The sequence below is a fragment of the Bacillus sp. X1(2014) genome (assembly GCF_007678255.1).
The window spans coordinates 57672-102905 of sequence record NZ_VEED01000019.1 but is presented as its reverse complement, the minus strand read 5'-3'; the positions used below and the strand labels follow the sequence as shown (position 1 = coordinate 102905).

Here is a 45234-nt window from a genome sequence, read left to right as displayed (position 1 = left end):
TATGGGCCTATAGCTCAGCTGGTTAGAGCGCACGCCTGATAAGCGTGAGGTCGATGGTTCGAGTCCATTTAGGCCCACCATATATTGTTCCGCAGTAGCTCAGTGGTAGAGCTATCGGCTGTTAACCGATCGGTCGTAGGTTCGAGTCCTACCTGCGGAGCCAAACGGGGAAGTACTCAAGTGGCTGAAGAGGCGCCCCTGCTAAGGGTGTAGGTCGGGTGACCGGCGCGAGGGTTCAAATCCCTCCTTCTCCGCCATATTTTATGGCCCCTTGGTCAAGCGGTTAAGACACCTCCCTTTCACGGAGGTAACACGGGTTCGAGTCCCGTAGGGGTCATAGAAGACTGATAACAATTTTGTTATCAGTCTTTTTATGCATACTTTTGCTAAAATTCGATTGTATTCAATATTTAACTGGGCTGCTAAAGATCTATTGATGTACCGTGATGTTTTACTTCAACCAGAAATTCTCCTCCTTTATTCCTAGCCTAAAATACCCTCTTGGGCTCTTAAAGCACTCATCAGCGAACGGATAACTCCTTACTAAGAAATGATATATTAATATAATATTTTCACTCATGCCTTTTTCGAAACTCTGCTGGCAACGCTTACATTTCTGCCTATTAGGCTAATTTTGAATTATATTTCAAATAACATTTTTGGGCTGAAAAATAAAAAAAATTAAAAAATTTTTATAATTTTTTGACGATTAATGAAGGATATATTGAAGAATGGTGTCGAAAAATGGCGAACTTTAGTTTTTAATGGAATATAGTATCGATTATTGTCAGAAAAGATAAAAAAGTTTTATGAGGAATATTGATAAAATACACTTATAATTGGTTTTTGAAATACATATTTTCATTGAGGATGAGGAGAGCCATGACAGTGAATACGTTTTTTCCGACTGACTATCAGTTGCATTTATTTCATGAGGGAAATTTTTTCCAAAGTCATCAGCTTTTTGGCGCTCATATCTTTAAGAATTCCGATAAAATTTATACACGATTTTGCGTATGGGCCCCTAATGCTTCGGAAGTTAGGCTTACGGGGGATTTTAATAACTGGAATGGTGAAGGGTATGAATTGCAAAGGGTTAACGATGAGGGAGTATGGATTCTGATTGTAAACAGGGATCTAACAGGAAAGCTTTATAAGTATGAAATTTTCTCACAAACAGGTGAGAAGTTGTTAAAATCAGATCCATTTGCTTTTTATTCTGAAATAAGACCCAATACAGCTTCGATTGTTTATTCGTTAGAAAATTATAAGTGGCAGGACAATCAATGGATGACTCGAAGAGGAAAAAAGCCACTTCTTTCAGAACCAGCCGTGATTTATGAGGTGCATCTAGGGTCTTGGAAAAAGAAAGAAGATGGGGAGTACCTAACCTATTTAGAACTGGCAGCAGAACTTATTCCATATGTATTGGAACATGGTTTTACCCATATTGAGATATTACCGCTTGTTGAGCACCCGCTGGACGCATCGTGGGGCTATCAAGGAATTGGTTACTTTTCGGTAACATCCAGGTATGGAACGCCGGATGAATTTAGAGAATTCGTTGATCAAATGCATCAACATGGTATTGGAGTTATTCTTGATTGGGTTCCTGGTCATTATTGCAAGGATGCGCATGGACTTTATCGTTTCGATGGGACGCACATTTATTCCTATTCAACCGAAAGTGATCGAGAAAATGCTGTATGGGGAACAGCAAACTTTGACCTTGGAAAAGGTGAGGTACAAAGTTTCCTTATCTCTAATGCGCTATTTTGGATTGATTATTTCCATATTGATGGATTTCGTATGGATGCAGTAGCAAATATCATATACTGGCCAAACGGTACTAATGAAAGACGAGAGAATCCATTTGGCATTAACTTCTTGAAAAAATTAAATAATCAAGTACACGAGCATAATCCAAATTTTGTAATGATTGGGGAGGACTCAACCGAATATCCAAATGTTACAACCCCAGTTAATTACGGTGGACTTGGCTTTGATTATAAATGGAATATGGGTTGGATGAATGACATGTTGGAGTACATGGAAACACCACCGTTTCTACGGTCTCATGTTCACTCCAAGGTAACGTTTTCATTTTTATATGCCTTTTTAGAAAACTTTATGCTTCCTTTTTCTCACGATGAAGTAGTTCACGGGAAAAAGTCATTATTAGATAAGATGCCAGGTGATTATTGGGAGAAATTTGCACAGCTAAGACTTTTGTTAGGTTATATGTTTGCCCATCCAGGAAAAAAACTTCTGTTTATGGGCTTTGAATTAGGACAGTTTGCTGAATGGAAAGATAAAGAGCAGCTTGATTGGAACTTATTGGACTATGAAATGCACCAAAAATTAAATGCTTATGTCAAGTTCCTAACAAAAGTTTATAAACGATCAAAGGCTCTCTATGAACTTGATTATTTACAAGACGGATTCCAATGGATAGATGCAGATAACAGTGCACAATCTATTTATTCTTTTATAAGAAAAGGGAAAAAGGAAGATGAAACTCTAGTTGTTATTTGTAATTTTACAGGCGTTAGTTATCCTGTCTATACCATTGGTGTTCCTAAAAGTGGTGAATACCGCGAAATTTTCAATAGTGATCATGAAGAATACGGTGGGGCTGGATTGGTTAATAAAAAAACAATCATTGCAGCAGAAGAGCCATACCATGGCCAGCCGCATTCAATCAATTTAACAATTCCTGCGTTTGGATTTCAAATCATCAGACCGGTTAAAAAGCGAAAGGAGCGAAAAGGTAATGGCAAAGAAAAAGTGCGTAGCCATGTTATTAGCAGGAGGAAAAGGGAGTAGGCTTAATTCGCTGACAAAGGATCTAGCGAAACCTGCGGTTCCTTTTGGAGGGAAATATCGTATTATTGATTTCCCATTAAGTAATTGTGCCAATTCAAACATTGATACAGTCGGGGTTTTAACACAATACCAACCATTATTATTAAATTCCTATATTGGGATTGGCAGTGCCTGGGACCTTGATCGAAAGGATGGCGGGGTAACTGTACTCCCTCCATATGCCGAATCTTCTGAAGTAAAGTGGTATACGGGGACCGCCAGTGCCATTTATCAAAACCTAAATTACCTTAAACAATACCAGCCAGATTATGTGTTAATTCTCTCCGGTGACCATATCTACAAAATGAACTATGAGAATATGCTAGAGTACCATATTGAAAAAAGAGCGGATGTTACGATTTCCTTAATAGAAGTTCCATGGAACGAAGCCAGCCGTTTTGGGATCATGGATACGGATGAAGATTTAAGAATTACCGATTTTGATGAAAAGCCAGACAATCCGAAGAATAATCTTGCTTCAATGGGCATTTATATTTTTAGCTGGAATATACTTAAAGAATATTTAGAAATGGACGAACGAAATCCTGATTCAAGTCATGATTTTGGTAAAGATGTAATCCCGATGCTTTTAGAGGAAAATAAGAAGTTATATGCCTATCCGTTTAAAGGATATTGGAAAGATGTGGGTACAGTTAAAAGCCTTTGGGAGGCTAACATGGATTTGTTAAGTGAAGATTGCGATTTAGATTTATTTGATCACGGATGGAGGATTTATTCTGTCAATCCAAACCAGCCGCCGCAATATATTTCTTCAGATGCAATTGTAAAAGAGTCACTTATTAATGAAGGGTGTACGATTGAAGGAGAAGTTGACAAATCTGTTCTATTTCAAGGTGTGACGGTCGGTAAAGGAACAATTATTAAAGAGTCTGTCATCATGCCTGATGCGATCATTGGCAGTAATTGTTTGATTGAGAAAGCGATAGTTCAAGAAGATGTAAAGGTTCCAGATGGGACCGTTATTCGCTCGTTTGATGATGAGATTATTTTAGTTACTAATGAAATGTTAAGCGGGCTTTATCCTGCTTTTTAATAAAATCCAGGAGGGACTTTGATTGAAAAGAAAGCTTTTAGGTGTAATTGACGCCACAACATATCATGACGATTTAGAGGATTTATTAACGCATCGCTCACTCGCTGCTCTGCCTTTTGCAGGGCGTTACCGGATTATTGATTTTGTGTTATCAAATATGGTGAATTCAGGTATTCGTAGTGTGGCAATATTTCCAAAAATGCAGTACCGTTCACTGATGGATCATTTGGGTTCCGGTAAGAATTGGGATTTAAACAGAAAACGGGATGGTCTTTTCTTTTTCCCTTCTCCAATCGTTGATTTTGATGGAAATAAAATCGGCTCGTTTGAAAATTTTGCAGCAAATTTGGACTTCTTTTATCGCAGTACGCAAGAGTATGCAATCATTACTAATTGTAATACAGTGTTCAACATGAACTTTAGACCAATCCTAGATTGGCATAGTCGTTCTGGCTGTGACATCACCGAAATCCATCGCAAAGATGGAGGTTCAATGGAGATGTACTTAATTAAAACATCTCTCCTGATTAAGTTAATTGAAACACGAAATGAAACAGGGTATACATGTATGAATGATGTCGTTAATGACCTTCAGGATCTTTACTCTGTTTGTCACTATGAATATGACGGTTATGCCGTGATGATAGATTCAATCGAAAACTATTTTTCTACTAGCATGAATTTATTACAGCCCGAAGTATGGCAACAGCTATTTCCAAATGATCAGCCAATCTTTACTAAGGTTAAGGATGAACCACCAACGAAGCATGTAAAGGGGTCTGAAGTAAGAAATTCAATGATTGCCAATGGCTGTGTAATCAATGGATCGGTAGAAAATAGTATTATTTCTCGAGGAGTAAAGATTGGCAAAGGTGCCGTTATTAAGAATTGTATCATCATGCAAAAGTGCCAAATTGAAGATAACTGTTATCTTGATTCCGTAATTTTAGACAAAGACGTTAAAGTGGAGGCCGGAACGCATTTGTCTGGCACAGCACAATCACCAATTGTGATTCGTAAAGGGACCAAACAAGGAGCGTTGATGAACTCGTGAAAGTACTATTTGCAGTGTCGGAATGTGGACCATTTGCAAAATCGGGAGGATTAGCCGATGTTGCAGGTTCCCTTCCAAAAGAATTAAAGAGTTTAGGAACTGATGTTAGAGTCATTCTTCCAAAATACGGAACCATTGCAGATGAATTTAAGAGTGAAATGAAAAAGGTGAAAGAGTTCACCGTTTCTGTAGGCTGGAGAAATCAATTTTGTGGTATAGAGGAACTTACCTATCAAGGAGTAACCTTCTATTTTATCGATAATGAATATTATTTCAAACGAGAAGGTTTATATGGATATTATGATGATGGGGAAAGATTTGCTTATTTTAATAGGGCAGTTTTAGAAACAATCGCGGAGCTTAATTTTTATCCCGATGTGCTGCATTGTCATGATTGGCATACGGCAATGATTCCTTTCCTTTTACGGACAGAATATCAAAAACGAAAAGAATATGGTCACATACGAACGGTGTTTACCATTCATAACCTGCAATTCCAAGGGATATTTCCGAAAGAGGTATTAGGAGATTTGTTAGGAATGGATTATAATTCTTTTCATTCCGGTCACTTAGAGTTTTTCGGAAATATTAATTATATGAAGGGGGCACTTGTCGCAGCGGACAAAATTACGACAGTAAGCCCAACCTATAAAGAGGAAATTCAAACACCTGCTTATGGTGAAAAATTAGATGGTTTATTAAGATCAAGAAAAGAGGATCTGATTGGAATTCTAAACGGGATTGATGAAGATTTTTATAATCCTGCAAAAGATCCATTAATTTATCAAACTTATACGGTTAATCATCATCAGAAAAAGATGGTAAATAAAAGTGAGATCCAAGATCACTTTGGATTGCCTCAGTCGTCACGTACACCTTTATTAGTGATGATTACAAGACTGACAAAGCAAAAAGGCCTTGATCTAGTTAAGTGTGTACTTCGTGAAATTTTGCAGGAGGACGTCCAGGTAATTGTCTTGGGTACAGGGGATTATGAATACGAAGAACATTTAAGACAGGCGGCACGGATTTATCCTGAAAAATTAAAAGTTCATACAGGTTTTAATGAAGGGCTTGCCCATAAACTTTATGCAGCTGCCGATTTATTTTTAATGCCTTCCCAATTTGAACCTTGTGGGCTTGGACAATTGATCGCCATGAAATATGGAGCTATCCCGATTGTTAGGGAAACAGGCGGTTTAAATGATACAATAAACTCTTGGAACGAATTTACAGGAAAAGGAAACGGATTCTCCTTCTCCAATTTTAATGCCCACGATATGCTCTATACGATTAAACGAGCTCTAAGTGTTTACCATGATTCACATTCGTGGAACTCCATTGTAAAACAAGCAATGGAAATGGATTATAGCTGGGCACAGTCAGCGTATAGCTATAATCAATTATATGCAGAGATCGTTGCAAGGAGTGAAACACATGTTTTCTAATACGGTCGAGTTTAAAGAAAGCTTTCTAAAAAGGATTGAGATGGTATGTGGGAAGAGCTTCTCAGATAGCTCAGCCAGAGACCATTATCAAACACTTGGTATGATGATTGGTGAATTTGTTAGTGCAGATTGGATTACTACAAATGAGAAACATCTAGCAGCAAAGGGAAAGCAGGTTTATTATCTCTCCATTGAATATTTATTGGGGAAATTACTTAGACAAAATCTAATCAATCTCGGGGTGGAAGAAACCGTTCAAGTTGGTTTGAGAGAATTAGGTATAGATTTAGGTGAGCTAGAGGAATTTGAGGCAGATGCAGGCTTAGGAAACGGCGGCTTAGGAAGATTAGCCGCTTGTTTTCTAGATTCATTAGCTTCTCTAAGCCTACCTGGCCATGGTCATGGAATTCGTTATAAACATGGTTTATTTGAACAAAAAATTGTTGATGGCTATCAAGTTGAATTGCCGGAACAATGGTTAAAAAATGGTAATGTATGGGAAATACGTAAAACTGATAGTTCTATTAAAATTCCTTTTTGGGGTAAAGTCGAAGCAAAGATGGAAAACGGCCGCCTTGTTTTTCATCACCTAAATACTGAAACAGTTACGGCTGTGCCACACGATATGCCTGTCATTGGGTATCAGTCAAAAACAATTAATACATTAAGACTCTGGAATGCTGAACCTTCTCAATTTCCCTTACATAAGGATATCTTAAAATATAAACGGGAAACGGAAATGATCTCGGAGTTTTTATATCCTGATGATACCCATGATGAAGGAAAGATTTTACGCTTGAAACAGCAATACTTTTTAGTATCTGCCAGTATTCAATCTATTTTAAAGACCTATCGAAAGCAACACAGCAGCTTGAAACAACTTCATGAACATATCTGTATTCATATCAATGATACGCACCCTGTATTAGCCATTCCAGAACTAATGAGGATTCTGCTTGATGAAGAAGAGTATGATTGGGAACAGGCATGGAATATTACCAAACAAACCATTTCCTACACGAATCATACGACATTGTCTGAGGCTTTAGAGAAGTGGCCGATACATATTTTCCAACCGCTGCTTCCAAGGATTTATATGATTGTAGAAGAAATCAATGAAAGATTTTGCAAGGATTTGTGGGAACAAACTCCTGGGGACTGGGATCGGATTAGGGAACTCGCCATTATAGCCGATAATTATGTGAAAATGGCTCATTTAGCCATTGTTGGAAGTTTTAGTGTTAATGGTGTGGCAAAACTGCATACAGAAATTTTAAAGAAGCGTGAGATGAATCAATTTTATCAACTGTTTCCTGAGAAATTTAATAATAAGACAAACGGAATTGCCTATCGGCGCTGGCTGTTAAAAGCAAATCCAAAATTATCTTCATTCATTACAGAAACCATCGGTTCCGATTGGACCTATCAAGCAACAGAACTTTCCCAACTGCTCCATTATCAAAATGATCCTTCGTTTTTGGAACAACTGTTAAAAATAAAAAATGAAAACAAACAAACGCTTGCGAAAGTTATTCTCGAGAAAACGGGAACTGCGGTGGATACTAATGCTATTTTTGATGTACAAGTAAAGCGTCTGCATGCGTATAAGCGGCAGCTTTTAAATGTTTTACATATTATGCATCTGTATAACCGGCTAAAAGAAGATTCAAGCTACCCTGTTGTTCCTAGAGTGTTTATTTTTGGTGCCAAAGCATCGCCAGGCTATTATTATGCAAAGAAAATCATCAAATTAATAAATTCTGTAGCGGAAAAGGTAAACAATGACCCAGTAATCGGCGATAAAATGAAAGTGATCTTTCTAGAAAATTATCGTGTTTCGCTTGCGGAAAAAATCTTCCCTGCAGCAGATGTGAGTGAACAAATCTCTACTGCAAGTAAGGAAGCCTCCGGGACAGGAAATATGAAATTTATGATAAATGGAGCATTAACGGTAGGAACTTTAGATGGTGCCAATATTGAAATTCGTGAATTAGTCGGTAATGACAATATATTCACGTTTGGATTAACCGCTGATGAGGTTCTACACTACTATCAGTACGGCGGTTATCAATCTGATGAATATTACCACCATGATTATCGGATTCGCCAAGCAGTAGATCAACTTGTTAATGGATTTTTCCCTGGGGCAAATAATGAATTTGAACCAATATTTGATTCGCTCCTTCAGGAAAATGATCAATATTTTGTCTTAAAGGATTTTGCATCCTATGCGGATATACAACGTTCAATTGGTGAAACATTTACTGATCGATTACGTTGGCAGCAAATGAGCTTAAGAAATATCGCCCAAGCTGGTTACTTTTCAAGCGACCGTACCATTAAGGAATACGCTGATGATATATGGGGGATTAAGCCCCTGCATTAAAAAAAAGCTTCTGCCAGAGCAGAAGCCTTTTTTTATAGATAATGCCCAATAAATATTCCAATCGCTAATAAAAATCCAAATATAGTATTTGTTTGTGCCGTAGCTTTCATGGCTGGTGCCATTTTAATTGGAATCGTGTTTTCAATAAAGCCTTTAGTAGCCTTAATAGCCTTTGGAGCGCTAAGGATCACAAGTGCTGTCCAAACTGGCAAAATACCCAAAATGATAAGTCCCAAGACCCAAAGAAATGAAAAAGTGAACATCCCTGTTAATAAGTAAATGGCACGTTTTTTCCCAATTAGAATGGCCACTGTTTTACGCCCGTTTTCTTTGTCGCCATCTAGGTCGCGGATGTTATTTGATAACATAATCATCCCAACCAATATCATACTTGGAACAGAGACGAGAATACTCGTGGTGCTGACTGTTCCCGTTTGGATAAAGAAGGAGATTAAAATAATCAGCATTCCCATAAAGAATCCGGAAAGAATTTCACCAAATGGTGTATAAGCAATCGGGAAAGGACCTCCAGTGTAAAAATATCCCACAGCCATACAAATTAACCCCACAGCTGCTAACCACCAGCTGCTATTAGCACAAATATAGATCCCTAATAATAAGGCAATTCCATAAAAGACAAATGCCAGATTTAGGACTGTTTTTGGCTTTATTCCGTCACGAACAATGGTGCCGCCAATTCCAACAGATTGAGCAGTATCCAGCCCGCGTTTGAAATCGAAATATTCATTAAACATATTGGTTGCAGCTTGAATCAATAAACTCGCTATAAGCATGGCAAAAAATAGACCAAAATGAATGTTCCCATGTTTAAGTGATAGGGCCGTACCAAGCAGAACAGGTACGAATGCAGCAGTTAATGTATGGGGACGGGTCATTTGCCACCATACTTGAAAGCCGCGGTTTGATTCAACTACAGGTTCAGAATTCTTCTGTATAGTTGGTTGCATATTCTTCTCTCCCTTTTTTAGTTTCTTTCTCTATATAAAAGGTTAGGTTCGATGTAAAAATGGGCCGTGCCCAAAACTAAGTGTATGTAATTCAAGGAATAGTGTCAATTAATTTTTCCTATCAAATCTAGAAGATTATACCTGTTTGATTATTATTGGATGGTTGGTGGGAAAATGATAAAAATGAAAAAATCAATGTGAGAGCTGATTTTATCAATTAGGTGAAATCTTAAGATATAATAGGGAATGGAGCAGGTTTGCTAGTGACAAGTATTACTGACTTCTTTACAATGAAGGTAGTATGCTAAAAATTGCTTTAATATGAATGGATAACAGTCATTTCGGCTGTTTTGGAGGGATTTGTTTGATTACCATTCAAGAATTGGAAATAATGGAACGTGGTCTTTTGGCTGTCAAACGCGCAAAAGAACTAGGCCGGCCCATTTTAATTAGTGAAGTTCATAAAATGGACACGATAAACCCACTATCATTTTTTAATATAGGAAAAGAACAATTTCGCGGTGAACGATTCTTTTGGAAAGACCCAACAGATGAAACCGTACTTATTGGACTCGGGATTTCTAAACAAATTCAGTCGGATCAGGCTTCTGACCGCTTTTTTCATGTTGAAAAAGAATGGGAAAAATTTTTAAGGGATAGCCTTATTTTTAATCCATATACCGAAATGGGTGTAGGGCCAGTTATGTTCGGCGGCTTTTCGTTTGACCCCTACAAAGAAAAAACCGACCTGTGGTCGGAGTACGCCAATTCTTTGTTCCATCTGCCGAAATATTTATTGAGTATTATTGAAGGTCAAACGTTTTTAACAACAAATACGGTTTGTACTCCTCATGAGGATCCTCACTTATTTAAAACAGTAAGCGAAGAGAGAAATGAAATTTTAAATGCTCTCCATCAAAATGACCCCAAAAATTCGGCCGCTGCACTTCTGGAAATGAAAGAGATTGGACCTGAGATGTGGAAGAAAACTGTTGATGGAGTTGTGAAGGAATTAACAGATGGTCCGCTAAAAAAGGTTGTGCTTGCTCGTGAATTGAGGCTTGTGTTTGACGGCCAAGTTATGGCAGAGGATGTCCTAAATAATTTGTATATGCAGCAGCATGAAAGCTTTATTTTTGCATTTGAATCAAATGGTGATTGTTTTATTGGCGCCTCCCCTGAAAGACTGGTGAAAAAGCAAGGAAATGAAGTGTACTCAACGTGTCTTGCTGGTTCCATCTCACGAGGCAAAACAGAAGAGGAAGACCTAAAATTGGGTCAGATGTTATTAAATGACCAAAAAAACTTGAAAGAGCATGGCTTTGTTGTGGAAATGATAAAAGAAGCTCTGGAAGAATCTTGCCAAGAAATTATTTTACCTAAAAAGCCACATTTAATGAAGATAAGAGATATACAGCATTTGTATACCCCTGTGGTCGGAAAATGTCATAAAGATGCTTCACTGATGCTATTGGTCGAAAGACTACACCCAACACCAGCCTTGGGCGGACTTCCGAAAGAGGAAGCAGTTGTTAAAATTAGAGAAGTAGAACAACTGGATCGTGGTTTCTATGCTGCCCCATTAGGCTGGATGGATTATAGAAAAAATGGTGAATTTGCTGTTTCCATTCGCTCTGGACTCATTCAGGGGGAAGAAGTTTCGTTGTTTGCAGGATGTGGAGTTGTAGCAGATTCTGACTCAGAAAGTGAATATTTGGAGACGAGTTTGAAATTTAAACCTATGCTCCGAGCCCTTGGAGGAAATTGATATGGATCATCAAGAATCATTAACAGCCTATATAGCAGCTATTGTTTCAGAACTTATCTTCACGGGAGTAACCGATGTGGTTGTCAGCCCTGGTTCTCGGTCCACTCCTATGGCGATGATTATGGCAGAGCATCCTGATCTTAATGTTCATATACATGTGGATGAACGGTCAGCTGCTTTTTTTGCTTTAGGAATAGCCAAGTCTTTAAATAAACCAGTTGCAATCCTTTGTACTTCAGGTACGGCCGCAGCGAATTATTTCCCTGCAATTGTTGAAGCGCGGTATGCACGAGTACCTTTGATTGTGTTAACTGCAGATCGGCCTCATGAACTCAGAGAAGTAGGTGCACCACAAGCAATCGATCAAATCCATTTATATGGGAAACATGTAAAGTGGTTTTCTGAAATGGCTTTACCTGAAAAAAGTGATGAAATCATTCGTTATGCTCGAACCATTTGTGCACGAGCGGTAGCCATTGCAAAAAGTGCGCCTTCTGGTCCTGTACATTTGAATTTTCCTTTTAGGGAACCATTAGTACCCAAGCTGGATGATGAACTCTTCCAGCTTCGTGAACGTCCGAACGGCTATGTGAAAGTTCATACTGGGGATTTAACAATGGCAGAAGAACAATTTAAAGAAATTGCCGAAAAACTGTCAAAAACAAATAGAGGAATTATTGTATGTGGAACTATTGTCGATGATATTTTTTCTGAGGCTGTAACGCGGCTAGCTGAAAAACTTAAATTCCCGATTATTGCTGACCCCTTGTCACAGTTAAGAAGTGGGAAACATAGCCTTGATAATATTATTGAAGCCTATGATACCTTTTTAAGAAACGACGATGCAAAAGTCTTCTTAAAGCCGGATGTTATTCTTAGATTTGGAGCAATGCCCATTTCTAAAGCATTAACAATTTTTATAAAAGAAAATGGAGACGCTGATCAGTATGTGATCGATGGCGGCGGTGGGTGGCGTGACCCAGCATCGTTATCAACAAATATGATTTTCTGTAATGAATCGTTATTCTGCGAGAAAATAGAAACATATACAGATGAGAAATCTTCTGTCGATTTCCTAACAGCTTGGAAAAGGGTTAACCAAATATCAAAAGAAACGATGATATCGCTTAGCGATATAACAGATTTAAGCGAAGGCAGACTGTTCTATCAATTAGCTGATATGCTCCCTGAAGGAGCTGCACTATTTGTAGGCAATAGTATGCCAATCCGTGACTTAGATAGCTTTTTTCTTAGTAATCATAAAACAATTAAAGTAATGGCAAATAGGGGAGCGAATGGAATCGACGGTACCGTTTCTACGGCTTTGGGTGCTGCATTAAACTCATCATCCTTGTACCTTGTCCTTGGTGATTTAACCTTTTTCCATGACTTAAATGGGTTGATTGCAGCAAAACTATACAATATAAATATTAATATAATTCTAATCAATAATAATGGCGGCGGAATTTTCTCCTTCCTCCCGCAATCAGAGCATCCGGAAAACTTTGAACTTTTGTTCGGTACTCCGCTCGGAATTAATTTTGAGCATGCTGTTAAGATGTTTAATGGAAATTACATAAGAATAAAGGATTGGGATCATTTTGGTGCGGAAATGAGGAAATCCATCAATTCGACCGGGATAAATGTATTCGAGTTGGAAACCAACAGAGAGCGGAATCGTGACGAACACCGCGAATTTTGGGGCTATGTTTCCCAGGAAATATCAAACTTTGTCAAAGGTGAACAATAAATGTATATCGTTATCGATGGGAGCCGTTACTATGTCGAAGTTTGTGGTGACGAACTTGGCCCTGTTCCCCTTGTATTGCTGCACGGTTTTACGGGAGACTCTGCCACTTGGGCTCCATTTTATGAAAGCTGGGGAAAGTCGACAAAGCTGATTATCCCTGATATTATTGGACATGGAAAAACAGAGTCCCCCGAGGCACTGAATCGATATCAAATGAATGCTGCTGCTTCTGATTTAAACACGATCCTTGATCAAATGGAGATTGAGCAAGTAGATCTTCTTGGTTATTCCATGGGTGGAAGACTTGCATTAACCTTTGCCATTTTGTATCCAGGGCGTGTCCGAAAATTAATACTTGAGAGTACTTCACCAGGCCTGGCGACGGAAGTCGAAAAAAAACATCGCCGTATGAAAGATGCCGAACTTGCTAACTTTATTAAGGAACAGGGAATCAAAGCGTTTGTGGATTATTGGGAAGAGATTCCCCTTTTTTCCACCATGAAGCGCCTTCCAAGGGAAACTCAGAAAAAGATTAGGGAACAGCGTTTGAATAATTCGCCCAACGGCCTAGCCAACAGTTTACTTGGAATGGGCACTGGGTCCCAATCATCTTGGTGGGGCAGGTTAAGTGAATTAACTTGTGAAGTTTTGCTTTTAACAGGTGCGGAGGATCATAAGTTTTGTTCGATTGCGAGTCATATGATGAAGGAGCTAAAAAATAGCTCTTGGGTAGTGATTGAGGAAAGCGGGCATGCAATTCATGTGGAAGAACCTGAAAAGTTTGGTACAATAGTAAGTGACTTTTTGTCGAATGAAAATAAATAAAGGAGGAGATTATTTTGACAGTAGAATGGATTGCGGGACGCAAATATGAAGAAATTTTATATGAAACATCTAATGGTATTGCCAAAATTACCATTAACCGTCCACATGTACATAATGCATTTACACCGAGAACAGTTTCTGAATTGATTGACGCATTTGCCTATGCGCGTGATGATGCAAGTATAGGGGTTATTATCCTAACAGGTGCTGGAGATAAAGCATTTTGTTCGGGTGGAGACCAAAGTGTACGCGGCCATGGAGGATATGTCGGCGAGGATCAGATTCCGCGCCTAAATGTTCTTGATCTTCAACGCCTTATCCGTGTGATTCCAAAACCTGTTATCGCGATGGTAAAAGGATACGCGATAGGCGGCGGCCATGTTCTTCACGTTGTTTGTGACTTAACGATTGCGGCTGACAACGCAGTATTTGGGCAAACTGGTCCAAAGGTTGGAAGTTTTGATGCAGGCTATGGCTCTGGTTATCTTGCAAGAATCATTGGTCATAAAAAAGCTCGTGAGATTTGGTACTTATGCCGTCAATATAATGCTCAAGAAGCACTTGATATGGGCTTAGTTAATACGGTTGTTCCACTTGAAAAAGTAGAAGAAGAAACGATTCAGTGGTGTAATGAAATTCTTGAGAAAAGTCCTACAGCCTTGCGCTTCTTGAAGGCAGCAATGAATGCAGATACAGACGGCTTAGCTGGACTACAACAATTTGCTGGGGATGCAACCCTGCTTTACTATACAACAGATGAAGCAAAAGAAGGACGCGATTCCTTTAAAGAAAAACGTAAGCCTGACTTTGGGAAATTCCCACGTTTTCCTTGATCATATTAGTAAAACGATAAGTTTAAGTTTTTGAATGAAGATAACTGTCTAGCTCCAGCGCCCAGCGGCTAGTGGACTTCGCTCTTTTCCTTTCGATAAGTCAACATCGGATCGCTAACACTCTCCGTGTTTCCTTTATCTTAGTCAAAGTGCTCCAGTCCATACGCAGCTAAACGGGCGCTTGCGCTTTTCTCAGCAGCTTGATGGTCTCCATCAAGCTGTTTTTAATCGAAATGGGTCTTTTAGCTAGACAGATTAAGAAAGGTGAACCATTATGCAAAATGAAATGATGCCTAATTTTTTGAAGAAAAGAGCGTTTCTAACTCCTAAACGAACTGCGATTTATTTTCAAGAAGAAGTAGTAACCTTTGAAGAACTTTACCGACTTTCTTACCAGGTTGCAGGGAAACTACAAGGAGTAGGTTTTCAAAAAAACCAATATGTGGGTGTTTTATTAAAAAACAATATTGATACAGTTGTTATATTATTTGCCCTTCAGTTATTAGGAGTTAGATCCGTGATATTGAATAATCGCCTCTCTCCTTCAGAACTTTCCTGGCAGCTTAACGATTCAAAGGCAGTTTCATTAATTCTTGATGATTCTTTTTTTGAAACCAAATCCATCATAAAGAAAAGAATTCCATCGCTAAAAATCTTAACAAAAGACGATATATTTTCCTGTGTCACGCACGTGCCGAATATCATTGAAGAAATATCGCTTTCCGATATATGCACCATTATGTATACATCAGGAACCACAGGTAATCCCAAAGGGGTAATTCAAACCTATGGAAATCACTGGTGGAGTTCCGTTGGTTCAGCCTTAAATTTAGGCTTTATGGAAGGGGATTGCTGGCTATGTAATGTTCCATTGTTCCATATTAGCGGCTATTCCATACTCATGCGGAGTGTCATTTATGGCATGCCAATTGTTCTTCATGACCATTTTGATGTGGAAAAGATAATTGCTGATATCAATGACAAGAGGGTGACGATTATGTCTGTTGTTGGAACTACCTTGACAAGAATCGTTGAAGCTCTTGAAGAACGGCGCCTTTCAAAACAATTCCGCTGTATGCTTCTTGGAGGTGGACCCGCACCATTACCATTACTTCAAGCATGTGTCGAAAAAGATATCCCTGTATTCCAAACTTATGGCATGACCGAATCCTCTTCACAAATTGTTACACTTGCACCTGAATACAGTTTGACAAGGCTGGGTTCTGCAGGCAAGCCGTTGTTCCCCTCACAAATCCAAATCGTAACTGAGGATGGTAATGTGGCGCTGCCGGATATTCCTGGTGAAATTGTCATTAAAGGCCCCAATGTTACTCCTGGCTATTTATTTCGACCGGAAGTTTCAAAAGAAAAGTTTAGGAATGGTTGGTTCCATACCGGTGATATTGGTTACCAGGACGAAGAGGGATTCTTATATGTCCTCGACCGGCGTTCAGACCTAATTATTTCAGGGGGAGAAAATATTTACCCCGCAGAAATAGAAGCTGTCTTATTGTCACATCCTGATGTGAGCGAGGCAGGTGTGACACATGCAGAGAATGCGGAGTGGGGGCAGATACCAATAGCCTTTATTGTGACAAGAAACGGAGCAAACCTTTCGGGCGAAGAACTTAAACAATTTTGCCAACAAAAATTGGCCAAATATAAAGTGCCAAAAGCATTTTATTTTACGAAGGAACTGCCGAGAAATGCCTCGAAAAAACTGCTTCGACGAGAACTCCGTGAGTGGATAAAGGAGGGCATCACCATTGATTAAGCTAAACTCCATCGAGATAAATGTCATTGAAATGCCGTTAAAGGACCCGTTTCTGACCCATTTAGGTACGGTAGAGGTGCGTGAGGGGATTATCATTAAAATAAATAATTCAGATGGTGTTTCAGGATACGGTGAGGGTGTTGCTTTTTCGACTCCGTGGTATACAGAAGAAACAGTTAAAACAAGTTTACATATGATCACTGATTTTCTAATACCACTTCTTCAAAAAAATCCCATCGATCATCCTCGGCAGGTGTCTCAGCTTTTTAGTTCGGTACGTAGGAACAATATGGCTAAAGCTGCTTTAGAAACGGCTTTATGGGATTTATATTCAAAATGTCATTCGCAGCCATTGTCAAAAGCCCTTGGAGGCATATATTCGGCTGTTGCAGCAGGTGTGGTGGTCGCGACGGATTCAACTACAAACGCACTCCGGCAGATTGACCAATATCTTCAGGAGGGGTATCAGCGCATTAAAGTAAAAATTAGTCCAAAACTAGACTATTCCTTACTGTCTGAAATTCGCCGTGTGTATCCTGATATTGCAATCATGGCTGATGCGAATTCTGCCTATACATTAGCTGATATGGATCGAATTAAAGCTCTTGATGACTTCAATTTAATGATGATTGAGCAGCCGCTCAGCGTTGATGATATCCTTGAACACGCGTTGCTTCAAAAGGAAATCAAAACACCCATTTGTTTAGATGAAAGTATTAACAGTTTTGATGATGCACGAAAAGCAATCGAGTTCGGAAGTTGCAAAGTGATTAATATTAAAGTGGGCAGGGTCGGAGGTTTGAATGAAGCGAAACGTATTCATGATTATTGCTTTGAAAAGGGGATACATGTCTGGTGTGGAGGGATGATTGAATTCGGAATTTCCAGGGCCCATAATATTTCACTTGCTTCTTTACCAGGCTTTTCAATCCCAGGGGATATTTCTTCATCAAACCGCTTTTGGGAAGAAGATATTATTACTCCGGAAGTAAACGTTCATAAAGGTTCTGTAACCGTACCTTCAAGTCCTGGGATTGGTTTTGAGATTAACGAGAAACGACTTCAGCAAGTCTTGCAATTGAAAGAGAAATTTGTATTTTAGGAGAAAATATAAAAAATGAACCAGGTTAGTCTGGTTCATTTCTGTATCGATTTAGTTGTTTAAAGCTGTTTTTAATGATTCAAGATTTTGATTCATTAATGAAAAATATGTTTCTTTCTTTATAATATTCTCTTTCGATAATATAGCAAGGTTATGAATAGGTAATGCTTTAGCTCCAATTTCTTTTTGAACGATTTTTCCAAGTTTCGATTGGACATTTTGTTCGAATAGCATATAGTGTAATCCTTCGTCCTCCGCAATGGAAATGATTTTTTCTAACTCCTTTTGAGTAGGTTCATTGGCAGTCGAAAGACCTGATATACTAATTTGTTCAATTCCATATCGTTTTTCCCAATAACCAAACGCTGCATGTGTAACGATGATCTTTTTATGCTTTGCCTTTGTAATTGTCTGTTCATAATTGGTATTAAGTTCATCTAATTTAAGGGCAAGTTGTTGAAAATTTTTATTGAATAGATCTTTGTGCTCCGGCATCTGTTTAATTAATGCATCACGGATGACAGCTGCCATTTCCTTTGAATAAATTGGGTCAAGCCATACATGTGGGTTGACATCTGTATGTGTGTCTGTGTCATGGTGATCTTCTTCCTCATCATGTGTATCCGTCGATTTTGGGAGATCAATGTTCTCTGCGGTAGGTACTAGTTTGACATGTTCATTTTTCAATGTTTCTTTTGATTTTTCTACAAACCCTTCAAGCCCAAGCCCGATATAGAAAAATAAGTCTGAATCAGCTAACTTCATCATATCCCTTTGGGAAGGTTCAAATGTATGTTCATCTGCCCCAGGTGGATAGATCGTGTTAACATTTACATATTTTCCACCTATTTGTGAAGTAAAGTATTGAAGTGGAAATACAGTGGTATAAATGGTTAACTGGTCCTTCTTTTTTTGGTCTTGTTCTTTACCATTTGAACACGCGGACATGAACAGACTTAGTGGTAAAAGAATTGATAAGATAAGGATGATTTTCTTCATAGGAACTCCTTCATATGTTTATAAATCGGATTTATTACGATTTATTTCCGAAATTTTTTTTGAATTCTGAATTAATATAACTACATAATACGGAACGATTCCGATTTCCATTAGTATCTTACAAAAAATTTTCTTCAAAAGCAAGTATAAAATTTTGTTTCTTCATCAAATATTATGTATGCTTAGATAGAAAAAAGGAAGGGTGGTTAACTTGAATAACTCAAAATTGTTGAATGAGATTCTAGACTTTAATGAAAAATTTGTGGAAGACCATGAGTATGAAAAGTATGAAACAACCAAATTCCCAAATAAACGAATGGTCATCCTAACATGTATGGATACAAGGCTGCTCGAACTATTACCCAAAGCATTAAACTTGGGAAATGGCGATGCGAAAATAATCAAAGATGCTGGTGCCTTGATCTCACACCCATTTGGCAGTGTGATGAGAAGTATATTGATTGCTCTTTATCAATTAAAGGCTCAAGAGGTTTTGGTGATTGCTCATTATGATTGTGGGATGAGCGGTATGAAGGCAGAACCAGTAATTGAAAACATGAAAGAACGGGGAATATCGGAGGAAACGATCGATACGCTTACATATTCAGGGATTAATATAAAAGAATGGCTGCATGGGTTTGACAATGTAACCGAGAGCGTAGAACACAGCGTAGATATTATTAAAAATCATCCATTAATGCCGAAGGATGTTCCTGTGCATGGCTTAGTTATTGATCCTAAGACAGGGAAACTGGATCTTATTGTGGATGGTTATAAGAATTAATGTGAATCCTTTTCGGGAACTGGGTCTAACCCTCCCGGATGAAACGGATGACATTTTGATATCCTTTTAATCGTAAGCCAGCCGCCTTTTAAGGCACCAAACCGTTGAATTGCTTCTGCCCCATAATGAGAACATGTCGGATAAAACCGGCAGGTGGGTGGTTTTAATGGTGAGATAACAACTTGATAAAACCGAATAATAGTTAGGAAAAATTTTTTTACCATTCGTAACACTCCTTTATGACAATTATCTACAACATACCATAAATTAAAAGTAACGTCTAAATTGTTAAATAAATGTAAGTGGATGAAAAAACTCGGAATTTATTGTATGATACTAGTAGATAAAAAAAGGAGTGATTTCGATGCCTTCAGTTGAAAGCTTTGATTTAGATCATAACGCTGTTAAAGCCCCTTATGTGAGACATTGTGGTGTTCACAAAGTTGGTAGTGACGGTGTTGTTAATAAATATGATATTCGTTTTTGCCAGCCAAATAAACAAGCAATGAAACCAGATGTGATTCATACATTAGAGCACTTGCTTGCTTTTAATCTTCGTAAGCATTCTGAGAAGTATGACCACTTCGATATTATCGATATTTCACCAATGGGTTGTCAAACCGGTTATTACCTAGTTGTTAGCGGCGAACCTACTGTGGAGGAAATCATTGATCTTATGGAAGATACAATGAAAGATGCCCTTGAAATTATTGAAATTCCTGCTGCAAATGAAAGACAATGCGGTCAAGCAAAACTGCATGACCTAGAAGGAGCGAAGCGTTTAATGCGTTTCTGGCTTGAGCAAAGCAAAGAAGACCTAAAAAAGGTTTTTGCTTAATATTATAAAAAATTCCTATTCGACGTGAATAGGAATTTTTTTAACCTTTCTTTTCATCCTGATTTTTTTCTTGGTCAAGATGCGGGTTATTTTCTATTGGGTCTACCGTGTGTTTATAAGTGTAGGCTTTAGAAGTGGTGCCCACGGCTAGAATTAGAACTACGATAACAATCATGATACAAATTACGGCTACTACATACATTTCTGTAGGCGGCCTCCTTTTTTACTCTATTGTAACATGATTTATGTTTTGTTGAGAAAAGAAAAAGGGAAGCCCTCTGTTTTGGCTTCCGTTTCTACACTATTATGTATAATCAATGAATATTTCGAGGATGATAAGTATTCGTGCGATGCTGGCCGTACTCTTCTTGGGCAAATTTACCTTTTAAACTTTCAATTAAATAAATGCCCATTAGATTATATAATTCCTGTTTATCCATGTCTTGGATTAATGCAAGTAAATCCTCATGTGACATTTCTTCTAAGAAAGCAAATGCCAGCATATCAATATCTTCTTCGTCACCGGTTAACTTATTTCGGTACATTTCATATAATTCATCGACTAATTTCATTTTGTACACCTCCTTGTTATATTCTTTTCCCTTTTAAAGATAAAATAATTCTAACTTTCGTTTTTGTAAATTGACAGAAAAGTCTGTTTCTTTGGTGTGTGTTTATTATACCGTATTCGTTCTTAAAAAATGAATCGAAATTTGGCAGAGAATAAATTTTTTCTATTTGCAAATTACTAATGAGTAAAAGGGGATGAACATAATGGATGAGCAAAAGAAAACCTATTATATTGATGTAGGGAGCGGTGAAATTTCGCAAAGTGCCACAAGTTCAACATGGAGTTATAAAATCCAGGCAAGTGATGAAGAAATTACTCAACTGCGTGAATTATTTAATCAAAACTATTCAACCGAATGGAAGAACTTCTTTCGAGCCCATGTTCCATATGTCGAGTATCATTACGACCGTGAAAACGATGCTTATGATAATACACTCCAACAAGTGTACGGAATGCTGCATAAGCTGGGTGATGAAGAATCAAAAAGTCACATTGAAAGCATGAATATATTACCAAAATAATTTGTAAGAAAAATCCTTCCTTTAGGATTTTTCTTTTTTTGATTATAATAAGAGCAATAAATGTTGAGGCGGAATATAAGATGATACATTTTTTAGATGAAAATGGAAATCAAGTTGAATTGTCTTTTAGTTCAAATTCTTTTCAAGAGAAAGCAAAACATGTGTTAGTCATCTGCCAACATGGGGATGAGTGGCTTTTGACCAACCATAAAAAAAGGGGACTTGAATTTCCAGGAGGAAAAAGTGAGTCTGGGGAATCACTCGAAGAGGCAGCAAGACGAGAAGTATTTGAAGAGACAGGTGCAAGATTAGCTGAACTAACATTTTTGGCTGAGTATAAAATTTCTGAACCTAACAGGTCATTTGTAAAAATCGTTTTTTGGGGGAAAGTTAAAAGGATAGAGAAAACGTCTGGTTACTACGAAACCAATGGCCCCGTGCTAGTTCAAGGTGATATTTTATCGGAGCGATTTGGAGATACATACAGCTTTATAATGAAAGATCAGGTTGTTGAGCAATGTGTAAAACTTATACAAAAGCTAAAAAGTGAAAGGGAATAGCAGACAATGTCTAGCTCCAGCGCCTAGGGGCTCGCAGGTCTAATCCGTCAGAAGGTTAAAGAGCAACCTTCTCGCCGGCTCGTCTTATGCCTGTCGCCCCTAATCAAGGCGGCTCCGCTTTTCTATATCTGCTATTCCTTGATAAGTTTTTTCTCGAGTAATTCTACGAGTTGGTACATAATAGTGGCAATTACGGCAATAATCAAGAGTGATAAGAAAACAAGGGTGAAATTAAATACTTGGAAGCCATAAATGATCATGTAGCCCAGTCCTCTGGAGGACACAAGGAATTCCCCAACAATAACACCGACCCATGATAAGCCGACATTTACCTTTAAGGTAGATATAATCGTCGGAAAACTAGCAGGGAGAATTGCTTCCTTGAAGCATTGCAAACGGGTGGCTCCGAATGTTTGGAGTACCTTTAGATAGTTCGGATCTACCTCTTTAAATGAGGTATAAACAACGATCGTGGTAATGATAATCGAGATTATCGCACCCATGGCAATAATTGACGGATATCCTGGCCCAAGCGCAACAATCAAAATCGGCCCTAATGCGACTTTTGGCATGGCATTTAAGACGACTAGATAAGGGTCTAGCACCCTTGAAATCATTGGTGACCACCAAAGAATAGCCGCTAATAACGTACCGAGAAGTGTGCCAAGAATAAATCCTAAGACCGTTTCTGTTAAGGTCACCCCAATATGGTTGACTAATGTTCCATCATTAATCTTTTCCAGAAGCAAGTTCCAAATTTTCGACGGAGAACTAAAAAGAAGCGGGTCAATCCACTGTTTTTGACTGAAAAATTCCCAACTAGCAAAAAAGACGACAAAGATAATTGCTTGATAAAATCTCACCCATCTTTTTTCAACTTTTAACGATTGAATATAGTTTCTATGGAGGAGTTCTAGCTTAATCTTTTTCTCGCTCAAGAGATTCCAACTCCTTCCATATGGTTTGAAAGATGTTTGAAAATGCTTCATGATTTCTTGCTTCAAACGGGGAGATTTTTCTTAGTTCATCGGGCATTGTAAATGTTTTATAAATCCTGCCTGGACTAGGTGAAAGCAAATAGACACGGTCACTCATAGCAATTGCTTCACCAATATCATGTGTCACGAGTATAGCGGTTTTGCCAAAGTCATCTAATGTTTGTGAAACTAGGTCTTCAAGTTTCAATTTTGTTTGATAATCGAGAGCAGAAAAGGGCTCATCGAGCATTAGCAGTTTTGGTTCTGTGGCGAGGGTCCGGACAAGCGCTACCCGCTGCCTCATCCCACCAGATAACTGCCTAGGCAGTTGTTTTTCCACACCGCTCAATCCGATTTGCTCTAAGAGGTTAAGGGTCGTCGTTCTTGTTTGGTCATTCAACTGCTTCGATAATTTCAGACCTAACAGAATATTCTCTTCAATCGTTTTCCATGGAAACAAATAATCTTGCTGGAGCATGTAACCGATTTGGTTTTTGGCGGTAGTTACAGGCTTATTCTCCAACAAAACAGTACCTTGTGTTGGTTTAAGCAAACTAGAGATAATGGAAAGCAAAGTCGTCTTACCACAGCCGCTAGGGCCGAGAAGGGAGACAAACTCTCCCTCCTCAACGGTTAATGAAATATCGGAGAGGGCCGTGGCAGCAGAGGCTTTAGTAAAATAGGTGTGATGAATATTTTGAACGGACAAAAAACTCATGGAAACGGCCTCCCTTTCTTTTATTCGTTAATAATCTTTTCAGCTACCTTTGTGTTTACAAGTGTTTGATGATCTACTTCTTTTGGAAGTTCTCCTGCTTCATTCATGATGTTCTGAAGATTATCCCATTCCGCCTGATCGAGGATTGGATCTGTGGCAAAGGACCCTTGAGTTTTATAACGATCCACAACGGTGGTCATAATGGCTAAGTCTGTGTCCGGGAAAAATGATTCGACCGCTTTAGCAATTTCTTCGGCACTATGGGATTCGACCCACTGTTGTGCTTTGTAAATAGCCCTAGTAAACTTTTCGATGGTTTCTTTATTTTCATTCATATAGCTTTTCTTGGACATAAAAGTGGTGTATGGAACATGGCCAGATTCTTTCCCGAAGGATGCAACAATATGACCTTTGCCTTCTTTTTCAAAAATACTCGCAGTTGGTTCAAATAATTGCACGAATTCGCCCGTTCCTGAGGCAAAAGCATTGGCAATATTAGCAAAATCAATATTCTGGATTAAGTTCAAATCATTATGTGGATCAATGCCATGCTTCTTTAAAACAAACTCGCCAACCATTTGCGGCATGCCGCCTTTACGTTGTCCTAAGAAGGTTTTTCCTTTTAACAGATCCCACGAGAAATTATCTATCTTTTCTCTAGAAACGAGGAATGTACCATCTGTCTGAGTTAATTGGGCAAAATTAATGACCGGATCATTTGCGCCTTGCGCGTATACATAAATCGAGGTTTCCGATCCAACAAGAGCAACGTCAGCCCCTCCGGAAATTAATGTTGTCATGGTTTTGTCGCCGCCTGGTGTTGTTGTCAGCGTCACATCTAAGCCTTCTGCCTTGAAAAATCCTTTAGCTAGAGCAACATATTGCGGAGCATAAAATATGGACCTAGTAACTTCAGCGATACGTACCTTTTCAAGCTTCTTCGTTTCATTTTTGGTGGTACTATTACAAGCGGCTAGTGAAAACATAAGTATAGTGATGAGAAGCAAGGAGAAACTGAATTTTAATGATTTTTTCATGAAGCAAGCCTCCTTAAATTTAAAAAGAATCTGGGCTAATAACCTAAGATATCGTATGAAGTGGAAAAAAATGTGTGAATGCCTATGTGTTATAAATTTTACAAAAAGAGAGAAGATGTGTAGATGAACCATAACCTTGAAGGAAAAATCGTTGAGATGATGCGTTTTCCTTCTCCAAATCCAACAGTTGAATTAAAGGTCATCACCTACCTTTCCAATGGTTTAAGAGTCAAAGGAATGTTGGCGGAACCTATTGGAAAAGGTGAGTATGATGGTTTCCTTTATTTACGCGGAGGCATCAAAAATGTAGGCAAAGTTCGACCAGCAAGGATTGCCCAGTTTGCCGCTGAGGGGTTCATTGTTTTCGCGCCTTATTATCGTGGCAATCAAGGCGGTGAGGGCAATGAGGATTTTGCCGGGGACGACCGAGAAGATGCATTTGCGGCCTTTTGGCTGTTAAAATCTTTGCCGAGGGTTCTGGATATACATATTTTTGGGTTCTCGCGTGGTGGAGTGATGGCCCTTTTGACTGGAATCCAGTTCCCTGAGACTGCGTCTGTAGTCACCTGGGGGGGAGTAAGTGATATGTTCCTTACCTATATGGAACGGAAGGATTTACGAAGAATGATGAAACGAGTGATTGGCGGGACCCCTCATAAATATCCGGAACGTTATCAAGACAGAACCCCAATCTATTCCTTAGAAAAACTGACTGCTCCAGTCCTAATTATCCATGGTGTAAATGACAGTAATGTCTCTGTCGAACACGCCTATCGCCTGGAAAGAAGGCTGAGAGAATTAGATAAGCCGGTTAATTGTTGGTATTTTAGTGAGTATACACATTACTTCCCGCCTGAAATAAATAGAAAAGTCGTTTCGGATTTATCAAAGTGGATGAAAAGTCAGCGTAAAAGATGATAATATATAGATAAAACAAGCAGAGGAGCGGATTTAAGATATGGGTATGCCTCTTGAGTTAAATACGATGATCGTGACAAAAGGAAGAGAGAAACGAGTAGAGGAAAATGTCTTTACATTAGAAAAAGAAGGGTACAGGCTTTATCCCATCGAGATTCCAATTGATGTAAGAAAAACAATGGATAGTGATTCAAGTGGTACAGCAGTCATAAAAAAAGTCGAGTTGCAGAATAACAGCACGACTATCACCTATCAATTAATTTCATTAAATTCAACGAACTAAGCAGGGTTTTGCAACCTGCTTTTTTTTTTTTGAATGCTGTTTTGGGAATAATTGTTGTTTTTGGAACCGATTTAACCATAAAAATCTACGGAAGGAATATAATTCGGACATGATTGTCTTTGAAATCACGAAAGCTGTCCGAAGACGACTGATGTTCGGACACGATTGCCTTTGAAATCACGAAAGCTGTCCGAAGACGACCGATGTTCGGACACGATTGCCTTTGAAATCACGAAAGTTGTCCGAAGACGACTGATGTTCGGACACGATTGCCTTTGAAATCACGAAAGCTGTCCGAAGACGACTGATGTTCGGACACGATTGCCTTTGAAATCACGAAAGCTGTCCGAAGACGACCGATGTTCGGACACGATTGCCTTTGAAATCACGAAAGCTGTCCGAAGACGACCGATGTTCGGACACGATTGCCTTTGAAATCACGAAAGCTGTCCGAAGACGACTGATGTTCGGACATGATTGCCTTTGAAATCACGAAAGCTGTCCGAAGACGACTGATGTTCGGACACGATTGCCTTTGAAATCACGAAAGCTGTCCGAAGACGACAGATGTTCGGACACGATTGCCTTTGAAATCACGAAAGCTGTCCGAATGGGCCACGAATCGAACACAGCAACCAAGTTTACGATAAGAGCCTTTTGAAAAAAATATTATAAATGTGTAATAAACTTTCGATACATACGTCTTATTAATAGATTTATTAGGATAAAGGTTTTTGGGAAGGGGGATTGGATTGGAACGCGGCCATCAAATAGAGAAATGGTTTATTCAATATGAGCAGGATGTTACAAATTATCTTGTTTATTATACAGGTTCGGTGGATGTTGAGGATTTGGTTCAAGAGACCTTTTTACGGGCATTAAGAGCCTTAAGTCAATTTAAAAATGATTCAAGCCCGAAAACATGGCTGATATCGATTGCAAGAAATACAGCGATAGACTTTTACCGAAAGAAATCTGTTTGGAACAGAATTAAACAGATTTTAGATTATGAATCCCCTAAGCTTCATGAACAAGATACCGGGGAAAAAATTGTTAGGAAAATGGAATATGCCTATTTGTATGAAGTAATTAATGAGTTAAAGCCCACTTATCGTGATGTGATTTTATTAAGAGGTATTGCAGAACTTTCATCCGAAGAAGCAGGTCAAGTCCTTGGCTGGACGGAGAATAAAGTGAATGTTACTTTTTTTCGGGCAGTGAGAAAACTAAATGAGCGCTTAAAGGAGGGGGAGTATTTTGAGTCAATTAAAGGATAAAGAATTACTGGAGATAATGGCCGATTTTCCAAAGCATGAGTTAACTGCAAAGCAGAGAACCGCTTTGCAAAAAGCAATTAGTGAGGCAGGCTCTCAGAAACAAAGCAGGCGATTTAATTTTCAAAGACTAGCGGCAATAGCAGCTGTGTTTATGTTGGCAATAATTGCTCCAATCCTTTATTTCACAAACCACGGTGAAGATTTAAGCAATTCGGGGTCTATAAAGACAGAAGTTGTAAAAAAGGGCGAGTTTTTTGCTTTAATGGATAAGAGTGGCACACCATATTATCCTGATAGCAATTTTGGTATACCAAACAAAGTTAGCCTGCTTGCTCCACTTGTGTGGATAGCGAAGGATCAAAGGAGTGTTTCGAAAATAGCAGTCTATTTATGGGGTGACTATGATAAGGATTTTGCCAATAAACCTTTAAACATAATGGCAACCCATGTAAAAACAGGAGTTAAAGAACATCTTGCAACAACCGTAATATCAGGGGGGATGTATGGGGCAGATGGTCATGCAATGACAAGTTTTAGACCATTTACTTTTTCTGGTGAATATAATCTTGAATTTATGGCCGGCAATAAAAAGGTTGGTGAATTTTCAATTTATGTAATGGAGCCTTATATCACAATAGGTGATTCCACTCTAATGATTTCCCAAGAAGTTTTATACGCAGGTTTCTATGAAGATGCTGCTATTGAGGTTGAGGGAGAAAACCTTCCACCTGAAATTGAATTAGAGATATTTGAATTAGAAAATGCAGAAGAATCAACCTTTACCTTTAAAGATAAGACCGATTACACTACCACTGATGGAAAAAAGATTTCCATTTATAAGGGAGATTTCGACCTTAAAAAAAGCGGCAAATATCGGTTTACTTTATTAAATAAATCAGTACCGGTAGAAGTAAGAAAGCCCATATCGAAATGATATGGGCTTTTAGAATATAGAGGGCGCTTTTCGCTTACGCAATTGGTCCGCCTTTTTGTTCGATTTCTTCTGAGACGTTTGTGAATTTTTTGAAGTTTTCTCGGAACTGTGTTGCTAATTCTTCTGCTTTCTTCTCATAAGCAAACGGATCAGACCATGTTTTACTAGGCTGAAGAACTTCATCTGGTACTCCCGCAATATGAAGAGGAATATTTAAGCCGAAAATTTTATCCTTGGTTGTTTCTACATGATTTAGTTCCCCTTCAAGCGCCGCCTGGATCATAGCACGGGTATAGGAAAGTTTCATCCGATTACCGACTCCATATTCACCGCCGGTCCAGCCTGTATTCACAAGAAATACATTCGCATTGTGCTCAAGAATCTTTTCACCTAACATTTCTGCGTATCGAGTTGCAGGCAGCGGCAAGAATGGTGCACCAAAGCAGGTAGAGAAGGTAGCTTGTGGTGAGGTAATTCCACGCTCTGTTCCGGCTAGTTTTGAAGTATAACCACTTAAAAAATGATACATTGCTTGTTCCTTAGTTAGTTTTGAAATAGGAGGCAATACACCAAAAGCGTCAGCAGTCAAGAAAATGATAGTGTTTGGATGACCGGCAATACTTGGTTCAACAATATTATCAATTGCATGAATCGGATAAGCGGCACGTGTATTTTCTGTTAATGTGCCATCATCATAATCAGGTATTCTGGATTCCTGATTCAACGTAACATTTTCCAATACCGTTCCAAAGCGGATTGCGTCAAAAATTTGTGGCTCTTTTTCACGAGAAAGATTAATACATTTTGCATAGCAGCCTCCCTCGATATTAAAGACACCAGTGGATGACCAGCCGTGCTCATCGTCACCAATTAATCGACGATTTGGATCCGCCGATAAGGTGGTTTTTCCAGTTCCGGACAAGCCAAAGAATAATGCAACATCGCCTTCAATGCCAACATTTGCAGAACAGTGCATGGAGAATATATTATTTTCAGGAAGTAGATAGTTCATGACCGAGAAAATAGACTTCTTCATCTCGCCTGCGTATTCTGTTCCACCGATTAAAACAATTCTTTTCTCAAATGAGATAATTACAAATGCTTCCGAATTTGTACCATCGATTGCTGGATCGGCCTTGAAATTAGGGGCAGAAATAACGGTAAAACCAGTTTCATGTTCAAGCAGCTCTTCTGCAGTCGGGCGAATAAATAACTGGTGTACAAATAAATTTTGCCATGCTAATTCATTTACAACCTGGATAGGTAAACGTGATTTTTTATCGGCACCAGCAAAGCCTTTAAAAACAAAGATCTCATTTTTCTGTTGTAAATAATTAATGACCTTTTGATAAAGCTTTGTGAAAACCGGCTCTGAAATTGGTTGATTGGTCGTGCCCCATTCAATTTTGTCCTTCGTTGAATCTTCTAAGACAATGAATTTATCCTGTGGTGACCGGCCCGTATATTTACCGGTAGCAACACTAATTGCTCCCGTAGAAGTTAGTGCTCCTTCTTGACGAGTTAAGACTTTCTCTACCAATTGAGGAACAGATAATTGCACATGAACATGACTTTCATTTAACAATTGATTTAATTCATTAGGAGTATCAACAGAATTCATTTAATGAGACCTTCCTTTATTTAAGTTTTTATAATGTTAATAATACAAAAAGTATAACACATTAGTTGAATTGATGTATCCTATTCATCTAAATTTATATATTTTAAAACTTTAATTGAAGATATAAAAAATATTTATAAAAGGATACTCTCTTACATCGTATTATTCCATTTTAATGAGGAAGATATTTCTAAAAAATTCATTGACATTGTTATCCATTATGTTATTATTCTAAGTTGAACGGATACTCTCTTATCCTGAGCTGGTGGAGGGACAGGCCCAATGAAACCCAGCAACCTGCAGTATGAAAAGATTAACCACTTTAAAAGGTCCTTTTCAAATGCGAAGGTGCTAATCTGACGCAAGGCTATTGCCTTGAACGATAAGAGCGAAAGGCCCGAAAAAAACCTTTCCTCTATGGTAAGGTTTTTTGTTTTGTATAAGTCCTTTTATGAAATGAGTCTCTAATAAAAATCCTTTGTTAATTACATACTAAGGGAATGAGTACCGTATCAAATTCTCGAGGTTTAAGAAGTATACCTGTAACCTTCGAAAAAAACCTCGTGATCTCATAATATAGGAGGAATTCAGATGTCAACAAAACGTCGCTTGTTCACTTCTGAATCAGTTACTGAAGGTCATCCTGATAAAATCTGTGACCAAATTTCTGATTCCATTTTAGATGCTATTTTAGCAAAGGATGCTAATGCTCGTGTTGCGGCTGAAACTTCAGTAACAACTGGATTAGTGTTAGTTGCAGGGGAAATCACGACATCTACATATGTGGATATTCCAAAAATCGTTCGTGAAACGATTAAAGGGATTGGTTATGACCGTGCGAAATACGGCTTTGACTCCGAGACATGTGCCGTTTTAACATCTATTGATGAACAGTCTCCAGACATTGCTATGGGTGTTGACCAAGCCCTGGAAGCCCGTGAAGGTCACATGTCCGATGAACAAATCGAAGCAATTGGAGCAGGGGACCAAGGTTTAATGTTTGGTTTTGCATGTAATGAAACGAAAGAGCTTATGCCTCTTCCGATCTCGCTTGCACATAAGCTTGCCCGTAAATTAACAGAAGTGCGGAAAGATAATGTTCTTGATTACCTTCGTCCAGACGGAAAAACCCAAGTAACGGTGGAATATGATGAGAACGATAAACCGGTACGGATTGATACCATTGTTATTTCGACTCAACATAACCCAGAAGTAACCTTAGAGCAGATTCAACGTAACTTAAAAGAATATGTCATCAACCCTGTCGTACCAAAAGAACTTATCGACGAGAAAACAAAGTATTTTATTAATCCAACTGGCCGTTTCGTCATTGGCGGACCACAAGGAGATGCAGGCTTAACTGGCCGTAAAATTATTGTTGATACGTATGGAGGATATGCTCGTCATGGCGGTGGTGCTTTCTCAGGTAAGGATCCTACAAAAGTGGACCGTTCCGCTGCGTATGCTGCACGTTATGTTGCTAAAAACATCGTCGCTGCAGGTCTTGCTGAAAAATGTGAAGTTCAGCTTGCTTATGCGATTGGTGTGGCACGACCTGTTTCGATTGCTGTTGATACGTTTGGTACTGGAAAAGTAAGCGAAGATACATTAGTCGATCTTGTTAGTGAAAACTTTGACCTTCGCCCAGCAGGTATCATCAACATGTTGGATCTTCGCCGTCCAATCTACAAACAAACTGCAGCATATGGTCACTTTGGCCGTACAGATGTAGACCTGCCTTGGGAGCGTACTGACAAAGTAGAGGCATTGCGAGCACAAGCAAATATATAAATAGAAAGAGGGGAGTTACATACGACATGTAACTCCTGTTTTTATTTGTACGTCTTTTTACCTGTACAATGAATCGATATTTGCATAAAATGAAATGTTTATGCAGGCCAAAAGAAGTGAAAAATGTGGATAGTAAATTTACCTATTGTTCACAGTGCATTTTTTTTTAAAAAAGTGGTAGTATTAGAGGGTATGTTTTTTGGATTACATCCTTATAACAGGATATTTAGAAGAGGTGAGGTACATAATGTGTGGCTTTATAGGTTGTGTACACGATACAACACAAAACTATAGTGAAGTACAAAAACAACAATTTAAAAATATGAACGATATTATCACTCATCGTGGACCAGATGATGATGGTTTTTATTATGATGATCATATTCAATTTGGATTCCGACGTTTAAGTATCATTGATATTGAGAGCGGTCATCAACCGTTAACCTATGAAAATGAACGCTATTGGATTATCTTTAACGGTGAAGTTTATAACTATGTTGAGTTGCGTGAAGAACTATTATCTGAAGGTTTAACGTTTGCAACAAGTTCTGATACGGAAGTTATTATTGCCCTTTACAGTCATTTAAAAGAAAAAGCCGTTGAAAAACTGCGTGGAATGTTCTCTTTCGTTATCTGGGATAAACAGGAGCAAAGCCTTTATGGGGCACGCGATCCATTTGGAATTAAACCGTTCTTTTATTTTGAAGATGGTGACAGAACGTTTTTTGCGTCTGAGAAAAAGAGTATTTTGTTAGGCCTTGAGAATGATGTGCTCAATTATGATTCTTTGCAGCATTATTTGACTTATCAATTTGTTCCGGAGCCATACACATTGTCTGATGGGATAAAAAAATTAGAACCAGGTCATTATTTTACTAAAAAAATTGGCTCTCCAATGGAAATCAAAAGATATTGGAAGGCACATTTTAAGCCGGTTCAAAAATCAGAGCCTGATTTTGTAAAAGAAATTAAAGATGTCCTCTTTGATTCAGTTAAAATGCATATGCGCAGTGATGTTCCGGTTGGTTCGTTCCTTTCGGGCGGGATAGATTCTTCCATTATTGCATCGATTGCTAAAGAATTTCACCCTGCCATTAAAACCTTCTCAGTAGGCTTTGAGCATAATGGTTTCAGTGAAATTGATGTCGCAAAAGAGACTGCAGAAAAGCTTGGTGTTGAAAATATCAGTTATGTGATTTCACCGCAGGAATACATGAATGAAATTCCAAAAATCATGTGGCATATGGATGACCCGCTTGCCGATCCTGCTTGTGTACCGCTATATTTTGTTGCTCGTGAAGCAAGAAAGCACGTAACGGTTGTTCTGTCTGGTGAAGGGGCGGATGAATTATTTGGCGGTTACAATATTTATCGTGAACCACAATCCCTAGAGGTATTTAACAAAATTCCAAGAGCAGGTAAAGTCCTCTTAAAAGGGATCGCGGGTATGATGCCTGAAGGAATGAGAGGGAAAAGCTTTATCGAACGTGGTGTAACGCCAATGGAAGAGCGTTATATCGGAAATGCAAAAATGTTTATGGAAGAAGAGAAACGCGAACTATTAAACGTCTATCGTGAAGGATTAGATTATAAGGATATCACAAAGCCTCTTTACGCGGAATCCCGGGGCTATGATCCGGTTGATCGGATGCAGTATATTGATATTCATACTTGGATGCGCGGTGATATCTTACTAAAGGCGGATAAAATGACAATGGCTCATTCCTTGGAATTACGCGTTCCATTCCTTGATAAAGCCGTTTTCGAGGTGGCATCCAAAATCCCTACCAGCCTAAAAACAGCTCATGGGACAACGAAGTATATCTTGCGTAAAGCCGCTGAAGGTGTCGTGCCTTCCCATGTGCTAGACCGTAAGAAGCTAGGCTTTCCTGTTCCAATCCGTCACTGGTTGAAGGATGAAATGAACGAATGGGCCAAGAAAATCATCCGTGAAAGTAACACAGATCATTTGATTAATAAATCCTATGTATTACAATTGCTCGAAGATCACTGTCAGGGTAAGGCAGATAACAGCAGAAAAATCTGGACTGTACTGATGTTTATGGTATGGCATCAAGTTTATGTGGAAGATGTCTATTCCTTTCAGAAAGATTATGCATTAGAAAAAGCATTGCAAACATCGAAAAATTAATGAATAAAGCACCCAAGTTTTCTTGGGTGCTTTTTTATTGGGTTTTAGGGTTGAATGGACTTATAATATTGCCCCTTCTCCGCATATTCTGTAGAGATTCTAACCATATCTTTAATGTCGTCAGGTGTTAATTCTCTAATAACTTTTGCGGGTCTGCCAAATGCTAAGGTATTAGGCGGGATCTTTTTTCCTTGGGGAACTAAACTGCCGGCTCCAATGAATGCACCTTCCCCAATTTCAGCATTATCAAGGATAATTGATCCCATTCCGATGAGTGCTTTTTTTCTAATGATACAACTGTGCAAAATTACCTGGTGTCCAATGGTCACTTCGTCCTCTAAAATTAGCGGGTTATTGGGACTTTGGTGTAAGATAGAATTATCTTGGATATTTACTTTCTTACCAATAATGGTTGGGGCTACATCACCTCTAATGACAGTATTAAACCAGACACTTGATTCTTCACCAATTACAACATCACCAGTAATTGTCACATAGTCGGCAATATAAGCAGTATCCGCGATGTGAGGATACTTATCTTTATAAGGATAGATCATTCTTCTCGCTCCTTTTCCATGATGATATTATTTTATCGGAAGTAGGAGGCGATTAAAAATAATTCGTCTTTTTGAATTGGTGAAATTTAGGAGCATTGGAAATTCATTCACTAATTGGTTATAACTACTATAGGGGGGAACACTATGTGGAAGTGGGAAGCAGAAGGAGAAGCGAAAGCAGTCATCGTGATGGTCCATGGTGCGATGGAACATCATCGCCGCTATGGATGGCTAATTGAAATGTGGCGTTCAGCTGGATTCCATGTGATTATGGCAGACCTTCCAGGCCAGGGGATGACAACAAGGGCCAACCGCGGTCATATTCATTCCTTCGATGATTATATCTTTGAAGTAAAGGATTGGATTCAGGCGGCTTACCGCTATAATTTACCAGTATTCCTACTTGGTCACAGTATGGGAGGATTAATTTCAATCCGACTTTTACAGGAAGAGAGACTGAATGTTGCTGGAGTGATTCTTTCATCGCCGTGTTTAGGATTAGTTCACACTCCGTCTAAAATTCTTGATCTTCTTTCACATGGTCTGAATGTGGTTTTTCCTTCACTACGGATAAATTCTGGATTATCGGTCCAAATGGCAACAAGAAACGAAGAGGTTCGTGAAGCAGATTCGAATGATACCCTTTATATAACCAAAGTATCGGTTCGATGGTATCGGGAATTAGTGAGTGCCATGAAAGAGGCCTTTCAGGCGCTTGAAAAAACACAAGATATCCCCATGCTTGTCATGCAAGCTGGAGATGACAAAATAGTCAATAAAAGTACCGTAAAAGAATGGTTCAATCATGTACCACTTTCTGAAAAAAGATTTAAGGAATGGCCAAAATGCTATCATGAAATTTTTAATGAACCAGAGCGGGAAGAGGTATTTGAATACGCAAAGGATTTTGTTTATAGTCAATTAAAAGCAATCGGATATATTGTTTAGAAAGGTTGTCGGTTTCAATGATGCCAATCACCCTTATGTCGAGGGTATACAGCAAAATACTACCAGCAGTACACAAAGAATTGGCTTATTGGAAAAGCCGTGCAGAAAAAATCCCGAACGAGGAACTGAGGACTCAAGCCCTTGCAAGTATCAATCATAAAACATTCCATTGCGAGGGTGGGGCTATCCTTGCCCTAACCGCAAAAGAGGATTATAAAAAAGCAATAAAATTTATCGTTGCCTATCAAACGATTAGTGATTATTTGGATAATCTTTGTGACCGGTCTACCTCACTTGACCCTGAGGATTTTGCAGCACTCCATGAATCCATGGCAGATGCGCTTGTCCTTAAGGCAGATAAGAAAAATTATTACCGGCTCCGCGAAGACCAGGACGATGGTAATTATTTAAATGATTTATCGGAGACCTGTCGCTCTGTCCTAAGAGATATTAAGAATTATGAAGAAATTAAAAATTATTTACTTGAACTATGCCAGTACTATTGTGAACTGCAAATTCACAAACATGTCATCCATGAGGAGCGGGTCCCACGTCTTGAGAGATGGTTTCAAAAAAACCAACCCCACTTGCCGGAAATGGAATGGTATGAATTTTCAGCTTGTTCGGGTTCTACCTTAGGGATTTTTTGCCTTGTCTCCTACGCTCATCGTGAAGATTTTCAGTTGAGTGATGCGGATAATATTCGAAATGGATACTTTCCATATATTCAGGGCTTACATATTCTTTTAGATTATTTTATTGATCAGGAGGAAGACCTTATAGGGGGAGACTTAAATTTTTGTACCTATTATGATAATGAGGAAATGCTGTTTCAGCGGTTGAACCATTTTGTCAGAGAAGCAGATCGTCACACGGAATTTCTTCCCCATAAAAATTTCCATCGTTTGATTAACCGAGGTCTGTTGGGAATTTATTTATCAGATTCCAAGGTTCGAAAACAGAAAAACGTTCGGAAATTAGCCAAAGGAATGATTAAAACCGGCGGTTGGATTAGCTATTTCTTCTATTTTAATGGTCTCGCCTACCGCTCCGTGCAAAAATCAGTCCCAGCTTTTGTCACAAGGTTAATTTCAAAATAAAAACCAGGCACTTGGGCCTGGTTTTTATATTTTCTCAATCGCAATGATAAATGCAGGACTATTTTGTTGATTGATAAATTGGTACTGAAGTACATGTGCCTTTTTTTGGTCAATTTGTTGGCAATAATCCAGCAAGGAATCACGTTCCTCGGCACCGCCTTTGTGGCCATGATAAATAACGAGAATGATAATCCCTTCAGGAGCAAGCATTTCCAATAGTTGTTGAAGGGCAGCAATCGTTGTTTCAGGTCGAGTAACAATCGTTTTATCACTGCCAGGCAGATATCCTAAGTTGAAAATTGAAGCGGTAACTTTACCTATACAGTTGTTAGGGATCATTTGGGTTATGTGTTCGTGCCCAGATTGAAACAGTGTAACTCGCTCTGACAGGCTTTGCTTAATCAACCGTTCCTTACTTGCGGCAATTGCTTCCTCTTGAATATCAAATCCAAATACGTGGCCTGAGGCTCCAACAAGTTCTGCTAAGAAAACTGTATCGTAACCATTTCCAACTGTCGCATCAATCACGACATCCCCAGGATGTACTGCTTTTTTTAGTAAATTTTTCGCAAACGGAAGAATCTTGTCAATTTTCAAGATTGTTTCACCAAATGACTTTGAAAAAATTTCCCCTGGAAACTCTCTCTTTGCTTTAGTTCTGCATCAATCGCATTTAAGACTTCCCACTTGTTCACACTCCACATCGGTCCAACCATCAAATCAATTGGACCATCACCTGTAATCCGATGAACAATCATTTCGGGTGGTAAAATCTCTAATTGGTCACATACTAATTTTACATAATCATCTAGGGACATAAACTCGAGCATTCCTTTTTCATATTGCTTGACCATGGGTGTTCCTTTTAACAAATGGAGCAAATGAATTTTTATTCCTTGAACCTCTAATTTTGCAACTTCACGAGCAGTTTCCATCATCATGTCATAGTTCTCAAGCGGTAATCCATTTATTATATGGGAGCAGATGCGAATCCCATGCTTTCTTAACTTATCAACCCCATCTTTATAACACTGAAAATCATGGGCACGATTGATGAGTAAGGCTGTCCGTTCGTGAACTGTCTGGAGACCAAGCTCAACCCATAAATAGGTTCGTTCATTCAGTTCCGCTAAATACTCTACTACATCATCGGGCAGACAATCAGGACGCGTAGCAATCGATAAACCCACGACACCTTCCTGCTTTAGAACGGATTCATATTTTTCACGCAGTACATCTACTGGTGCATGGGTATTTGTAAATGCTTGAAAGTAGGCCATGTATTTGCCGTCTTTCCATTTCGTGTGCATTTTTTCTTTAATATCATTGAATTGAATTTCTAGGGGTTCGACTCGATTGCCGGCGAAATCACCAGACCCTGACGCACTACAAAACGTACAGCCTCCGTGTGCAACCGAGCCATCCCGGTTCGGACAATCAAAGCCGCCATCAAGCGCGACTTTAAACACCTTATGACCAAATTCTTGGCGCAAGTGGTAATTCCAAGTATGGTAACGTTTATCATCAGAAGCATATATAAAAGGTCTTATCTGAACCAATCAGAAAACCTCCTTTTAAAAAATTAAAAAACGAATAACATCAATTTTATCATGAGGTGGCCAGCTAATCCAAATGTAATTATTTACGGAACTCGCTGGTAATAATTATTCAACTGTTTATGTTATAGGAAAGAAAATGGAGAACAAAATAAGAAATGAAGCATTATGCTTCTCACACGGGGATTCCAGTTATTATAGAAGGGGGTTCTTAGATGGCTACTCGCGACTCTATGGACGATTTAATGCAACAGGTTGAGGACACAGTTCGCTTTGCCCAAGAACAATACAAACAAAGCAGTCTCCAAGAACATTATAATGATGATGATTACACAAAGGCGCTGCAGCAGGTTGAAGATACTTACCAAGACATTGCCAAAATGGCACTTAGTGCAAACTCGCAGCAACGTGAACAGCTCCATAGAATGAGACTCCAGCTGCAGCAGCTTCAGAATACCATGATACTAGAGGGGGAAAACCTTTGAAAAAGCGTTCCAAGCAACAAAACCCTGAACAGAAAACACGAAATGGAATAAATAATCAAGATTTAGAGCTTGGGCAAGATTTCGATCTTGTTAAGCAAGCCAAGAAGAATTATGAAAAATCAGGTGGGCAGCCCGTAAAATCTAAATTCCACCAAGAAAAAGGTCAGTCCTCTTAAAACAAAGAAGAATCCCTCAAAATTTTTTCATTTGAGGGGTTCTTTTTTTAAAATGTTTTTTCGGAAAAATATTGAAAAAAGTGCAAAAAATCACTTGGAATAACAATTTTACATTAAATGCACCTTGAAAATAGAAGGAAAACCCCGTTCACAGGTTGGTAACAAGTGGTGTTATTTGTGTGATGTGCGTCACAGTTTTGCCCTTTTATATCATGGTTTAAATAAGGAGTAGACCACTTTGGGTTAAGGTACAGAATGTACTTTACTTTAAAAAGAGAGAAAAGAAATTCTATGGGAGGTGAAGGAATGGTTAAAAAATTTCTGAAAATGGACAAAAAGTTTTTAATTGTGTTGGCACTTCTAATTGGTGTGTTTTTATCTTTTTCAACGGTTAAAACAATGGCCTACTTGGATTCTCCTGGTTTTTGTCAAAACTGTCATACGATGAAATCCGTGCATAAGTCATTTATGGATTCTACGCACTCGGATTTACAGTGTAATGACTGCCATCTGCCTCATAAAAGTGAAGTAGGGAAATTATTTTTTAAAGGCCGCGCTGGGATGACACATATTTATTTCAACACACTCGGATCAAAGAAGATTCCGGATGTGATTGAGGCCACCGATCGCACAGAAAAAATCATGAATGACAACTGTAGTTCTTGTCACAAGAGTACGCTAAGTAATGTATCTCATGATGCAAAGGAAAAGTGTATATCCTGTCACCAAACAGTACCACACGGGAAAGGCTTTAAAGATGATAGTTATAATAAGCCACCTGTTTCAGGCGAATTATTAGAAAATAAGGGAGGATTTTAGAAATGGGAAGGTTTCGATATGGGGCATATCTTCTCCTGCTAGCAATTGTTTTGATTATTACTGGGTGCAGCAACGAATCTAGTGAGAAAACAGCGTCCGCTGCAGGAAAGCAGACTACAGGCCTCTCAGCCGATGAAATTAGTAATGAAGCGTTTAAGGACTTATTTCCACTTCAATATAATAGTTACAAAAAGAATGAGAAAATGGAAGATACTACTTATGGCGGTTCTGAAAAGCGTAGTAAGTATGAGGAAGATAAAGAGCCATTGCTACCCATCCTCTTCAACGGATATGGATTTGCGACCGAGTATAATGAAGAGCGTGGACATACATACGCTTTAGAAGATATTCGCAGCGTTAAACGGATTACAGATAAATCGGTTGGTTCTTGTTATACCTGTAAATCAACAGCTGTTCCAAAAATGATCAAAGAAATGGGTGACAGCTATTGGGGGGCTAATTTTAATAAAGATATTTGGCCAAAGGGTGAAGCGATGGGTCATTCCCCAATCGGCTGTTCTGATTGTCATGATCCAAAAACAATGGATTTGCGTGTGACTCGTCCAAGCTTTTATAAGGCATTAGAAGCGAAAGGCGTAGATACATCCAATCCAACCAAGAACGATATGCGCAGCTATGTTTGCGGTCAGTGTCACGTGGAGTATTATTTTGCAGCCGATAATAGTGAAGTAACATTCCCATGGGCAAAAGGGTTTAAACCCGAAGAAATGTATGAGTATTACAGCACCATTGCTAAAGAAAAGGGTTTTGAAAAAGACTGGATTAGTAATATTTCTGGGACTCCGATGTTAAAGTCGCAGCACCCCGAATATGAAACACATTCATCAGGTACACACGGCAAAGCGAATGTTTCTTGTGCAGACTGCCATATGCCATATGAGCGTGTTGATGGAAAAAGAAAAATCACCTCCCACTGGTGGACTTCTCCACTTAAAACAATGCAAACTTCATGCGGTCAATGTCACGGCGACCGTGATTTAGATAAATTGAAGGACCGTGTCCTTGAAATTCAAGAAGCGAATGTCAGTGCATTACACGAAGCACAAGACATATCTACAACATCACACTATTATGTAAATAAAATGATTACTTCGGGTGTGAATCAAGAAAAAGTCAAGCAAGCGCAAGAATATGTTAGAAAAGGACAATGGTTTTGGGATATTATCGCAGCTGAAAACTCTGCCGGATTCCATAATCCACAGGGTTCTATGGATTCACTGAGAGAATCAGTTGTCCAATCCAACAAAGCGGTCCGCCTTGCCACAGAAGAGCTTGTTAAAAAAGGCATTGACATGGAAAAGCTGGACAAAGAAATTGAAAAAGTGAAAAAGGCCGTTCTCGATGAAAAGGATAATGAGAAGAAAAAAGATGCAGCTGTGAATAGCTACTTCCCTGCGCAAGCACCGGTAGTACCAGCAGTGCCTAAGAAATAACCTTTTATATTTGTGTCAGGAAAACACTGTTGCTTTTATGTGGACAGTGTTTTTCTTTTTTCTTATGGTTTTTTTTTGAGGAGAAATTGAGTTTGGCGGAATCTTCATTAGATTTGGCGGGATAAACGGGAAACTTGGCGAAATCCATCGAAGTTTGGCGGAATAAATAAGAATGTCGGCTGGACCAATTCAGCGGAATCCAATCCAGTTTGACGAAATCCAGCATCAAGTCAGTGGGAACAGCAAATCTTCACACCTCCCCTCACTGGAAAACAAAAAGCATTGCGCCCAGCTAGAAAAAATAATAGAATATATCCTTGGTAATTGAAATTGTAATATGTAAAGGGGCGTTTTATACATGCCACGTGCCTTATGGCTCTTAATAATAGGAATGGTCGTTAATGTCACAGGCTCATCATTTCTGTGGCCTTTAAATACAATTTATATACATGATTATCTAGGGAAGTCCTTATCAATCGCTGGAATTGTCCTAATGTTAAACTCAGGGGCAAGTGTAATTGGAAACCTATATGGCGGCAATCTATTTGATAGAATAGGCGGCTACAAATCTATCATTTTAGGAATTAGTATTACCCTTACAGCACTCATCGGCTTAACGTTTTGGCATGGGTGGCCCGAATATATTGTCTTCCAAATCATCATTGGATTCGGTACCGGTATTATTTTTCCATCGATGTTTGCAATGGCAGGGTCAGTTTGGAAAGAAGGTGGGCGCAAAGCCTTTAACGCCATTTATGTTGCCCAAAACCTTGGGGTGGCCTTGGGTGCTTCCCTTGGCGGGATTGTTGCCGCGTATTCCTTTCAACTCATCTTCCTTGCCAATACCATTATGTACGTCCTCTTTTTGCTTATTGCGCTATTTGGCTATAAAGGAATTTCAGTGGAGTCTGGAAAACAGGCAGCCGAAATAAATGTTCCAATCGTTAAGAATAGAAAAAACCTGTATGCCTTATTAATACTGTGCTCAGGTTATTTGCTGTGCTGGGTTGCCTACGTTCAATGGACAACCACGATTTCCTCCTATACACAAGAGATCGGTATTTCATTAAAGCAGTATAGCTTATTATGGTCGATTAACGGAGCTTTAATTGTCGTTGCCCAGCCACTCCTAAATAGTGTCTTGAAGCGCCTTTCTGCGTCACTTAAAATGCAAATGATAATTGGAATTAGTATTTTTATTGTTTCATTTATAGTTGCAGGAAAATCAACTGTGTTTTCAGGTTTTCTTGTCGGAATGATTATCTTAACCATCGGAGAAATGTTTATCTGGCCAGCCGTTCCAACTGTCGCCTTTAACTTAGCACCAAAGGGCCGTGAAGGCTTCTACCAAGGAATCGTCAACAGTACCGCCACAGGCGGCAGAATGATTGGACCCTTATTGGGTGGAATAATTGTCGACATCTATAACATGTCCGCATTATTCATAGTATTGATTGGGCTATTCCTAATCGCAATCATAACTACATTACTTTACGATCGAAGCCTAAAAACAAAAATGGTGTCAGGCACCATCCATGGACAAATCTAACGATTGTCCACGTGAGGTGGACATAGTGACGATGAGTTAAAGTGGAGTATGTAGTAAAAAGCAAAGTTCCAAAATATAGGGATTTTGCTTTTTACTTGCTTTTGTTAAACGAAAAAGCAGAGGTTACAAAGTTAAGATACTATTTTTACCACATTTTATATTTTTTTATTTTAATTATTGTCAACGCTAAAAACAGGGTAACATACATCCAAACAAAATTTCCCCTCCGTTAACCCTGATCCTATCCGAGCTACTCTTATTGATTCAGTATCATCAATTGTTGTTGAGATTGTATTGCCAGGAGGAACGGTGAATTTAAAAGGATTTCCTATAGTTCTAGTCACAATAACCTGAATGGCTGCAGAGTTCCTAGCGCTATTGAATACGGCAATAGTTACAGTAGCATTGGGCTCAATGCCCTTCCTCCAAATCTCCAATTTTGAAACCTGGTCGCTCAATAACAAATTCCCACATATATTATTACATACCATCTCGCTTATTTCCTGGTCTGGGGATAAACAGGAGCCAGAATCAGGGGCAGATTCAGGGGCAGAATTGGTATTGGTATCAGAATTAGAAAAAGACTTGAATGGTTTACTCCAACTATAAAACTTGGGTCCCATAAGAAAATCATTCCTTTTTAATAATATAGAATGTAAGTTAACATCTCTTTGCTTGGGGAAAAGCCCTAATTATTTAACCTTACTTGCATATTCATTAAAAATTTATTACAATAACCGTAATAGTTTATATGGAAAAGACTGTGATGAGGAGTAGTAATGGTTAATACCCGTGTGAAAGAGAGTTGACGGCTGGTGAAAGTCAACCGGGTACATCATGAACTCGCCTTTGAGTTGCAAGCGTGAAGGATTAGTAAGGCTTGCCGTTTTCCGCGTTAAGGATGAATGAAGCGAGTGTTTACGACACTAATGTGGGTGGTACCGCGGGAAGATACATACAATCCTCTCGTCCCTTTTTTGGGATGAGGGGTTTTTTTATTTTTTTTTAGGAGGAAGAGCAGTATGAGTTTCGATCACAATCAAATCGAACAGAAGTGGCAAAAGAAATGGGAAGAAGAAAAAACATTCAAAACAAGCGAGGAATATGACAAAAGAAAATTCTACGCTTTAGATATGTTTCCATATCCATCAGGTGCAGGACTACACGTTGGACACCCTGAAGGGTATACTGCAACTGACATTCTTTCCCGCTTAAAGCGGATGCAGGGATACAATGTGCTTCACCCAATGGGCTGGGACGCGTTCGGTTTACCGGCAGAGCAGTATGCATTAGATACGGGGAACGACCCAGCGGAATTTACTGAACAGAATATCAACACTTTCCGCCGCCAAATTAAATCATTAGGATTCTCTTATGATTGGGATCGGGAGGTTAACACTACTGACCCTGAATACTACAAATGGACTCAATGGATTTTCTTAAAGCTATTTGAAAAAGGTCTAGCCTATATTGATGAAGTGGCGGTAAACTGGTGTCCGGCTCTTGGAACAGTTCTCGCAAACGAAGAAGTCATTGATGGCAAGAGTGAACGTGGCGGGCATCCTGTTGAACGCCGTCCGATGAAGCAATGGATGTTAAAAATCACTGCTTACGGTGACCGTTTACTTGAAGACTTAGAAGAACTAGATTGGCCGGAAAGTTTAAAGGAAATGCAGCGCAACTGGATCGGCCGTTCGGAAGGTGCGGAAGTAACTTTCTCGATCGAAGGCCACGAAGAGACATTCACAGTATTCACTACTCGCCCTGATACCTTATTCGGTGCTACGTATGCGGTGCTTGCTCCTGAACATGCATTTGTTGATAAAATTACAACTACTGAACAACGCGCTGCGGTTGATGCTTATTTGGATAAAGTAAAGACGAAGAGTGATTTAGAGCGTACCGATCTTGCAAAAGAGAAAACAGGCGTATTTACTGGTGCATATGCGATCAATCCTGCAAATGGCGAAAAAATGCCAATTTGGATTGCTGATTATGTATTAGTTAGTTACGGTACAGGGGCAATTATGGCGGTACCTGCTCACGACGAGCGTGACTATGAATTTGCAAAAGAATTTAACCTGCCAATTAAAGCCGTTGTCGCAGGTGGAGATATCGAAAAAGAAGCCTATACAGGCGATGGAGAACATATTAACTCTGAATTCCTAAATGGCTTGGATAAAGCTGAAGGCATCCAAAAAATGATTGCTTGGTTAGAAGAAAAAGGAATAGGAACGAAGAAGGTCACCTTCCGTCTACGTGACTGGCTATTCAGCCGCCAGCGTTATTGGGGCGAACCGATTCCAATTATCCATTGGGAAGATGGCACAATGACTGCTGTTCCTGAAGACCAGCTTCCATTGATGTTACCAAAAACGAAAGAAATCCGGCCATCTGGAACAGGGGAATCACCACTAGCAATTATTTCTGATTTCGTCAATGTGGTGGACCCAGAAACAGGTAAAAAGGGTCGCCGAGAAACCAATACAATGCCGCAATGGGCAGGCAGCTGCTGGTATTACTTACGTTATATTGATCCGAAAAATGATCAGGCACTTGCTTCTCAGGAAAAATTAAATCATTGGCTTCCTGTTGATATCTACATTGGCGGTGCCGAACATGCCGTCTTACATTTACTTTATGCGCGTTTCTGGCATAAATTCTTGTATGATATCGGCGTGGTTCCAACTAAAGAACCATTCCAAAAGTTATTTAACCAAGGAATGATCCTAGGTGAAGGAAATGAAAAAATGAGTAAGTCAAAAGGGAATGTAGTAAACCC

44 protein-coding genes, 4 tRNA genes, 1 riboswitch and 1 other annotated feature (1 of these 50 cut by a window edge) are annotated in these 45234 nt (G+C 39.0%); of the genes, 35 read left to right on the top strand and 13 right to left on the bottom strand.

The genetic code is table 11. The features are described 5' to 3' along the window. Positions 1–3 precede the first annotated feature (3 nt). From FS608_RS24810 to FS608_RS24770, 9 genes are all read left to right on the top strand, one after another. Positions 4–80: transfer RNA gene (locus FS608_RS24810), tRNA-Ile, on the top strand. 8 nt (positions 81–88) lie between these two features. Then, a tRNA-Asn gene (locus tag FS608_RS24805) sits at positions 89–163 on the top strand. 3 nt (positions 164–166) lie between these two features. After that, positions 167–257, top strand: a tRNA-Ser gene (locus tag FS608_RS24800). Between the two features lie 8 nt (positions 258–265). Then, positions 266–337: transfer RNA gene (locus FS608_RS24795), tRNA-Glu, on the top strand. 545 nt (positions 338–882) lie between these two features. Further along, positions 883–2826, top strand: coding sequence for a 1,4-alpha-glucan branching protein GlgB (gene glgB, locus FS608_RS24790; protein WP_144555242.1), 1944 nt, complete (start codon positions 883–885; stop codon positions 2824–2826). Further along, a complete protein-coding gene (locus tag FS608_RS24785) occupies positions 2774–3919 on the top strand; it encodes a glucose-1-phosphate adenylyltransferase (protein WP_144555241.1) in 1146 nt (381 codons plus the stop codon). The genes glgB and FS608_RS24785 overlap by 53 nt, the downstream gene beginning before the upstream one ends. Before the next feature lie 22 nt (positions 3920–3941). Continuing rightward, positions 3942–4973: a GlgC family sugar phosphate nucleotidyltransferase gene (locus tag FS608_RS24780; protein ID WP_144555240.1), complete on the top strand. Its 1032-nt coding sequence runs from the start codon at positions 3942–3944 to the stop codon at positions 4971–4973. Next, positions 4970–6421 (top strand): glycogen synthase GlgA, encoded by a 1452-nt coding sequence (gene glgA, locus FS608_RS24775; RefSeq protein ID WP_144555239.1) that lies wholly within the window; start codon positions 4970–4972, stop codon positions 6419–6421. Before FS608_RS24780 ends, glgA begins: the two co-directional genes overlap by 4 nt. Further along, entirely contained in the window at positions 6411–8807 is a 2397-nt protein-coding gene (locus FS608_RS24770; protein WP_144555238.1) for a glycogen/starch/alpha-glucan phosphorylase, read from the top strand. The genes glgA and FS608_RS24770 overlap by 11 nt, the downstream gene beginning before the upstream one ends. A 32-nt stretch (positions 8808–8839) precedes the next feature. Here FS608_RS24770 and FS608_RS24765 read toward each other — a convergent pair whose 3' ends face one another. Then, entirely contained in the window at positions 8840–9775 is a 936-nt protein-coding gene (locus FS608_RS24765) for a 1,4-dihydroxy-2-naphthoate polyprenyltransferase (protein ID WP_144555237.1), read from the bottom strand. Positions 9776–10139: 364 nt separating this feature from the next. On the opposite strand from FS608_RS24765, the gene FS608_RS24760 reads away from it, so the two are divergent. From FS608_RS24760 to menC, 6 genes are all read left to right on the top strand, one after another. Next, complete coding sequence (locus FS608_RS24760) at positions 10140–11543, top strand: isochorismate synthase (protein ID WP_144555236.1); 1404 nt, start codon at positions 10140–10142, stop codon at positions 11541–11543. Between the two features lies 1 nt (position 11544). Next, positions 11545–13293: a 2-succinyl-5-enolpyruvyl-6-hydroxy-3-cyclohexene-1-carboxylic-acid synthase gene (gene menD, locus FS608_RS24755; protein WP_144555235.1), complete on the top strand. Its 1749-nt coding sequence runs from the start codon at positions 11545–11547 to the stop codon at positions 13291–13293. Then, positions 13294–14118: a 2-succinyl-6-hydroxy-2,4-cyclohexadiene-1-carboxylate synthase gene (gene menH, locus FS608_RS24750; protein WP_144555234.1), complete on the top strand. Its 825-nt coding sequence runs from the start codon at positions 13294–13296 to the stop codon at positions 14116–14118. A gap of 14 nt (positions 14119–14132) precedes the next feature. Then, positions 14133–14951, top strand: coding sequence for a 1,4-dihydroxy-2-naphthoyl-CoA synthase (gene menB, locus FS608_RS24745; protein ID WP_144555233.1), 819 nt, complete (start codon positions 14133–14135; stop codon positions 14949–14951). A 274-nt stretch (positions 14952–15225) separates the two neighbouring features. After that, positions 15226–16725 (top strand): o-succinylbenzoate--CoA ligase, encoded by a 1500-nt coding sequence (locus FS608_RS24740; RefSeq protein WP_144555232.1) that lies wholly within the window; start codon positions 15226–15228, stop codon positions 16723–16725. Continuing rightward, on the top strand, positions 16721–17827 hold the full coding sequence (menC, locus tag FS608_RS24735; RefSeq protein WP_144555245.1) for an o-succinylbenzoate synthase: 1107 nt from the start codon (positions 16721–16723) through the stop codon (positions 17825–17827). The genes FS608_RS24740 and menC overlap by 5 nt, the downstream gene beginning before the upstream one ends. A gap of 51 nt (positions 17828–17878) precedes the next feature. Here menC and FS608_RS24730 read toward each other — a convergent pair whose 3' ends face one another. Further along, positions 17879–18826: a metal ABC transporter solute-binding protein, Zn/Mn family gene (locus FS608_RS24730; protein WP_144555231.1), complete on the bottom strand. Its 948-nt coding sequence runs from the start codon at positions 18824–18826 to the stop codon at positions 17879–17881. 211 nt (positions 18827–19037) lie between these two features. On the opposite strand from FS608_RS24730, the gene FS608_RS24725 reads away from it, so the two are divergent. Further along, a complete protein-coding gene (locus tag FS608_RS24725) occupies positions 19038–19610 on the top strand; it encodes a beta-class carbonic anhydrase (protein WP_260871811.1) in 573 nt (190 codons plus the stop codon). Here the strand turns inward: FS608_RS24725 and yidD are convergent. Further along, a complete protein-coding gene (yidD, locus tag FS608_RS24720; RefSeq protein WP_144555230.1) occupies positions 19607–19834 on the bottom strand; it encodes a membrane protein insertion efficiency factor YidD in 228 nt (75 codons plus the stop codon). The genes FS608_RS24725 and yidD overlap by 4 nt on opposite strands. A gap of 140 nt (positions 19835–19974) precedes the next feature. Here yidD and FS608_RS24715 point away from each other — a divergent pair, with 140 nt between their 5' ends. Further along, complete coding sequence (locus FS608_RS24715; RefSeq protein WP_144555229.1) at positions 19975–20448, top strand: S-ribosylhomocysteine lyase; 474 nt, start codon at positions 19975–19977, stop codon at positions 20446–20448. A gap of 40 nt (positions 20449–20488) precedes the next feature. Here FS608_RS24715 and ytzI read toward each other — a convergent pair whose 3' ends face one another. Together ytzI and FS608_RS24705 are read right to left on the bottom strand one after the other, a co-directional pair. Beyond that, complete coding sequence (gene ytzI / locus FS608_RS24710) at positions 20489–20650, bottom strand: YtzI protein (RefSeq protein ID WP_144555228.1); 162 nt, start codon at positions 20648–20650, stop codon at positions 20489–20491. 112 nt (positions 20651–20762) lie between these two features. Beyond that, a complete protein-coding gene (locus tag FS608_RS24705) occupies positions 20763–21020 on the bottom strand; it encodes a DUF6154 family protein (protein ID WP_026563229.1) in 258 nt (85 codons plus the stop codon). 202 nt (positions 21021–21222) lie between these two features. Between FS608_RS24705 and FS608_RS24700 the strand changes: the two genes are divergently transcribed. Next, a complete protein-coding gene (locus FS608_RS24700; protein WP_144555227.1) occupies positions 21223–21540 on the top strand; it encodes a hydrolase in 318 nt (105 codons plus the stop codon). Between the two features lie 80 nt (positions 21541–21620). After that, positions 21621–22100 carry an RNA deprotection pyrophosphohydrolase gene (ytkD, locus tag FS608_RS24695; RefSeq protein WP_144555226.1) on the top strand — a complete coding sequence of 160 codons (480 nt, stop codon included), beginning with the start codon at positions 21621–21623 and terminating at the stop codon, positions 22098–22100. Between the two features lie 131 nt (positions 22101–22231). Here ytkD and FS608_RS24690 read toward each other — a convergent pair whose 3' ends face one another. From FS608_RS24690 to FS608_RS24680, 3 genes are read right to left on the bottom strand one after another with little or no spacing between them, the layout of a single operon-like run. Further along, complete coding sequence (locus tag FS608_RS24690) at positions 22232–23038, bottom strand: ABC transporter permease (RefSeq protein WP_260871810.1); 807 nt, start codon at positions 23036–23038, stop codon at positions 22232–22234. Next, entirely contained in the window at positions 23019–23795 is a 777-nt protein-coding gene (locus tag FS608_RS24685; RefSeq protein ID WP_144555224.1) for an ABC transporter ATP-binding protein, read from the bottom strand. Before FS608_RS24685 ends, FS608_RS24690 begins: the two co-directional genes overlap by 20 nt. A 20-nt stretch (positions 23796–23815) precedes the next feature. After that, positions 23816–24832, bottom strand: a complete 1017-nt coding sequence (locus FS608_RS24680) for an ABC transporter substrate-binding protein (protein ID WP_144555223.1) — start codon at positions 24830–24832, stop codon at positions 23816–23818. A gap of 123 nt (positions 24833–24955) precedes the next feature. Here FS608_RS24680 and FS608_RS24675 point away from each other — a divergent pair, with 123 nt between their 5' ends. The 5 genes from FS608_RS24675 (at position 24956) to FS608_RS24660 (ending at position 28244) form a co-directional block, all read left to right on the top strand. Beyond that, positions 24956–25750 carry an alpha/beta hydrolase family protein gene (locus FS608_RS24675; protein WP_144555222.1) on the top strand — a complete coding sequence of 265 codons (795 nt, stop codon included), beginning with the start codon at positions 24956–24958 and terminating at the stop codon, positions 25748–25750. Between the two features lie 40 nt (positions 25751–25790). Further along, positions 25791–26033 (top strand): DUF2584 domain-containing protein, encoded by a 243-nt coding sequence (locus FS608_RS24670; protein ID WP_144555221.1) that lies wholly within the window; start codon positions 25791–25793, stop codon positions 26031–26033. 535 nt (positions 26034–26568) lie between these two features. Beyond that, positions 26569–26694, top strand: a complete 126-nt coding sequence (locus FS608_RS31480; RefSeq protein ID WP_260871809.1) for a hypothetical protein — start codon at positions 26569–26571, stop codon at positions 26692–26694. Positions 26695–26785: 91 nt separating this feature from the next. Continuing rightward, positions 26786–27310, top strand: coding sequence for an RNA polymerase sigma factor (locus FS608_RS24665; protein WP_144555220.1), 525 nt, complete (start codon positions 26786–26788; stop codon positions 27308–27310). After that, positions 27291–28244 carry a hypothetical protein gene (locus tag FS608_RS24660; RefSeq protein ID WP_144555219.1) on the top strand — a complete coding sequence of 318 codons (954 nt, stop codon included), beginning with the start codon at positions 27291–27293 and terminating at the stop codon, positions 28242–28244. The genes FS608_RS24665 and FS608_RS24660 overlap by 20 nt, the downstream gene beginning before the upstream one ends. A 34-nt stretch (positions 28245–28278) precedes the next feature. On the opposite strand, the gene pckA is transcribed toward FS608_RS24660, so the two are convergent. Further along, positions 28279–29865 (bottom strand): phosphoenolpyruvate carboxykinase (ATP), encoded by a 1587-nt coding sequence (gene pckA, locus FS608_RS24655; RefSeq protein WP_144555218.1) that lies wholly within the window; start codon positions 29863–29865, stop codon positions 28279–28281. Between the two features lie 249 nt (positions 29866–30114). Further along, positions 30115–30254, top strand: a riboswitch (SAM riboswitch). A 202-nt stretch (positions 30255–30456) separates the two neighbouring features. On the opposite strand from pckA, the gene metK reads away from it, so the two are divergent. Together metK and asnB are read left to right on the top strand one after the other, a co-directional pair. Then, positions 30457–31656, top strand: a complete 1200-nt coding sequence (gene metK / locus FS608_RS24650) for a methionine adenosyltransferase (RefSeq protein WP_144555217.1) — start codon at positions 30457–30459, stop codon at positions 31654–31656. Positions 31657–31903: 247 nt separating this feature from the next. Beyond that, on the top strand, positions 31904–33808 hold the full coding sequence (gene asnB / locus FS608_RS24645; protein WP_144555216.1) for an asparagine synthase (glutamine-hydrolyzing): 1905 nt from the start codon (positions 31904–31906) through the stop codon (positions 33806–33808). Positions 33809–33852: 44 nt separating this feature from the next. On the opposite strand, the gene FS608_RS24640 is transcribed toward asnB, so the two are convergent. Then, positions 33853–34365 (bottom strand): gamma carbonic anhydrase, encoded by a 513-nt coding sequence (locus FS608_RS24640; RefSeq protein ID WP_144555215.1) that lies wholly within the window; start codon positions 34363–34365, stop codon positions 33853–33855. Positions 34366–34509: 144 nt separating this feature from the next. On the opposite strand from FS608_RS24640, the gene FS608_RS24635 reads away from it, so the two are divergent. Together FS608_RS24635 and FS608_RS24630 are read left to right on the top strand one after the other, a co-directional pair. Next, a complete protein-coding gene (locus FS608_RS24635) occupies positions 34510–35313 on the top strand; it encodes an alpha/beta hydrolase (protein ID WP_144555214.1) in 804 nt (267 codons plus the stop codon). A gap of 5 nt (positions 35314–35318) precedes the next feature. Continuing rightward, positions 35319–36413: a tetraprenyl-beta-curcumene synthase family protein gene (locus tag FS608_RS24630; protein WP_144555213.1), complete on the top strand. Its 1095-nt coding sequence runs from the start codon at positions 35319–35321 to the stop codon at positions 36411–36413. Positions 36414–36437: 24 nt separating this feature from the next. On the opposite strand, the gene mnmM is transcribed toward FS608_RS24630, so the two are convergent. Beyond that, the gene (mnmM, locus tag FS608_RS24625; protein ID WP_144555212.1) at positions 36438–37010 is read right to left on the bottom strand and encodes a tRNA 5-(aminomethyl)-2-thiouridylate-methyltransferase MnmM; all 573 of its coding nucleotides are present in this window, start codon (positions 37008–37010) and stop codon (positions 36438–36440) included. Then, complete coding sequence (gene mnmL / locus FS608_RS24620) at positions 37007–37972, bottom strand: tRNA modification radical SAM protein MnmL/YtqA (protein ID WP_144555211.1); 966 nt, start codon at positions 37970–37972, stop codon at positions 37007–37009. Before mnmL ends, mnmM begins: the two co-directional genes overlap by 4 nt. 212 nt (positions 37973–38184) lie before the next feature. Here mnmL and FS608_RS24615 point away from each other — a divergent pair, with 212 nt between their 5' ends. The 5 genes from FS608_RS24615 (at position 38185) to FS608_RS24595 (ending at position 42452) form a co-directional block, all read left to right on the top strand. Further along, positions 38185–38454, top strand: coding sequence for a YtzC family protein (locus FS608_RS24615; RefSeq protein WP_144555210.1), 270 nt, complete (start codon positions 38185–38187; stop codon positions 38452–38454). Continuing rightward, complete coding sequence (locus FS608_RS24610) at positions 38451–38630, top strand: hypothetical protein (RefSeq protein ID WP_026563246.1); 180 nt, start codon at positions 38451–38453, stop codon at positions 38628–38630. Before FS608_RS24615 ends, FS608_RS24610 begins: the two co-directional genes overlap by 4 nt. 306 nt (positions 38631–38936) lie before the next feature. Next, positions 38937–39449, top strand: a complete 513-nt coding sequence (locus tag FS608_RS24605) for a NapC/NirT family cytochrome c (RefSeq protein ID WP_144555209.1) — start codon at positions 38937–38939, stop codon at positions 39447–39449. 2 nt (positions 39450–39451) lie between these two features. Continuing rightward, the gene (locus FS608_RS24600; RefSeq protein ID WP_144555208.1) at positions 39452–40903 is read left to right on the top strand and encodes an ammonia-forming cytochrome c nitrite reductase subunit c552; all 1452 of its coding nucleotides are present in this window, start codon (positions 39452–39454) and stop codon (positions 40901–40903) included. Positions 40904–41261: 358 nt separating this feature from the next. Further along, entirely contained in the window at positions 41262–42452 is a 1191-nt protein-coding gene (locus FS608_RS24595; RefSeq protein WP_144555207.1) for an MDR family MFS transporter, read from the top strand. 170 nt (positions 42453–42622) lie between these two features. Here FS608_RS24595 and FS608_RS31850 read toward each other — a convergent pair whose 3' ends face one another. Then, a complete protein-coding gene (locus FS608_RS31850; protein ID WP_395947824.1) occupies positions 42623–42910 on the bottom strand; it encodes an S-Ena type endospore appendage in 288 nt (95 codons plus the stop codon). Between FS608_RS31850 and FS608_RS24590 the strand changes: the two genes are divergently transcribed. Both FS608_RS24590 and leuS read left to right on the top strand, forming a co-directional pair. Then, entirely contained in the window at positions 42807–43061 is a 255-nt protein-coding gene (locus FS608_RS24590; protein WP_144555206.1) for a hypothetical protein, read from the top strand. The two genes, FS608_RS31850 and FS608_RS24590, sit on opposite strands and share 104 nt — an antisense overlap. Before the next feature lie 145 nt (positions 43062–43206). After that, positions 43207–43429, top strand: a binding site (T-box leader). Positions 43430–43474: 45 nt separating this feature from the next. Beyond that, on the top strand, positions 43475–45234 hold the 5' portion of the coding sequence (gene leuS, locus FS608_RS24585) for a leucine--tRNA ligase (RefSeq protein WP_144555205.1). It continues 658 nt past the right edge of the window; the window shows 1760 of its 2418 coding nt (coding positions 1–1760); the start codon lies at positions 43475–43477; its stop codon lies off the right edge, out of view.

What these genes read in the sequence shown, in the direction of transcription:
- glgB (WP_144555242.1), top strand. Translation starts at nt 883, where the DNA reads ATGACAGTGAATACGTTTTTTCCGACTGACTATCAGTTGCATTTATTT.
- FS608_RS24785 (WP_144555241.1), top strand. Translation starts at nt 2,774, where the DNA reads ATGGCAAAGAAAAAGTGCGTAGCCATGTTATTAGCAGGAGGAAAAGGG.
- FS608_RS24770 (WP_144555238.1), top strand. Translation starts at nt 6,411, where the DNA reads ATGTTTTCTAATACGGTCGAGTTTAAAGAAAGCTTTCTAAAAAGGATT.
- FS608_RS24765 (WP_144555237.1), bottom strand. Translation starts at nt 9,775, where the DNA reads ATGCAACCAACTATACAGAAGAATTCTGAACCTGTAGTTGAATCAAAC.
- menD (WP_144555235.1), top strand. Translation starts at nt 11,545, where the DNA reads ATGGATCATCAAGAATCATTAACAGCCTATATAGCAGCTATTGTTTCA.
- menH (WP_144555234.1), top strand. Translation starts at nt 13,294, where the DNA reads ATGTATATCGTTATCGATGGGAGCCGTTACTATGTCGAAGTTTGTGGT.
- FS608_RS24740 (WP_144555232.1), top strand. Translation starts at nt 15,226, where the DNA reads ATGCAAAATGAAATGATGCCTAATTTTTTGAAGAAAAGAGCGTTTCTA.
- FS608_RS24730 (WP_144555231.1), bottom strand. Translation starts at nt 18,826, where the DNA reads ATGAAGAAAATCATCCTTATCTTATCAATTCTTTTACCACTAAGTCTG.
- yidD (WP_144555230.1), bottom strand. Translation starts at nt 19,834, where the DNA reads ATGGTAAAAAAATTTTTCCTAACTATTATTCGGTTTTATCAAGTTGTT.
- FS608_RS24715 (WP_144555229.1), top strand. Translation starts at nt 19,975, where the DNA reads ATGCCTTCAGTTGAAAGCTTTGATTTAGATCATAACGCTGTTAAAGCC.
- ytzI (WP_144555228.1), bottom strand. Translation starts at nt 20,650, where the DNA reads ATGTATGTAGTAGCCGTAATTTGTATCATGATTGTTATCGTAGTTCTA.
- FS608_RS24705 (WP_026563229.1), bottom strand. Translation starts at nt 21,020, where the DNA reads ATGAAATTAGTCGATGAATTATATGAAATGTACCGAAATAAGTTAACC.
- FS608_RS24700 (WP_144555227.1), top strand. Translation starts at nt 21,223, where the DNA reads ATGGATGAGCAAAAGAAAACCTATTATATTGATGTAGGGAGCGGTGAA.
- ytkD (WP_144555226.1), top strand. Translation starts at nt 21,621, where the DNA reads ATGATACATTTTTTAGATGAAAATGGAAATCAAGTTGAATTGTCTTTT.
- FS608_RS24685 (WP_144555224.1), bottom strand. Translation starts at nt 23,795, where the DNA reads ATGAGTTTTTTGTCCGTTCAAAATATTCATCACACCTATTTTACTAAA.
- FS608_RS24680 (WP_144555223.1), bottom strand. Translation starts at nt 24,832, where the DNA reads ATGAAAAAATCATTAAAATTCAGTTTCTCCTTGCTTCTCATCACTATA.
- FS608_RS24675 (WP_144555222.1), top strand. Translation starts at nt 24,956, where the DNA reads ATGAACCATAACCTTGAAGGAAAAATCGTTGAGATGATGCGTTTTCCT.
- FS608_RS24670 (WP_144555221.1), top strand. Translation starts at nt 25,791, where the DNA reads ATGGGTATGCCTCTTGAGTTAAATACGATGATCGTGACAAAAGGAAGA.
- pckA (WP_144555218.1), bottom strand. Translation starts at nt 29,865, where the DNA reads ATGAATTCTGTTGATACTCCTAATGAATTAAATCAATTGTTAAATGAA.
- metK (WP_144555217.1), top strand. Translation starts at nt 30,457, where the DNA reads ATGTCAACAAAACGTCGCTTGTTCACTTCTGAATCAGTTACTGAAGGT.
- asnB (WP_144555216.1), top strand. Translation starts at nt 31,904, where the DNA reads ATGTGTGGCTTTATAGGTTGTGTACACGATACAACACAAAACTATAGT.
- FS608_RS24640 (WP_144555215.1), bottom strand. Translation starts at nt 34,365, where the DNA reads ATGATCTATCCTTATAAAGATAAGTATCCTCACATCGCGGATACTGCT.
- FS608_RS24635 (WP_144555214.1), top strand. Translation starts at nt 34,510, where the DNA reads ATGTGGAAGTGGGAAGCAGAAGGAGAAGCGAAAGCAGTCATCGTGATG.
- FS608_RS24615 (WP_144555210.1), top strand. Translation starts at nt 38,185, where the DNA reads ATGGCTACTCGCGACTCTATGGACGATTTAATGCAACAGGTTGAGGAC.
- FS608_RS24605 (WP_144555209.1), top strand. Translation starts at nt 38,937, where the DNA reads ATGGTTAAAAAATTTCTGAAAATGGACAAAAAGTTTTTAATTGTGTTG.
- FS608_RS24600 (WP_144555208.1), top strand. Translation starts at nt 39,452, where the DNA reads ATGGGAAGGTTTCGATATGGGGCATATCTTCTCCTGCTAGCAATTGTT.
- FS608_RS24595 (WP_144555207.1), top strand. Translation starts at nt 41,262, where the DNA reads ATGCCACGTGCCTTATGGCTCTTAATAATAGGAATGGTCGTTAATGTC.
- FS608_RS24590 (WP_144555206.1), top strand. Translation starts at nt 42,807, where the DNA reads ATGGCTGCAGAGTTCCTAGCGCTATTGAATACGGCAATAGTTACAGTA.